The organism is Paenibacillus oceani (assembly GCF_014705615.1).
Taxonomy (GTDB): domain Bacteria; phylum Bacillota; class Bacilli; order Paenibacillales; family NBRC-103111; genus Paenibacillus_AB; species Paenibacillus_AB oceani.
The window spans coordinates 57672-115342 of record NZ_JACXJA010000010.1; the positions used below are offsets into that span (position 1 = coordinate 57672).

Sequence of the window (57671 nt, forward strand, 5' to 3'; positions counted from 1 at the left end):
TACCGCCAGAAGCCGGCCCGAAGACATTCGATACGGGTTTCAAGCAGGGGCCAACGACTATGTGACGAAGCCGGTCGATGCGCTCGAATTAAGAGCGAGAGTACAAATGTTAACGGAAGTGAAGCAGTCTATGCGCGAGCGGATTCAGATGGAGACTGCCTGGCTGCAGGCGCAAATTCAGCCCCATTTCATCTTTAATACATTAAATTCGATTTCGGCGCTCAGTTCGATCGATTTGAAACGGATGCGCGACATGCTCGAAGCATTCGGCGATGTCATCAGAAGCAAAATTAAATTCCGGGATGAGCTGGTCCCGATCGGAGAAGAACTGAACATCGTCCGCGCTTATTTGCATATTGAAAAGGAACGGTTTGACGACAGATTGCAGGTTCAATGGGAGATAGGCGAATGCGGACGGCTGATGATCCCCTTGCTTACGATCCAGCCCCTGGTAGAAAACGCAGTCAGACACGGAGTGATGAAGCGGACCCGCGGCGGAACGATTACGATCCGTCTCACCGACACCGGCACTCACGCGAAGATCGTCATCGCGGACGACGGTGTCGGGATCGAGGAGGAGATTATGCAGCGGTTATCCGGCCATCCGTCCGAGCCCGACCGGGGAATCGGCCTATCCAATACCGATCTTCGTTTAAAACGCTACTATGGCAAAGGACTTGATATCCAAAGCGCTCCGGATCGCGGGACTACCGTATCGTTCTCGATCCCGTACCCGCCGGCCGGACTCCGCAAACGGAACCGCTAGACCACGCTGCAAGGATCAGGTTGCGTGCGATCGTTGCCAGCGATTGGCGCAACCCTCAAGCTTATGCTCCTAAACTCATCATTTCTCAAGGAAAGGTGGATACCGGATGGTTGTAAAATTGGTGATCTCTTTGATCATTTTCGCCGTATTAAACGGGATATTGGTGTGGGAGCTTCTCTGGTCTGCCGAACCGATGAGCGGAAAAGTGCGGAAACGGTTTTTCGCGGCGGTCAACGCTGCTGCGCTGCTAGCTTCACTGGCCGTTTTCATTTGGTTCGAGCTGTAGGGCGACCCGGGGCTGCCTCCGGGCGCGCATCCGCCGCCAAGAGACTCCCCTGATCCGTTCGCCGCTTATTACGAGAAAGGAGCGTTCAAGAGATGGATATCCGGCAACTGCGGTATTTTATTGCGATCGTGGAGGAAGGGAGAATCTCGGCCGCCGCCGAAAAACTGCATATGTCCCAGCCGCCGTTAAGCCAGCAGTTAAAAGCGATGGAAGAAGAGCTCGGCTTGCAGCTGGTAGAGAGAAGCGGCAAAAATTTCGAAGTGACCGAAGCCGGGAAATCGTTGTATAAGTATGCGCTGCAGCTGACCCAGCTCATGGAAGAAGCGAAAACGGAAGTAAAGGAAGTGGGTAAAGGGGTAAACGGAAAGTTGAAAATCGGCATCAATACGTTTTCGGTTGCGGGGCTAGCCGGGATGCTCCACCGATTCCAGAAGCAATACCCTAAGGTCACTTATAAAATTCAGCAGAACGAATCGGCTCATCTATGCAACCTGGTCAAGGAACGGAGCATCGAGCTTGCGATCATTCGTCTGCCGCTTGAGCTGTCTCCTTTTTCCGTGCTTCATCTGTTTGCCGAGCCGTTTTACTTTATTACGTGTTCCCAATCGGCACAGTGGCCGGGTGACGAGGTGTCGCTAGCCGATCTGGGTGACGTTCCGCTGATCCTGCCGAGCACCGAAGGATTAGGCGTTTATTATTTAATCGTGGAGGCGTTCTCCCGGTTCCGTCTGAACCCGAACCTTATGGGCGAATGTTCCGATATTACGCTGCTGATGGATTTGGTTTCGTCCGGTTTTTGCTGCTCGATCGTTCCGGAGACGATGCTTGCCCGGCATCCGGGCTACCCGGTCCGCGCTCGCCGAATCTCCCCGGCTGCGGAGCTGTATTCTCCGGTCGGCGTCATCCGGCTGAAAAACCACCGTTTGTCCAAAGCCGCTCATAACTTTGTCGAGCTGTTAAAAAGCGAAACGGCTGGCCAAGCGATGGGCAAATAATCGGCTCCGCCCCGGTTGGTGCGCGGGAGGGAATGGGACCATCGGTCCAGCCCGGTCCCCCTTCGCTTAGTATGGCGAACAACTCGAACTTTCAAGTCGATTGAAAAAGACGGAAGCTGCTCTCGAATGAGAAGCTCCCGTCCTGTTTGTTGCGCCGAGGAGCTGCAGCTCTTCGTGACATCTTTTATCCGGCGTCTAACGCCCCGGAGACGACCTCTCCTCCGAACAGCACCGCTGCCCGCTTCGCTCTTCGCGCTACCGCTTCCGCGGAGCAGCTCGCCTGTACCAGCACCGCGTCGGCAGCATCGCCGATTACAGGCCACACCCGTTTGCCTTCTGCATCGAGAGGTATTATGCCTCCCGTGATAAAACCCAGCGCTTCACCGAGCGAACGCTCATCGACGAACCGGTACAGCTCGGCGAGCCGTCCCGCTTTCTCCAGACAGTCCCCGGTGCCGAACGGCGACCAATGGTCGGTAATGCTGTCGTTGCCCAGCTCAACCCGGACTCCCTTCGCTCGCATCATCGGAATCGGCATGATCAAACTGCCGATCGGCACCGTCGAGGTGACGGAAATGCCAAGGCTTGCAAAACGTTCCGCCAGCTCGGCGGCGGCTCCGGCTTCGCCCGCAAAACCGAACGCATGGCTAACCGTTACCCGGCCCTGCCAGCCGGCCTGTTCCGTCAGCTCGGCGAGCCTGTGCATCGTCCTTATTCCGGTCTCACCGCGGTCATGAATATGAATATCGACGCCCGCATCCGCCTCAACCGCGATATCCATCATCGTCTGCAGCGATTTCTCGATATTTTCGTCCACCGTTGCCGGATCGACCGCGCCGACATGAGTGGCGCCGTGCCGCATCGCCTCCCGGACGAGCTGGACCGCATCCGAGCGAAGCAGCCCGTGCTGCGGGAAGGCGACCACCTCGCTGGACAATTTGCCCGAGTACGTCTGAAGCGCGTGCATGGTCGCCTCCAGGTTGCGCAAGCCGACGACCGGGTCGACATTGCAGTGCGTCCGGACATGAGTGGAGCCATAGCCAAGCAGCAGCGCGAGCATATTCTCCGCCCGCTCCTGTGCGGTAGGCAGCAACTTCGGCAAGAGCTCCCGCTCCTCCTCGATTCTGCCGAATATCCCCGTCACCGGTTTTACCGCTTTCCACGGCCCGCTATAGTAGGTTTTGTCGATATGAATGTGCATTTCCTTGAAAGCGGGAAGCATCAAGAGCCCTCCCGCATCACGCAGCGGAAGCCCGTCGCCCGGCAGACTGTCCGCAGCCGAAGCGATGGCCGTCATCCGGCCGTTCTCGATGCGGATGCGGTATAGATCCGTTTCGGTTCCGGTAATCTCTTCCTCTTCGTAACGGTAGCCGCTTTCCAAACGAACGTTGACGAGCCAATAAGCCGAATGATTCATGCTGCACCCTCTCCAATGTTACAGATAAGATTTTTAATCATTAATCACTGCCGGGCGCTTAGCTCTCCGCCCAGCGTTATGGTTGTGACGGATTACCGTCCATTTGCCATTTGCACCTTATTCCATCAGTCCGAGTCTATCCGTATGCTACCACTAATTGTTGTATAGCGAAAATATTAAAAATATTATCTTTTTATAGGTTTTACATATGGAATCACATTTTTTGAGACAAACCTTGCGAAATGATCTCTTGATCGGTTAGAATACTGAATAAACGTTCAGTATACTTCGACGACTGTACACGGCCAGCCAGGAAAGAGGTGCGGTATGGATGAATAAAAAGAAGCTGCAAAGCGAGCAAACCAAAAAGAAAATAGCCGAGAAAGCCAGAACCTTGTTCGTGCAAAAAGGCTACAAGGCTACATCGATTGAAGATATCGTGAAAGCGACTGACTGCAGCGCAGGCAACATTTATTATCATTTCAAGAGCAAAGAAGGACTGATTTTATATCTGATCGAGGAATGGAACCGGGAATGGGAAGAAACATGGCTGGCCAAAGAACCGCTCTACCCGACTACCGCCGAGAAATTATACGGAATGGCTGAACATTTGGCGATCGACCAATTGAATCATCCGCTGACCAAAGCGGTTGACGAGTTTTTCAACAATGCCGAGAAAGCTTCGGATGTGGAAGAGCGTATTAACGCCATGGTCCAAGGTTATCTTAACTTTAATCGGCAGTTGCTCCAACGAGGAGTCGACAACGGCGAATTCCAGATCACAAATGTGGCGGCTCTCGCGATTATTTTGGACAGTTTGACGTTCGGATTAAGTCAACATTCCCGGCATATGGACCGGGATGAGGCACTGGCGGCTTACCGGCTTGCAATGGACGTGTTTTTGCACGGCGTTGCCAAGCCATCCCGCTAGTCCTTTTTTTCACCATAATCTAGAATGAATATTCAGTATGTTTGCTTTTATATCGTTTGGAGGAATTAAACATGTCTTTGCTGTTAAAAAATCGGGGGGCCGTTCTGGTCCTGATGTTGAATTTATTTCTAGTCTTTACGGGGATCGGCCTCGTCATACCGATCCTGCCTATGTTTATGGACGAGCTCGGCATAACCGGGAGCACGGTCGGCTTGCTGGTAGCGGCCTTCTCGCTAACGCAGCTTCTGTTCTCGCCTCAGGCCGGGCGGCTGGCCGATTCGTTCGGCAGAAAACGGATGATCGTCATCGGCATGTTCGTGTTCGCGGTGTCGGAAGGGCTGTTCGGAATCGCAAGCAACCCGGTGCTGCTGTTCGTCTCGCGGATGCTCGGCGGCGTCAGCGCCGCCTTGATTATGCCGGCCGTCATGGCTTACGCCGCGGACGTCACGACGAAGGAGCAGCGCGCCGCCGGGATGGGCTATATTAACGCGGCGATTACGACAGGTTTCGTTATCGGTCCGGGCATTGGCGGGTATATCGCCGAATTCGGGATTCGCACCCCCTTTTATACCGCTGCCGTGGCCGGACTGATCGCCGCCGTCATCACGCTGCTTATTTTGCCCGAGTCGCTGCCGGCCAAGGAAGGGGCTGCCGATTCGGCGTCCGCCGCGAAACAACGGAGAAGCCTTCTCTCGCAATTGCTGCACTCCTACCGCGAGCCTTACTTTTTAAGCCTGGTTATCGTCTTTGTCATGTCGTTCGGACTGGCTAACTTCGAGACGGTCTTCGGATTGTTCGTTGACCATAAGTTCGGGTTCGGCCCTAAAGATATCGCCTTTATCATCACGTTCGGCTCCATCGCCGGCGCTGTCGTTCAGGTGACCGCGTTCAGCTGGATTCTGAACCGTTTCGGAGAGAAACGCGTCATTTCGGTTTGCTTGTTTTTTGCCGGTTTGTTTATTTTGCTCACGCTGTTCGTCCATAAGTTTTGGCTCATTTTCGCCGTTACGTTTATCGTCTTCCTGGCGATCGACATCTTGCGTCCGGCCATCAGCACCCAGATGTCCATGATGGCCAAAGATCAGCAGGGCTACGTGGCCGGTCTCAACTCGGCCTTCACCAGTCTCGGCAATATCGCCGGACCGATCGTCGCCGGATTTTTGTTCGATGTGGATATCAACTATCCGTATGCGCTTGCCTGTATGGTTCTGCTGATCTGCTTCGGCATGTCGCTAAGAGCCGGCAAACGCAAGCTGCAGGACGCCCCTGCGTCTTCGTGACGAATGTAACTTGGCGGTACAACGCAAATAAAAGTCCTTGGCATCCTTTATTTCCCGCCTTTTCGATAGATCGAAGTGTATAAAGGCGGTTTAGGCCTCTTGTTTTCACCAACTGGAGGCGTCTGCACCCTTTCGGCCGATATTAGAAGCTGCAAACCGCTCTTATTGTGCCATCCAAGCGGATTTCAGCCAAAATAACGACTTCAAACGACTCTTAACCAAAAAACAACCCATACATACTTCTCTCCGCACAGGCTCAGCTTATGCGGGAGAAGCATTTTGACTTGGCAAAATGACTACGCTTCCGAGCGGAAATCCGGCGGCACATTCGTTCTCGGCGTCCAGTGGCACCCCGGCTGCTGCACGATCCGGTGCGGCAATGCGGCGACGGCGGCCGCGGACCGCGTGGTCGAGGCGTTGGTCGGCCTATGCCGAGCCGCCGTATTCACGGTGTGAATGCAGCGAGCGATACCGGCGCCCCGTCGATAAGAGGGCTGGTTATCCAGCTCCCTCATCAAACAATAAAAGTGTTTTCCCCGAGCACAGCTCCCTGGAAGGTTCCCTCTTCTCCAATGTGACGATCGGCTGGTAAACCGAGGCAGCAATCATTGACAGAAGCGTGCAGACACTTTAATATATGAATATAAAATAAATATATTCATATATTTTTAAAAGAGGTGTCATCCGCATATGCGCAAATTCACCGACAAAGAAAAAGAGCTTATCCGCGACAGGTTGGTGGAGAATGGGCGCCAGCTGTTCTCGGTGCACGGGCTTAAGAAAACGAGCGTCACGGACCTGACCAAATCCGCAGGAATCGCGCAAGGATCGTTTTATATGTTTTTTCCTTCCAAGGAGGAGCTGTATCTGGAAATTCTCCAGCTGGAGGAGCATGCCATCCGCAGCCGTCTGCTGGATTTGCTTATATCTGCAGAGAAGCTGACCCGGCCGCTGTTCAAACGGTTTTTACGGGAATCGTTCGCCGTTATGGAGACCCATCCGCTCATCCGCCAGCTTTACGACAACGACAGCATGGAGACGTTGTTCCGCGGAATACCCGAGGAGAAGCTGAAGGAGCATTTTGACAGTGACTCCCGTTTTTTCATTCCGATTTTCGAGCTGGCTCAGCAACGCGGGGTCATGATCCAGGCACATCCGGAAACGATCGTTAGTCTGCTTCGTTCGCTTGTGCTGCTCGCCCTGCAGAAACGTCATATCGGCGAGGACAAATACGAGGATACGATTGAACTGCTCATCCGTCTTGTGGCGGACGGCCTGATTGCCGAAAAGGAGGAAACCGATGATTGAGGTGCAACAGTTGCAGTTTTGGTATCCGGGAGTTAAGGAGCCTGCGCTTAAAGGGCTCGACTTCTCGATCCGCGAAGGGGAAATTTTCGGATTTCTGGGCCCGTCCGGAGCCGGCAAAAGCACGATCCAAAAAATATTGATCGGCGTCCTCAAGCCGTATGCAGGAAGCGTTCGCGTCATGGGCAAAGAGCTTAGGGAGGTCCGGAGCGATTATTATGAGAATATCGGCGTCGCCTTCGAGTTCCCCAACTTTTATGCCCGGTTTACGGCCATCGAGAATCTGAATTTATTCCGCTCGTTATATTCCGGTGAGACGGAAGATCCGAAGAACCTGCTGGCCATGCTCGGGCTGGAACCGTACGCTCATAGGAAAGTAGCCGATTATTCCAAAGGAATGAAAATGCGGCTGAACATGTGCCGGGCTCTTCTGAATAAACCGGGCCTGCTGTTTCTGGACGAACCGACATCGGGACTTGACCCGGTGAATGCCAAAAGCTTGAAGGAGCTGATCCTCCGGAAAAAACGCGAAGGCACAACGATTCTTCTGACCACCCACAACATGAGCGCCGCCGAAGAGCTGTGCGACCGCGTCGCTTTCATCGTAGACGGAGACATCCGTCTGATCGATTCCCCTCGCGAGCTGAAGGTTCGCCAAGGCCAGAAGGAAGTCCAAATCGAGTACAAGGAAGATTCGTCGCTCAAGCGAGCCTCGTTCGATCTGCGGACGATCGGCAACGATCCCGCGTTTATCCAGTTGCTCCGCAGCGGAACTATCGAAACGATGCATACCCAGGAAGCTTCCCTGGAAGATATATTTGTGAACATTACGGGGAGGTGTCTGGGATGAGGTTGGCTGCGGCGTTCCGATACGATGTTCTGCTGCAATTCCGTCACGGCTTTTATTACGCTTATTCCCTCGTCGCTGTGGCCTATATCGTCCTGATGCAGCTGCTGCCGGACAGCTACCTGGAGAAAACGAACATCCTGCTCACGTTCTCCGACCCTAGCATGCTCGGTTTTTTCTTTATCGGCGGACTCGTCCTGCTTGAGAAAGGGCAAGGCATCCACGACAGCTTATTTGTGACACCTTATACGCCGGAAGAGTATATTTGGTCCAAAACGCTATCGCTATCGGTGCTGTCTGTTGCTACCAGTTGGATCATCCACGCCTCTGCCTTCGGCTTCGGCACGAATCCCGTATGGCTGCTAATCGGCGTAGCCATGACCTCGGTGTTTTTTACGTTTATCGGTCTCGGGGTTGCGGTGCGGGTGAAGACGTTAAACGGCTTTTTCTTCCTGTCTACCTTTGCGACACTACTGTTCATGCTGCCAGTCCTGGAAACGGCCGGAATATGGAGCAGCCCGCTGCTTGCGGTATTGCCGACCTACGGATCGCTTCTGCTCATCGGCGCGCCCTTCTCCGCTCCAAGTCCGGCTCAGCTTCTGTATAGCGCGGTTTTGCTATTGGCTTGGATCGGGCTCGCTTATGGCTGGACCCGGAAGTCTGTTTACCGGTTTCTCGTTTATAAAATCGGGGAAGGAGCCGAAGGACGATGAACCGAACGTTTCATCTGATTCGCGGGGATCTGCGGCAAGTGACCCGGGACCCTATGCTCGCCTTTTATCTGCTCGCGCCGCTGCTTCTATTAGTTGTGCTCCGGTTCGGAGTCCCGGCCGGCGCTATGCTTCTGGAGGAACGGACCGGCTTCGACCTGGCCGTCCATTATGATCTGATCCTGAGTATCGCGCTATTTCTGACACCGCTCATTCTGGGGGTCATGACGGGTTTCCTGATGCTCGACGAGCGGGACGAGAAGCTGATCGACTATTATGCGGTTACGCCTTTATCGAAACGAGGATATTTACGGTATCGGCTCTTCCTGCCGGTGCTCCTGTCCGTCGTCTACAGCGTCTTCATACTCACCTGCTCCGGGTTAGTCCCGGTGCGCCTGTGGAATATGTTGATGATCCTGCCGATGGCGGCGCTCTCCGCACCGGTTATGTCTTTGTTTCTGGGCGCTTATGCATCCAACAAAGTAGAAGGCATGGCGTTGTCCAAAGGAGTCGGACTGCTTGTTTTCGGCCCTGTCATCGCTTATTTTATTCCGTTCCCGATCCAGGCACTTGGCGCCGTCTTTCCGGCCTACTGGTCGTCCAAAGCCTACTTCACCGGGTCCGCGTCCGATCTGCCCGCTGCACTGCTGCATGCGGCGACGGGCACGCTTTACCACATCCTGTTGTTCCGGATGCTGCTCATTCGTTTTATTAGAAAGACGGATTAGCGGGAAGCGGCCCGGCGGACAACGTTTTCTGCAAGCTCCTTACACGTCTCCCCGGTTTTACGCAATCGGCAATTCCGAAAGTCCCCGTTCCGGAGACCGGAAACCAGCTTGCAGACCATCGGATATTCATGACCATTTTCCGCGCAGGCCGGTATCAGTTGCTCTTTTTAGAGAGGCTCCTTAAATGAAGACGTAACTTCCGTACTATGTAGTTTGCGTCCGGCCCCACCCCTCTCAAAGTAGCTGAAGCAAATGAGCGTTGACCTTCCAATCCTACATAATAAAGTCCAGGCACGGAACTGCTTACGCCAGCTACCTGCAAGGGCCTTTCCGCGGAATCAAGCGCCCCTATCCCGCTGAAATAAGAGAGATCCGGGCGGTACCCGGTGGCATAGATAACGGAGTCTATCGGCTCCTTTGTCCCATCGCTCCAGACCACGCCATCGGCATAAAACGACGTAAACATCGGCCGTTGATCAGGCTTACCTGCTTGTATCCGCTCCCGATAGAACCCCAAATCGATCACATTGCTTGGGCTAGGGGCGCTTTTCCCTAAACGCCAAAATGGAAAAGTATCAAAGCCGATTGCTTTTATCCAAACATGCAGATCCAGGCCCAATATCCTTTGCTTCACAAACTGAACCGGCTGTAATACAGCTAGAGAGGCGTTACTTACTTCTGCCAGTTCTACGCCAATTTGAACGGCGGAATTTCCGCGTCCAACCACCAGCACCCTTTTATTTCTGAAACGATCCGGATTGCGGTACTCGGAGGAATGCATGATCGCGCCCTTAAACTCGGTTCTTCCCTGAATGACGGGGGTATACGGATTGTGAAAGGAACCCGTTGCGTTAATCATCGTTCTGGTCTGGTACATGTCCCCGGTCATTGTATGGACTGTGAACACATCACCACTTTTCTCGACGGACACCACACGTTTATTTAATCTAACTGGCAGCTGATACTTTTCCCTATAGTCCTGTAAATAACGGATAACTTCCTCTTTCCGGAGATACCGGTCGGGATCCCCCTGAATTTTCATTCCGGGTAAAGAGGAAAAGCGTGCCGGTGAAAAAAGCTTTAAACTGTCATAATATTGAGGCCACGAACCTGCCGGCTGATCGCTTGCCTCAAGAATCATGAACTTCAGACGGTTCCTGCTCAAATGAAATCCGGAAGCTAGGCCTGCCTGCCCTCCCCCGATTACGATTGTGTCCCATACCTCAGCCATTGTCATCACCCTTTAAATTATTTGCATTTTGCAACTATATACCAAAAAAGATTACCCCATAGGGGTTGTGCAGCAAAAGCCGGATTTTGCCATCGCCTCATTCAGCAGCTTGATCGAACGAAGTACAGTCTCTTTTTCAAAATCGTTCATGTGTGAGAAGATCTCGTTTAAATATGCATTCATTTGCTGGTCGATCGTCGTTGCAACGAATTTCCCCCCTACGGTCAAAGAAAGAATATATACTCTCCGATCATCCGGATCGGGAACCTTTTTCACCAAGTTCATTTTGATTAATGACTGAACTTGACGGCTAAAAGTTGTAATATCGGTACCTAATGCTTCTGCTACCTGTTGCATGGACGGCTTAAACTGATGATCAATCTCATAGATGATGTGGCTCTGGATCAAGGAAATGTCCAATCCGCCGGCTGTACAGCAGTTTTTATTTAGAAAACCAAATCGGCGGGTCATGATTTGAAACAGCTCGCGAATATTTTCCATGCTCTTTCGCCTCCTGCAATAGTTATATCGCATTTACTTGCAAATTACAACCATTAATTTTTCTATGATTTGGTCTTGTATAAAAAGAAAAAACCACTTTCTCAAACAAGTGGTTTCATTCCTGTTTATCGGTTTGGGAACAATCTCAACAGCGATTCTTTCTGTGCCGGTTTCAATTCGATCACGTTTCGTATCTCTTTTGCTTTGGCTTCAGCCTCATCGACCGTTTGGCATAACCCTAGACCAAGCAATGTTCCAGCGGCGACAGTACCGGTTCTTCCTTTTCCTCCGCCGCAATGAAAGGCTACTTTTTTATTTTGGCGGTATGCTTCTGTCACCGCTTGGATAGCTTGTCGAAATGCTTTTTCCTGGGGCTGGCTGGAACGATCCGCTAACGGGATCTGAACCCATTGCACCCGGTCACTCGGATAGGCGCTTTCAGTCGCTTCGCCTCGGAGATCAACAACAACATCAATGCCTTCGTTTTTTACCATGGATTCCACGTCTGCTGCTCCACCCATAAATATGTGATTCGGAATTAGAGCATGGTACGATTTTTCGATAATCATGGACTATACCCCTTTTTTAAAAGATTCGAACTTCACCTGAACCGGTGCTGATGGCGGAGCACAGCACAATGACAAGTCCCGGGCTTCTCCCGCCGATTCAAATTCGGAATCCTCTTTTGTGTAGAAAATCTCCCAGGCATTTCCGTCGGGATCGTACACCCAAACTTTATCCTGAACCGCATAACAGCAAGTCGTATTCATCTCGTCAATGAGCAGAAGCCCGCTTTGACGCAGCCGTTCCCCCATAGCGAGTACTTCTTCGGTGTTATTGACTTGGAAACCCAGGTGGTTCAATACACCCTTTTGTTCGAAAGGGCGGACATTTAATGAAAAATGAAGGGCCGGTTCCCCGAGCTCGAATTTAGCATAGTTATCCTTGATTTTACTTGGCTCTGCTCCAAAAAAAGCCCGATAGAAGTCAAGAGACTTCTTCAGATCGGTACAGTTCAAAGCAACATGCATCCTTTTGATCATAGGAGACGTTCACTTCCCTTCTTTTACAAATTGCTTAATCCGGTTTTGAATCGAATCCCGGACAGTCCGGAATTGTTCCATGATTTCATCCTCGGTTCCGGTTGCTTTTGCCGGGTCATCAAAACCCCAATGCCACTTAGTTACATTCTTGTTAGCGATCATGGGACAATGCTCGTCGGCATGTCCGCACAAGGTAATCACGTAATCGGCGCGATTCAACAGTTCCGGATCGATCACATCGGACGTATTCCGGCTTATATCCACGCCGGCTTCCTTCATCACCTGGACCGCACGCGGATTTAGGCCATGCGCCTCCAGCCCCGCGCTTTTCACTTCATATTTTTCGCCGCCCAACGCTTTTAAAAATCCATCCGCCATCTGGCTTCTGCACGAATTGCCAGTGCATAAAAAATAAACAAGAGGTTTCTTCTCCATCGTACATGTCTCCTTTAAATTTCCGATTTGGGTTAGACTTTTTGACTTCCTCTATGCTTGCTTCCTAATGCCCACTTCACGGCGATCATGGTAGCCATCGCAACGGCTGCTGTGATAGTCACGATGATCAGCCATGCATTAACGTTCGTGGATTGAAGCAAGTAAAGCCACGCAAAAAGACCGACGAGAGTAATAAACAAAGTGGGGACGGTTAAAAGAATGCCGATCTTGAAATACATGCCCCAACCGATCTTCACGTTTTTCGCCGCTAACACATGCAGCCAGAGCAAGGTTGCCAGAGATCCGATCGGGGTAATTTTCGGCCCCAAATCCGAACCGATCACATTGGCATAGATTAATGCCTCCCGAATCATCCCTTCGGTATGCGTGCCTTGTATGGCCAATGCGTCGATCATCACGGTCGGCATGTTATTCATAACCGAGGATAAAATCGCTGCGATAAACCCCATACCTACGGCAGCGGCGAATAGTCCTTTGTCCGCGACTGCTTGAATGACACTGCCTAATGCATCGGTAAGACCGGCATTCCGGAGCCCATACACGACGACGTACATACCGATGGAGAAGATGACGACAGCCCAAGGAGCCCCCTTGACGAGCGTCCATGTCTGAATGACAGGGCTTCTTCTCGCAGCCATAAGGAAAGCAATCGCGGCAAGCCCGGCAACGATCGACACGGGAACGGATAAAAATTCACTGCCAAAGTAGGCAGCGAGGAGAGCTGCTAATATTACCCAGGATAGCCGGAACAATCTCTTGTCCTTGATCGCTTCTTCCGGCTTTTTTAGCTCGGAGAGATCGTAGCTTTTCGCAATGCTTTTACGAAAATACAAATACAGTACCAGGAGGCTGGCCAGGATCGAGAAAAAATTCGGTACGATCATACGGCTCGCATATTCCACAAAACCGATATTGAAGTAATCGGCGGATACGATATTCACCAAATTGCTTACGACAAGCGGCAAAGAAGCGGTATCGGCAATGAAGCCGCTTGCTATAATAAACGGAAGAATCATCTTCTCCTCAAATTTAAGCGCGCGTACCATTGCAAGCACGATCGGTGTTATGATTAAGGCCGCGCCGTCGTTTGCAAACAGAGCTGCGACAGCTGATCCCAGCAACACGATAAAGACGAACATGAGCAGTCCGTTACCGCGTGCAAGCCGCGCCATATGCAGCGCTGCCCATTCGAAAAATCCGATCTCATCGAGCACCAGCGAGATTAAAATTATGGCAACAAACGCCAAAGTGGCGTTCCAAACAATGCCGGTAACGGTACCGACGTCCGCGAAGCTGACTACACCGAAAATTAATGCGAGAATGGCTCCGGCGCTAGCAGACCAGCCGATATTCAATCCTTTTGGCTGCCAAATCACAAATGTTAAGGTGAGTAAAAAAATAAGAAAAGCGATGTAAACCATAAAAGCCCTCCTGAGTTAATTGCAGCATTCATTCTCCTCGCAGATCGTCGATTGCATTTTTTCTTTTTGCGAAGGAATCCGGTTCAGAATTTCCGCGATGTAGGGCTTGTCTTGAATAGTTAAGGAGTAGTATACCCACTGCCCTCTTTTGGTCTCTTTGACGAGGCCGCCGTCTTTTAATTTGCGCATATGCTGGCTAATGTTCGGCTGACTCGTTTGTAACAGCTCGACGATCTCGCACACGCATAGTTCCTTCTCATTCAGCAGGCCGACAATCGTAAGCCTGTTCTTATCGCCCAGCAGCTTCAGTACATCGGCCATCTCTTCAATTGAAATCATGCTTGCCACTCCTTTCTAGACGACAGGGATATTCACTCGAGCCGCTTTGCTGTTCATTTTCTCACACCCCTAAATATTTGTAAATGATTATATAATTAAATGATTATTTACGAAAGTTAAGAAATTGTAATTCCCATTCGATATAAAGCTTGCTAAAAAAACGGCAAATACAAAGCATTCGAAAGAAATCGACTGCAGTACCTGTGCGGCCTACTGAAGACAACGGCGTCGGGTTGATCCGATCATGTAAATTGGAGGCAAAAAAAAGCAGAGAGCATGCTATCTCTCTGCCGTGCATCTTCTCTTCATGTGCCGCTTACCCAACTCTATACCTATTTCCGTTTCAAACTGGGAATGCCTTGCTCTAACTATCCTTCAGCAGACATCGCCATTGCTTTGGTTTCATGAACGGTGCCAAACGGATGCTCCGGCGGCGCGTAGATCACGTAAACTTTAAGGGGGGTGTTGCCTGTATTGGTTACATTGTGCCATTTCCCAGCAGGTATCATTATGGCGTAGCCGTCATAGGCCATTTCTTGAAAATCTAATTTGTCTTTCCGATCCCCCATTTGAACAAGCCCCTGACCTTCTTCAATCCGTATGAATTGGTCAGTCGTCGGATGGACCTCCAGTCCGATATCATCACCGACATGAATACTCATCAGAGTCACTTGAAGATGCTTCCCTGTCCATAAAGCGGTACGGTAAGTATGATTTTGCTTTGTTGCCTGGTCTATATTCACTACAAAAGGCTTCGGACCGTAATCTCTTAGTATTATATTTCCAGTATGATTACTGTCGTTCCTGTACCCATTGTAATAATAAGGATTATAACCCCAATAGTGGTTGCTCCAGCTGCTATGCACAGGATTATGCCCTTGATAACGACGGCAAGAATTATAGTACATGCTTATTCATTCTCCTCTTATGATTTCATTGTTTACTTTTTATCCTATGCGTTTACCTATTTATTGGACTGCAAAATTTACAATAACAGGCTATAGCCTAATAAATGATGACAGAACAAATACAAAAAATTTACTATTCATGCAGCCGAGTCGGCTTTGGTTGAAGAACCAAAATAACGGAACGCCTACCCGCTCATATTATGGATAAGTCCACCACATAGGACTAAATGGATAGAAAAAACTTCCGATAATATAACTACAGACCTATACAAACTATCTATACTTATTGATATATTTTTCCTTGTAAAGATTTGTTGAATAAAATAGAACATTGGAATAAAGGCAAACCCGCTGAAAAGCGGAGACGCAAAGCTACAGGGGCTAAAACGGACTTGCACGTCCGCGATGCCAGCCAGCTGCCCGAAACGAAGGACTGACCTCCGTCTGTTTGCTTTGTGCTGACCAGACGGGGTTTTTTTGTATTTGTTAACGGGGATAACCGTCGGATGCTGGAAGGAGGTGAAATTAACGTTGGAGTTATATCTTAAAAGGATCGCCTTCTCCGGGGCTTAAGGATCAGCTACAAACTCGAAGAGACTGGAGTTGGAAAAGAGGTTTCGAAACAGTCGGGGAAGACTTCAGATCGTGCAGATACGACTCTTTCCTTTCTCAATCTCCATCCGCATCTTATTCACAACAGGAGGTATGTAAAATGTGGACTCGTCCTCGACTACGGTCCTTGCGGCCATTTGTTTCGGTTGCGCTTAGTGCAGCTTTGATTCTTTCTACTTTGATGGGATTGTTGCTTTTTCCGGCTCCGGCTTTGGCAGCTTCGGAAACAATAGCGTTTCAGGAGGGTCTTGATGGGTATGCGGGCAATCAGAGTGCTCGTGTCCATTCTGCTTTCCCTGATAATCTTAGCGGTACAGAAAATGCAATTGCCCTCACCAAAAACGTTTCGGCCTCTCAGGCTTCTTTTGTTCAATTCAATCTTTCATCCATACCGCAACATGCAACGATTGACAGCGCGACGCTGGAATTGACCACTATTAACGGAATTTCAAATACGGGCGCAAAAGTGGCAGTCCATAGAGTCACAGCTCCTTGGGATGAAGCAACGATTACATGGAATAACTCGGTCGGCGCCGCGGTTTATGACCCGACTCCAGTCCATTTTTACCTGTCGATGCTTGAATTTTATTGTGGGAATCCCACCCTGGTGCCGATGTTTCACCCACGAATACAGCTCCATTCGGACCTTGGTTGTTGACATAAATACCGTTGAAAACAATTGAAGTAGGCATATTACTCCTCCAGTCAGATGTAATAAGCCATTTATATGCCGTATATTCAATGTCCTATTCATATATCAGTTACAAATATTCAGGCAACAGTTCATTTTTGATGGGGAACTTTCCTCGAAATTGAGATGATAAGCTGTTAATGTCTTAGGATCGAAGATACCCTCTAACTAACAAGCATAGCAAAACTACGAACTGCGTGATTGTATGTATAACTGTTTTCCATCTAACAGTTGCAGGGTAACAATCATTATGAGTCGATAATATTTCAATTTTAGACAATCTAGTAAAGGGGTTATTGCGGCCTACGAGTTCAGCGCAGTTTGCTTCGCGAATGCCGGGCATGTATCGACCTGGATATCCCGTTGGCTGCATCCATGCATTTTGGACTCTTCCTCGTTCACAACCACCTCCGAACGCAATGGAAGCTTTTAATGGACTCATAAGTGAAACTCGCCTTCTTGCGCAAACGTATTTGCGGATAATATCCGCCACCAATTCTAATGTCGATTTCTTCCGGTCCTTCGACGCTGATCGGTAGACCGGACATGCGAGTGCAGGAACGAGGGGATTTCTGGTCCCCCAACAGTCGATCGGTTCGTTTTCTAGGACCGATCGGACTACAGTGCAACAATTTTGCAAGTAGTGTTTGAAAGAAGTGTTGAGTCATCAACACAATCGCATCATTCGATCCACGCACAGACCCTCAACTGTTCTCGACGCGCTACCTAAGACGAATTCTTCGTGGCAAAAGACGTGGACTGCGTCTAAAATGTTTTAGATGTACAAGCTCCGCAATCGCCGTTTTCGCAGCCGGGTTTGGAGCCGGTCAGACCGAGTTTCTCGTGTGGATCACAGTCGAATTCGCGAGCTACTCGGCGTACCGGAGTGGGCTTGCTTCGTCATGGCCAATTCAAGGTGAGGCGTATGGGAAATGTCTCGAGACACAAACAATGCCCTTCCAACTTCCTATTGGGAAGCGAAAAGGCTAAAAAGTCTGCTTTCACGTTATCTGGAGCTCCGTTAACCTTTTGGAACCACCGTATGCGGACCCGCATGTAAGGTGGTGTGAGAAGACGGGGGTTAGTTGCCCTCTCTTACTCGATTCCTATTGAACCCTCTTCCTTCGGACCATACAGAATGGATGCCGAAGCCAAGAAAATTCGTATCAGCTGTATCCTGATTTTACAATCCCATGGAGTAAGATATTTCCCGCTTACGCCTCCGAACGGAAGTCCGGCGGCACGCGTCTCGCTTCTCCCGAAGCAATCGCCGCTTCGATCACCCCGCGCCGCACTTTCGCTACGACGTCTTCATTAAAGATGCTCGGAATAATGTACTGGGCGTGCAGCTCACTCTCCGTGACGACCGAGGCGATCGCCTGCGCCGCCGCCAGCTTCATCGGCTCGTTGATCCGTCTGGCCCGGCAATCGAGCGCCCCCCGGAACAAGCCCGGAAATACGAGCACGTTATTGATCTGGTTCGGGTAATCGCTTCGTCCCGTAGCATAAACGGCCGCGTGTGGCAGCGCCTGCTCCGGCGCGATCTCCGGCACCGGGTTGGCCATCGCGAAGACGATCGGATCGCCTGCCATCCGCTGCACATCCTCGCCGCTCAGCACACCGCCCCGCGATACGCCGATGAACACGTCGGCGCCGCCGATCAGATCGCGCAGCGAGCCGCCGGTATCCCCGACTTGCGGTTGCTCCGCGAGCCATTGCCACATCGGGTGATCGTAACTTCCCCCGCGGACGATCGCGCCCTCCTTGTCAACCGGGACAAGCCGTCTTACGCCCGCTTCCAGCAGCATCTTGCAGATGGACACTCCGGCCGCACCGATGCCGTTGACGACGACGCGGACGTCCCCGATCCGCTTGCCGGTCACCTTCAGCGCATTCAGGATGGCCGCGGTGACGACGACCGCAGTGCCGTGCTGGTCGTCGTGAAACACCGGGATGTCCAGCTCCTCGACAAGCCTTCTCTCGATCTCGAAGCAGCGCGGGGAGCTGATGTCCTCCAGATTGATGCCGCCGAATATCGGACTTACCGCTTTGATCGTCCGGATGATTTCCTCCGTATCGGTCGTGTCCAGGCAGATCGGGAACGCGTCCACTCCGGCAAACTGCTTGAACAGCATCGCCTTGCCTTCCATAACGGGAGCGGCGGCGTACGGGCCGATGTCGCCGAGACCGAGCACAGCGGTACCGTCGGTAATGACTGCGACCGTATTGCGCTTGATCGTCAGAGAGAACGCCTTGCCCGGACTCTCGTGGATGGCCGAGCACACTCTCGCGACGCCGGGCGTATAAACCCGGGACAAATCGTCCCGGTTTTTGATCGGCACGGTCGGCTGCGTCGTAATTTTGCCGCCCAGATGCATCAGAAACGTCCGGTCGGAGACGTTGATCAGCTTGACCCCTTCCAGCTCCTTCAGTGAATCGGCCAGCTGCTTGACTGACTGCTCCGCCATATCGACCGTCAAGTCCCGGATCGATACGTCCTTGCCGGAGCGGATGACGTCGATAAACGTAACGTCTCCTCCGGCGTTGCCGATCGTCGAGGCGACCTGGCCGAAATTGGCGACGCGGTGATCCAGCTCGATTCTGAAAATAATGCTCGTTGACGTTTTCACGATGCCACTCTCCCTCTTGCTCCTGATCGAATCCGACTAGTTAACTTCGATACTTCTTGACTGGACCTCCGCTTCGGTAAGCTCCAGAAACAGACGAATATCCCGCACGGACAGCCCTGCCGCTTCCCGCCAAAACTCAGGCTGGGTCAGATCGGCTCCGAGATGCTTTTCCGCCAAGTTCTCCACCGTCATCCTGCCCGTATCCCGCAGCAGCGCCGCGTACCGCTCCTCGAACGATTCCTTGTCTCGCTGCGCCTCCGCATACAGACCGGAAGCGAAAAGATACCCGAACGTATATGGGAAGTTATAAAACGGCACAGCCGTATTGTAAAAATGTCCCTTCGACGCCCAGAACCGGGGATGATAGTCCCCCAAAGCGCCGCAAAACGCCTCCTCCTGAGCCGCAATCATCAGCTCGTTTAGGCGGTCGGCCGTCAACAGCCCCGACTTTCGTTCCTCATAAAACCGCGTTTCGAACAAAAACCGCGCATGGATATCCATAAAAAACGTAACCGCCCGTCCCGCCTTCTCCTGCAGCAGCGCCAGCTTACGCTCCGGCGTGTCGGCCTCGGCCAGCGCCGAGTCGCCGACGATTAGCTCGGCCAGCGTAGAAGCGGTCTCCGCTACATTCATCGCATACTTGCGGGAAACGGGCGGCAGCTCCATCATCGCCTGCTGGTGGTAGGCATGGCCAAGCTCGTGAGCAAGCGTCGACAGACTGCCACCGCCGGAATACGTCAGAAACACCCGGCTCTGCCGGCTAAGCGGGAACGACGTGCAAAATCCGCCCGGACGCTTGCCCAGCCGATTATCCGCTTCGACCCAGCCGTCCGCGAAGGCGCGAGCGGCAAACCCGCCCAGCTTCGGCGAAAACCTCCCGAACATCGCCACGATTTTCCCGGCCGCTTCATCGTAGCCGACCGATTCGCCGCCTCCCGCCAGCGGAGCGTGCAAATCGTGCCAGGCCAGCTTCCGCACGCCGTTCAGCCGGGCAAGCCGTTCCAGATAAGCGACGAGCGTACCTTTGCATTCCAAGACGGCATCCCACATCGCCTTAAGCGTCGCTTCGCTCATCCGGTTTTGCTCCAGCGGCTCGCGCAGCGGATGGTCCCACCCCCGATGCTTGTACATCTGCCAGCGGAAGCCGGCAATCCGGTTCAAAGCGTCGGCGCAATACTGCTCCCGCTCCTCCCAGGCGCGCTCCCAACGGCGGAACAGCTCGGTCCGCTTCGCACGGTCCGGCTCCCGCAGCTTGCCCGCATACTGGCCGACCGACAGCAGCTCTTCCCGATCGCCGGACGGGTACGGAATCCGCATCTGCCTGACCGTTGTGTTGTACAGCGCTCGCCATCCGTGATAACCGTCGACCGCGAGATCGATCATCAGCGCCTCCAGCGCGGACGCCGGCTTGTCCTTTGCCTGCTTCCGGCGCTCCTGCAGATTAAAGGACGCGCCGCTCCACGGCTCGCGCGACAGCATGTCCTGGAACTTAGCTTCCGGCAGCCCTTCCAACTTGGCGTCGAACCGGTTCATAACGGTTTTATAGGCAGCCTGGATGCCGTCCATCCGGCTGCCGAGCCGAATAGCCCCGCGATCGGCCAGATTTTGGGCCGACAGGCAACTGACGAACGCCCCCGCCTGCCTGACCCGCTCCTGAAGCAGCTGCAGTTGCCCCCACCAAAACGCCAGCCTCCGCTCCTCTGGTGTATCCGGGCAGTCCAGCTCGCCCGCGAGCCCGGCCATATCCGACTCAAGCTGCCCGAGGAACGAAGCAAATTCCGGCGAATCGCTTCCTCCCGGGAAAAATACGTCCAAATCCCAAGTTTGGCGCTGCGGCTTATTCATCGTTCTTCCCTTCTTTCATAACGGAACGCCTACCCGCCGGCCGGGGCCGGAAGATAGGCGATCGAATCGGAGCTGCCTTTCCAGCGCAGCCTCCTAGTATCAGTAATCAGAATGGTCTGCCGGCTTACTTGATGTCGTAAGCGTCGATTTTCGCCATGTACACCTTATCTTTGTTCTCAGCGTAATACTTCGTATAAAATTCGTCTACCTTCGGGCCGCCCGCTTTCTCCCACATGTCTTTCGCTTCCTTGACCGCCTGCTCTACCGTGTAGCTCGGACCGCTGACGATCGCCTTCTGGAACAGATCGTCGTACTTGAAGCCGTTCGTGCTGATCAGTTGCAGATCCTTCGGAAGCGCCGGCATAAAGCCTACGTCCTTAAAGACCGGCCTGCTTTTCGACAGCCACACCTCTTTGCCTTTGGCATACAAATCGGCGAGCTCCTTCTGAACCGGATCGCTCAAATCGTAACTGCTGGACGGATCTCCGCATTTGCCGAGCAGCACCGTGTTGCCGAACAGCGTGTAATATTCGTAGTTCCAATCCAGCTCTTTTTTGTTTTTCTCCAGATCGATCGGCTCCGGGCATCCGTTCTTGCCCATCTTCCAATGCTCGCCCTCGAAGCCGTACTTCAGCGTCCGCAGCGTGCTCTCGGAGATCAGCCAGTCGATGTATTTCATAACCGCCACCGGATCTTTTGCGTTCGCGTTGACGACGCCCACCGAGCCGGCCGGCGTATCGACCTGCGGGCTGAACTGGCCGAACGGTCCCTTCGGCAGCTCCAGTACGGCTACCTCGGAGGTCGGATTGTTTTTCTTAAACGTTTGATGCAGCGCCAGATTCGACGTGATTTTGACCGAGGCGTATATGCCGAGCTTGCCGTTCACCCAGTCCTGCTGCGCCTTCGTGCCGCCTTTGTCCGTCAAATAGTCCTTGTCGGCGATGCCGGCGTCATAAATTTGCTTTTTGAACGCAAGAGCCGCCTCCGCCCTCTCGTAATCGTGGTACAGCTTGCCGTTTGCGTCAAAATGCCACGTATCGCTGCCGAAAATCGCATTGATCACTTCGTTACCGTTACCGCTCAGGTTATAGCCGAACGTATCCTTCTTACCGTTGCCGTCCGGGTCCATCTCGGCGAACGCCTTCATCACCTTGAACAGCTCGTCGGTCGTTTTCGGCATGTCCAAGTTTAGCTTTTTCAGCCAGTCCTGACGGATGACGACCGTTACGTTTTGCTGCAGGCCGGTTACGCGGCCCAGCTCGTAGATTTTGCCGTCGCTTTTGTAGCCCAGCTTTTTGAGCAGCGGGTACTGCTTCATCAGCGCCTTGTAATTCGTGCTGTGCTTCTCGATCAGATCGTCCAGCGGAATAATCTGCTTGGACGTGTACAGATCGTTGCGGTATGACGGCAAATAAGTCTGGATCAGATCGGGAGCCGTATTCGACGCAAACAGCGTATTCAGCTTCGCGGCTTCCCCGGTACGCGGCACAGGAACGAATTCGACCTCGACCGGCGCGTTTTCGTTGATCCACCGCGTCCAGCGGTTATTGACATAATCGCCTTCCCCTTGCGGCACTTGTCCCCGGTCGTATATCGTGACCGTAATTTTCGGCTTTTTCTCAGGCGCCTTCTCGCCCTCCTTGCCGGCAGCGGCTTCCTTGTCTCCCGAGCCGCCGCTCGAGCAGGCGGCCAGCAACGAGCCGGCGGCCAACGCAACGGCCAATGTAGTGACGCTTGCCTTTTTCCACGACTTCCTCTTCATTCGAATCTCTCCCCCGTCGTTATCATTCGCTTCTATTGCGATCGCTTGCCGGATTAAGGCAAACGTTGAAGCTACCCTTTGATCGAGCCGATCAGCATACCCTTGACGAAAAACTTCTGCAGAAACGGATAAACGATTACCATCGGAATGACCATTGTCATAATGCCCGCCGCGCGAATCGACTGGGGCGTTATTTTGTTGATCGAATCGTCTGCGGTGCCCATGTTCATCTGATGATTGATTTCATTCAACAGTTGCTGGCTCTGAATCATGTTCTGCACCAAAACCGACAAATTATGCTTGGCCGAATCGTTGATGTACATCAGCACGCTGAAAAACGAGTTCCAGTGTCCCACTCCGTAAAAAAGCGACAGGGCGGCCAGAACCGGCAGCGACAAGGGAAGAAAAATACGTCCCAGCAACCCCCATTCCGAGCATCCGTCGATCCGTGCGGCTTCGACCAGTTCCTCCGGAATATTCTCGAAAAACGACCGGAGAACGAGCAGATTCCACGCGCTGACGATACCCGGCAGCCAAAGCGACCAATACGAGTCGAGCAGGCCCAGCGATTTCACGAGCAGGAAGTTCGGAATTAATCCGGCGCTGAACAGCATCGTAAATACAATCGCCATACTGAAAAAGCGGCGTCCGTAAAAATATTTCCGGGACAGCGGATATCCGGCCATAACCGTAAAGATCATGTTCAGAATTGTCCCGATCACCGTAATGATGACGCTGTTGTTAAACGACCGCACGATCGGCGTTCCTTCGACCAGCAGCTTATACGACTCCAGCGTGAACTGGACCGGCCAGAACGACACCTTGCCGGACATCACCGCATCGTTATCGCTAAGCGAAACCGCAAAAATATGGACGAGCGGCAGCAGACACGACAGCGCTAGGACAGACAGGATCGTATAGGTAATGGCGTAAAACAGATGTTCCCCTCTGGTGGCTCTCACTTGTGTTCCTCCTACCAAATGCTCTCTCCGTACCGGCGCGCGATCCGGTTGGCGGTGATGACGAATATAAGGCCGATCAGCGATTCGAACAAGCCGAGCGCCGCGCCTACGCTGAACTGATTGCCGCGCAAGCCCATCTTGTAGTTCCACGTGCTGATGACCTCGGATATGCTGGATACCGCCGAATTTTGCAGCACATATACGTGGTCGAAGCCGACCTCCATCAGATTGCCCATGCTCAAAATAAACACGAGCACGATCGTGGAGCGGATGCCCGGGAGCGTAATATGCCACATCTGCCGCCACTTCGAGGCGCCGTCGATGCTGGCCGCTTCGTACAAATCGGGACTGATCGCAGACAGCGCCGCCAAATAAATGATCGCCCCCCAGCCCATCGACTTCCAGATGCCGGACCCTACGTAAATCGTAATCCAGCTCAGCTCGTTATAAAGGAACGGATAAATCGAACCGGTAAGCTTCTCCAGCAGCAGGTTGATTGTCCCAGCCTGCTGGGCGAACAGCGTAACGATAATTCCGCCGATGATCACCCAGTTCAGGAAGTGCGGCAAATAAACAAGCGTCTGCACCGTCTTTTTGAACCACGCCTTGCGCACCTCGTTAATCAGGATCGCCAGCATGATTGGAAACGGAAATCCGACGATAATATTCAGCAGGCTGAGAATCAGCGTGTTGCGGATAATCTCCAGCATCATCGGGTTGTCGAACAGCAGCTTGAAGTTATCGATGCCGATCCACGGACTGCCGAGAATGCCGTCCCGGAAGCTGTAATCCTTGAAAGCAATTACAAGTCCCAGCATGGGAGCGTACTTGAATATGGCGAAGTATAAAATGATCGGCACGAACAAAATAAGCAGCGGGATATTTTGCCGAAATCTTTTCTTTCTCTGCGACTTCAATCTCGCGCTCGCTGTCTGTTCCATTAGCCGGCCGCCCGTATGACCAGCCATTTGTTGACTCATGCAGTTCATCACCCCTCTTTCGGATCGTCGTTACGAGAACAATCCCTAATCTACCTCCTCCCCGGGCTGCGTATCAATATACACGTTTCTTCCCCATATACTTAATTCTCATCGCAGTGAAACGCCTTGGCCGGACAGCCTTTCCGCCTCTTGGCGCCGCCCCCCCGGCAACAGAAAAAAGCCGCAAAAGGCGTATCCGCTACTGCAGATACCGCACGATTCACGACTGTCATTCACAGGTATATACAACTTTCGCAGTGTATTCATTTTTCGCTTTTGCCCGGATTTTGGTGCTCGCTGCGGAATAATCCCGGCGTCATGGACGTAATTTTCTTGAACATGCGGATAAACGATAACGCATGCAAATAGCCGACCTTGACCGAGATCGTCTGAACCGGCTCGTCCGTCTCGACGAGCAGCCGCTTCGCCTCCTGCACGCGAAGCTTGACTAGAAATTCGGTGAACTTCTCGCCGAATTCCTCCTTGAAGAGACGGCTGAAATATTTCGGGCTTAGCTCGAAATGCTCGCTGATATGATCGAGCGAAAGATCCGGGTTCGCATAATTTTGCTCCAGATACAATTTGATTTCCTGAATGAGCTTATGGTTGTGCCGTTGCTGCCGCATCGCAAGGAATCGCCCGGCGGCATCCGACAATACGCCGTACAGTTCACGCTCGACGTCTTCCAGCAGCTCGAAGCGGGCGCTCCCCGCCAGCAGCTGCGGCTGGGCCGTCTCCCTCCAGACGAGCTGCACGTCCACGGGCAAATCCATCATTTCTTTCTCCAGGCAAAAATTCATGTAGTTCAGCACATGTACGATATCGTCCCGTGAGAAGCTGCCTTCGCGCAGGATGTCGAAAATCCGGCTGTACATCTCCTTCCAGGACTCCTCGTTTAACCGGAACGACTGGGCGAGCGCCCGCGCCGTCTGAAGGATCAGGTCCATTCCGTTATGCTGGGCCGGCATGCAGTCCGCCGCCGAGATGACCTTGTCGCTGCCGAGCACCGGCTTGAACTTAAGCGCCTGCATCGCTTCCTCGTAGGACAGGGACACATCCCCGATCTCCTCGACCCGGTCGCCGATGCCGAACGTAACGGTCATGCGCAGGTTCGCCTTGACCCATTCCCGTGCGCGCTCGCACAGCTCCGGCACCCGCGCCGCCTGCTCAGAAGGACCGCCCGGAAGCAGGAAAATAACGGCCAGATGGCGGTTCGACATCCACTCCGACGCGACTGCGGCCGATTCGCTCTCGGCAACCTCCTTGATGGCTGCGGACAGGCCGTACTTCAGCAGCAACTGGTCTTTGTGCGAATACATATCCGAAAACGTGGAATACCGGTCGATTTCCGCAACCGCCGTCATCAGGCTGCCGAAACCCGAGCGTAGACCGAACCGCGCCATCTCCTTGTTCCATTCGTCCAGACTGACCGGACGTTCGCCGGACAGCAGCTCTTCGAAAAAAATCTGTTTCCGGTACGCAAGATCCTCGTATTGCCTCTGCTTGAAATGGTCGGACTGCTCGATCAGATCGTCAAGGGCCGTGGAGATCCGCTTGAACTCGTCAAACCTGCCATCGCCGGGACGGGCGTCCGAAGCAAGCGCGGGAGAGGCGCTGATCCGCTCGAGGATAAGCTCGATCGGCTTGTAGTTGCGCCTGGATACGTAGAAGATCGCCGCCGCTCCGAAGAGGATGGAGCCGAAAGCGAGCCACGCCCAAACGTTGGAGACGAGCGAAGCGAAGCTGAAAAACGGGATGCTTTTATAGCCGCTGCGCAGCTCCCATCCGGTCAAATCCGATACCGCTGTGGACAGTACCGGATCGCCTTTCCCTTTCCCTTCTGCTTCCGCGTTGCCGGCAAACTGCAGCCGCTTGTCGAAAAACCGGGTCCCCTCCCGGTCGTACAGCTCCATGAAGCTTTTCCGGCCGCCTGTCATCTCATCGACTCTTTTCTGAAGGAGGGAGGCGTTGACATTAATAACGATGACGCCGGAATCGCCGCTTAATATCGGGTACCGCCGCACCAGCGATACGACCTTGACCGGTTCGGTCACGGCCGGTTCGGATAACACTTCCCGGATATTCGTCCAATTCGCCGCCGTTTTGTCGGCAAACGCTTCTTGAACGAACTCCTTTTCCGCAAATTCGTCTGCGTCGACCATCATCTTGTTCGTCAAGACGCGGCGGTCGTAGTCTCTGTACAGATATATATTGTGAATCAAATCGTTGGACAGTGTCATACCGCTGAGCAGCGAAGAAACTTTGGCGTGAACGATCGGCGAAGGGGCGGCGGTCTCGATAAAAAACTGCTGCAGATCTTCGTTGATCCGAAACTCCTTCATCACCATCTCGTGAACGGAGCGCAGCGAATAGTCGACGGATTGCAGCGCTTGCTCCGCCGCAGCCTGATTCGCTTTTACCGCCTGGCTTCTTACCTGGTCGCTGAGTACGAGAAAAAAAATAAACACCAGGACGGAGTTGATAAAAATAAAGATCGGCAAATAGGAAACGAGGAAACGATTAAACCAATGTTTCTTCATGGAGCCTCCGAGAACGTGTTATGAAAATCGGCAAGAAATCGTCCGTACACCATTATACTGCATCCCGGAGGAATCGGGCGAGCTTTATCGAAACTGCGAAGCTACGGCTCCCCCTCCTTCCCATAACGGGCGCTTCCTGCTATGATGGGAACGGCCGGAGGTTTGCACCGAGGCTTCCAGATTACGATAAAAGAGTGAGAATGATGAAAGAAACGAAGTCCATTCTGATCATCGCCCATCATCGGGCCGTACTCGTCAAGCTGGCCGAGCAGCTGCTCGAGATCGGCTTTGACGAGCTGTTTCATATCGAGACGCGCACGATCGACGAGATCGATCATGCCTGCATCAGCAGGTTTGCTCTTGTGCTTTTGACGAGCCAAACGACGTATATGAAGGTGAGGCCGTTTTTCTCGGCCAACACTTCCTACCTGATCGCGAGAAGGGTGATCAACTTCTCGAATATTCGCGAAGTGCTGAGCATACCGCCGCAGACGAGCGTATACCTCGTCAATAATACGAGAGACGCCGCCGAGGATACGATCCGCAATCTGCTCGAGATGGGCGTCTCGCTCCGGTTTATTCCGTATTATCCCGGACAAGCCGCCAGGCCGGACATCACCGTCGCAGTAACGCCAGGGGAGACCGACTACGTCCCGGATCACGTCGAGACGGTGATCGACATCGGCGACCGGCTGATCGAGCTGTCGACACTGTTCGAAATTTTTCATTTTTTCCGCATATCGCCACAATTCAAAAACGATCTTCTGTCGATGAGGTACATGCAGTCGCTCTTCCGCATGGTTCGCGAGCTAAGCGAGGAGATGATGCATTCGGAGCGGTTGCAGCGCAAGCTGGAATGGGTCGTGAACAGCATCGACGATGCGGTTGTGATCTACTCGCAGAACGAGAAGGTTCAAACGGCGAACGAGAAGGCTCGGCAGTTGCTTCACGCTCCGCTTCTCCAAACCTCTGGCGCTCCGCTCCGGGAATGGGCCGGACCCGCTTTTTACGACGCCGTCCGGCTGCTCGATTCCGGTCGCGACTTGTTCCGCGACGTCGACGGAACCGCCTATTACATTCGCAAAACATGCATGAACGTCGATGCCGATACCGCCGTCTGGCTGCTCGTATTCCGCAAGGTCGAGGACATTCGCCATATCGAGCATGAATATCGTTCGAACCTGAAGAAAAGCAGTTTTACTGCCAAATATCAGTTCGACGACATCCTGACGGAGAGCCCGTCGCTTCTCCATACGGTCCGGATCGCCCGCAAGCTGGCGTTAAGCCATTCCACCGTGCTGCTTCTGGGTGAAACCGGGACCGGCAAGGAAGTGTTCGCCCAGGCGCTGCACAACGCTTCGCCCCGCAAGCATCAGCCGTTCGTCGGAATCAACTTTGCGGCATTATCCGAAAGTCTTCTGGAGAGCGAATTGTTCGGTTACGAAAGCGGAGCATTCACGGGTGCGAAAAAAAGCGGGCATATCGGGGTATTCGAGCAGGCCCATCTGGGTACGCTGTTTCTGGACGAGATCGGCGACGCTTCACCCTCTATTCAAAACCGTCTGCTTCGCGCCCTGCAGGAACGACAGATTATGAAGGTAGGAGGAGAGCGTCTGCTGACGATCGATACGCGGGTGATTGCGGCGACGAACCAGGTGCTGGAGCAATTGATGGAGGAAGGGAAATTCCGCCGCGACCTGTACCACCGATTAAACGTGCTGCCGATCCGCCTGCCGCCGCTGCGCGAGAGGCGCGAGGACATCGTGCCTCTCGCGCAGCGATTTCTCCGTGAGTTTCAGCTCCGGCTGAACGCGCCTCCGCTGCACGTCTCCACAGCCGTCAGGCAGGCGCTGATCGACTACGACTGGCCCGGCAATATCCGCGAGCTTCGCAATGTGATCGAATATGCGGTTCATGTATGCGAAGGAACGATATATTTGGACGAGCTGCCCTTCTATTCTACCGTACATGCGGCAGCGGCCGATGACGCGGCGCTGGAGGCGGAACGCCCTGAAAGCTTGGCCCGTGATTGGGCGAGCAAAGGTTTTCTGGACGAGATGCTGCTTATCCTGGAGAGCCTCGCCGCAAGTCCGAATGGCACCGCGGGACGACCATCCCTGCTGGCTCGTCTGAGCGGACGGTTGTCGCTATCCGACCCTCAGCTCCGGTACCGGCTTAAGTTGCTGGCCGGCAGCGAGCTAATAACAAGCGGACGCGGACGCAGCGGTGCGAGGATTACGACCAAGGGTGAGCGGTTCCTCGGCTACTGCCTCTCTTCCGGACCGTCAGCGTAATCGGCGTTCGCCAGCTCATAGATCGCCCGCGCGTAGATGGCGGTCGCCTTGAACAGATCGTCCAGCTCGATATACTCATCCTTCTGGTGCGCCGTTCCTTCCTTCCCCGGAAACATCGCCCCGAACGCGACGCAGCTGCCCATCAGGCCGGCGTATGTCGCTCCTCCGATCGAGAGCAGCGTCGGCTCCTGCCCCGTCTCGCCTTCATATACCCGCTGGAGCGTCCGGATCAGCGGGTGGCTCGCCTCGATGTAATGCGGCTTCTTGCTGCCGATGCTCGTTATGCTCATGCCGGATACGGCTGCCGCCGCTTCAAGCCCTGCGATTGCTGCCGGGAAGTCGGTCGTTACCGGACAGCGGATATTGAGCGAGACGGAGCCGCCTTTGCCGTGTTCGTATCGGAGGATGCCCGCATTTACGGTAAGCGGACCGGAGATGTCGTCCTTATAGGCAATGCCCAGCTTCTCGCCGTAGCAGTCGCCGGCCAGCTTGCCGTCCAGAAACGCGATATACGCAGCCCCTGCCGCATCCAGCTCATATCCGCGCAGAAACTGCGCCATGGCGAGAGCCGCGTTAAGCCCTTTCATCGGATAAGCGCCGTGCGCCGATTTTCCGTACAGCATCAGCTCCGCGCTGCCGGAGGACTCCTCCAACATCCATTCGCATGGAAGCCCGAGAGACTCGCCGTATCGTTGAAATTCCGCGGCCAGCCGCTCCAGCAGCGGGCGGGGAGCCTTCATCCGGACAACCGCTTTGTCCGGCACCATATTCGTTCGCTCCCCCGCTTCGAACGAAGCGAGGATGCAGGTCGGAGTGGACTTCTCCTTATTCGCCGCAGTCAAGTCGAGAGTGAAGACGGGATTCAGCTGCCCCTTCTCCGCATGAATGATCGGAAATCCGGCATCGGGCGAAAACGCGGCGACCGGCATTCTCTCCTCCTCCACATATTTACGCACACATGCCATCCCGCTTTCCTCGTCCGTTCCGAAGATAAGCCGCACATTATGTTTTAGGGGCAAGCCCGATTCCTGTACGATCTTCAGCGCGTAATAAGCGGCCATCGACGGCCCTTTGTCATCGATCGCTCCCCGTGCATACAGCTTGCCGTCCACGATCGCCGGCTCGAACGGAGGATGAGTCCACTCGCCGGTGGCCGGAACGACGTCCAGATGGCACAACACCCCGATATAGTCTTCACCGCGGCTGTCCCCATACTCCGCATATCCCGCATAACCTTCCAGATTGCGCGTCCGGAAGCCGGAGCCGCCCGCTTGCTCCAGCATCCAGTCGAGAGCTTGGGCGATTCCCGCCCCCATCGGCCGGCCCGGCCCTTGAGTCGCGGGATCTTTCACGCTTGGTATGCAAAGCAGCGAACGCAAATCTGCCAACAAAGCTTCCTTTCTCTTCAACACTTCCCCGTACCAATCCATTTGTATCCCCCTGTTACTTCGGATGAATTCCGCTCCATATAAAGTATGCAATAATCATGCCAATCAAAAAATATGGACAGACGACCGGCATTACCGTTAATTGGTTATCTTTAATCATAATTTCGTATACTTCACGCCGTTATTGGACTGGCCAATTATTCGCAGATCACGTCGGGCACAGGTGCGGTATCCGGAAATAATGCTTTGCTTCCGAATCGAAACCGGCCGTTGTCTCTATCGGCTCGTTGAACTTTCCCTCTATTGGCACGGTTATTGCATTCTCATAGTTAAGGCAGCACAACATTGCCAGACGGTCCGGTCTGCGAACCTCATCCCTGCCGGAGCAATTATACCTAGAAGGAGTCAAAACCGATGAAACCGCTAATAGGCATTACATCCAACCGCACAACAGATCCAAGCCGCCAAGCGAGTCAAGGACTCGCCCTCTCCGATCAAACGATCCAGCACGTAGCGGACGACTACGTAAAAGCGATCGAGCGTGCAGGCGGCATTCCGGTTATTATCCCCGTATACGAACAGTCCGGCAACTACGCCAAACTGCTTCAATCGCTCGACGGTCTTCTGTTTACCGGAGGCTCGGATATCGATCCAAGCTATTACAATGCAAAGCGCAGCGACAAAATCGGCGCGACCGATCCCGGGCGCGACCGGCATGAGCTCGCCTTGATCGGCGAAGCGCTGCGATCGACGACGATCCCGGTTCTCGCCATATGCCGCGGCTGCCAGCTCCTGAACGTAGCCGGAGGCGGTACGCTGTATCAGGACCTTCCCTCCGAGCGGGAAGGCAGCGCGAACCACAGCTATGCCGGGTTATCCCCGAAGCATGAAGCCGTGCAGCAGGTGACGATCGAAAAGGAAACGAAGCTGTGCGCTATCGTCGGAACGGAGCGGCTGGCCGTCAACAGCTTCCATCATCAGGCGGCGAAGACGGTTGGTCCGCAGTTTTCCGTCACGGCGACCGCCGACGACGGAACGATCGAGGGAATCGAGATGAAGGGGGACCGCTTCGTCCTTGGCGTCCAGTGGCACCCCGAGCTGATGCACGATACCGATGCGGCGGCGGCCGCGCTGTTCGAGGCGTTCGTTGGCCGATCCGCCGCTTCCGTTCGAGCCGTGTGAGGGGCGGCGCCGCGCCGTTTTTGAGTTCCAGCCATCAAAACGCACGTCAAGCGGGGGAGATTTCCTCTCCCCCGCTTGCGGCACACATGGAACGTGTTTTTCGGACTGCGGCTCTTCCTAAAACTCCCTACATGATGCAACGAAATACCGCCATTTTGAAATGACGGCTTTTCGCAATGTTGAAAGGAAGGCGATACCGACTATATTCAGATGTCCTTGCTAATAGGTCTTACCGGGAATCGTTCTTGTAAATCCCTTTTTTCAGCATGTCCGTATGTTCCTCGAACTCTCGGATTATGTTCGGCAATTCCGAAAGTCCCCGATCCGGAGCATGTTTGAATTGTTCCATGAATCGGTGCGTAAGCTGGTCTAGTACGGAATGTATCAGTTGAACCACCTTCTCCCGCTCAAATTCGGGCGAGAATGCGGAATAATCGGCATCCTCCAAGAAAGTAGCGGCGTATCGTTCCTGCATGCGCCGTTGCCGTATAACGATCTCCTCACCTAGCTCTTCCGGCACTTCCCGGAACACATCGGAAACCAGCTTGTAGATCATCGGAAATTCCATGAACATTTTCACTTTCGCCTTGCTAAGGGCTAAGTAACGGGCCAATAGTTCCGGCGGCAGCTCCTTCATTTCGTTTTCCAAGTACTGGTCGAATACATCCAGAGACTGGTCCAGCACGGTGAGCATCAGTTGCTTTTTGCTTCCGAAATAATGAAAAAGGATACCTTTGGACGTATCGGCCGCTTTTACAATTCGATTGGTAGATGCATTTCGATAGCCGTGTTCGCTGAATTCAGCAAGCGCGCACTTGAGTACCAGCTGTTCTTTAGCTTCGATGATCGATCCCTCCTATATGGAGTCCGGTCATCCGTGTGCTGGCCTCCCATAATTTTCTCCAAACGGTTTCATCATAGGATTTTTTGGAGGAAGAAACAATCTTGTTTTTCTCGGTATAATAGTTGCCGGTTACTCCGACTAAAGCCGGTTCGGCGGCAAGGTAAGCATACGTTTCCGCCATCGTATCGGGCTCAATCGAAAAGCTGCGTTTCAGCCGGTAAACAGCTTGTAGCCACCCGGCCACATTCTCGGCGTGTCTTCCCTCATCAATCTTGACACTAGGCACGCGTATGCAGTTTACGGTAACGCCGGACTCCGTAAGCTTCCGGGCCAGATCGTAGGTAAACATAAGCTGCGCCAGCTTGGAATGATAGTAAGCATGAGTTGGAGAAAACTTCTTCTCTCCGTTCAGATTATCAAATTCGATTGTAAGTCCAGGGAACGTCAAAAGCCCTTTGGAAGCAATCGTAATAATCCGGCTAGGGGCGGTTCGCTCGAGCATATCGAGCAGTAAATGTGTTAGCAGAAATGGCCCCAGGTGATTGGTTGCAAAAATTGTTTCCACTCCGTCGTCCGTAATCAGGGGTTTCTTTAAGATCATATCGAAGTTGGCGGCGTTATGGATAAGAACGTCAAGTCTTCGATAATGGGTCCGGACCTCATCCGCAAGAAACCGCACGCTTCTCTGCGACGACATATCGGCTTGCAGCAGTTCTACCTTGACGTTGCCCGTGTCGCGTCTAATTTCTTCGACTGCCGCCGCTCCGCTTACGGCATTCCGGCACACGACGATGACTTCTGATCCGAGCGCAGCCAGCCGTTTGGCCGCCCGTTTCCCGATCCCCGCGTTGGCCCCGGTAATAAGCGACACTTTCCCCGTCATATCCCAGCCCGCTTTATTCATAACTTCACTCTTTCTTTGCATTTTGACCAGCTGGTCAATGTTGTTTTATTCTTATTATATCGCCATTTGACCAGGTGGTCAATAATGGGTTGCTCGGCGTGTGATTGACAGGAATATGCTTATCGGAATATCGATTTGAAGAAAAATAGAGTAAATGAGTTTTATTTGTCCAGCGGTTTGGCATGAGGAGCATAATCCGCAACAATCAGAACATCCATATGCCGTGCATGACGGAGCACCGTTTTGACGACTGAGCCATGGCGCACAAGTTTCCAAACTTTCCTTGCAGATTGCCCCAAAACCATCTGTGTTGCCATTTTCTCGTCCGATTTGCCGATCAGAACGGAAGCCACATCTCGTTCCCTATCAATAAACTGCACTTCGAATATACCTCCCAATCGCATGGACAGTTCTTTTATGCGTTCGATTCGTTTGTTCACTTCATCCGGAATTACACTTCCTCTGTGAACATAAATCACATACCACTCGGCCTTCAAACGATAGGCGATACGAAATCCCCTTCGAATCAAACGCTCCGCGTTAAGACTTGCCGTCACGCCAACACAAATCGTTTCTTTTTTTCGCCATGGACCACGAAGCGAGGCTTTGCGCTCCCAGGACTCCAATCGCTCATCTACATCATCCGCAATCTCCCGCAGTGCAAGCTCACGCAGCGCAATCAGGTTTCCTGTCTTGAAAAAAGAATTCAATGCCTGTTCTATTTTATTGGCTGCATAGATCCGTCCCTCTCTCATGCGCTGCTGCAAGGATGAAGGCGATACATCAATGAGCTGGACTTCGTCCGCCAAATGCAGGATATGGTCCGGAACGGTTTCGTGCACCCGAATACCTGTAATTTGTTCAACTGCATCATTCAAGCTTTCGAGGTGTTGCACATTCATCGTGGAAATGACGGAAATCCCGGCATCCAAAATGCTCAGCACATCTTCATAACGTTTGCGATTCTTGCTGCCGGGTACATTGGTATGGGCTAGCTCGTCAATTAATACGAGCTCCGGATTCCGCTTCAGAATCGCTTCCACGTCCATTTCCTCGAGTTCCACCCCCCGGTAGTGAGTGTTGCTTCTGGGTATCATCGGCAACGCGCCTACCTGTTCCCATGTTTCGGTGCGGCCATGTGTCTCCAGCAGGCCGATTATGACATCGATCTGTTTTTTTAACAGATCGTTCCCCTCCCGCAGCATCGTATACGTTTTCCCTACGCCGGGCGCAGAGCCGATATAGACTTTAAATTTGCCGCGTCTTATTTTTTGTATTCTTTCTTTCATCTCCTGATCCGTCAGCCGATGATAGGAGCTCGGCTCCCGCTTTTGCTGCGTTCCGGCCGGCAAGATCCGCCTGCCTTCCTGTTCCGAGCGGTCTGCAATAAACAAGAGGTCGACATTTTTAATTAGGTTCAACAGCCGGTTTGCGATCGATCCCCTCCAAAACTCTTGCCATGGACTCATCTTGGAATGCCCCATGACGATACGGGTGACATTATGACTGGCCGCAAAGTGAACCAATTTCCGAGGCAGAGCGCGCCGGGAAGCCAGCGGGATTTCTTCGAATGTCCCCTCTACTTTTTTGATCATTTGAAGAAGCGAACGTTTAAAGGTCGAAGCCTCCTTAGACAACGTTTTTTTAGGATTGATAAAGGTCACGACCAGAAGATCGCCACCAAGCCGTTTGGCAACCTGCTGACCTCTGCGAACATAGATCGAACCGTTCCAATGGTATTGCGCAGATACAAGAATACGTTCCGTTGCACCGGATGGACCAAATAACCCTGCCTCCTCCCGATGCTTTTCCAGCGATTCATTGACCCCTTCGGCTACAAGCCGCAAGGCAAGCTCTCGAAGCTTCGCCAAATTTCCCCGTTTGAACAGGGCAGGATCCGGATGCTGGAAACGGCCATCCGATAATCGCTCCAGTATCGCCTCCGGCGTTACATCAATTAGGCGTACCTCGTCCGCCCAATCCAGGGTATCGGAAGGAATGGTATGTTCTGCAGCAATGCCTGTTAACTTATAAGCGAGCTCGGTTACGCCTTCCAGTTCATAGACATTAACCGTAGCGATTACGCTGATTCCTTTATCAAGAAGGCAACGAATGTCTTCCAGTCTTGTCGGATGGAGCGCCCCTTTCCGGTTACGATGAGCCAGTCCGTCTACGAGGACAACTTCCGGATTGCGTTCATACAACCGCTCCAGATTTAAATCTTTGTGCTCGACACCATCCTTCACCCAATGGATGCTCGGAATCCGCTCCAAGTCACCGATCTGCTCCAAAGTGCCGGGACGTTGTCTGGTTGAAACGGCACAAATAACCACATCAATCCCTTGCCGCTTTAACATTTGTCCTTCCTGAAGCATGTGATACGTTTTACCTGAACCGCTGACCGCACCAATGTAAATTTTTAATCGGCCTCGGTGAAGCCTGGAAATGGAATATAAAATTTCTTCTGGCGTTTTTCGTTTGAATGGCTCCATGTTTGTCTCCTTTTTCCCTGAAGCAGCTTGCAAACGGAAATTCCCTGCCCGATAAAAGCAGGCAGGGAGATGCCTATTTCGTTTACCTTGTAAGCAAACGCTGCAGTTCGATATTGAGCTGCAATACATTTACCGCAGGTTCGCCTAAGAAACCAAACGTCCGATGGCTCGTTTGTTCTTGCACAAGTCTTTCCAAATGTTGCTGTTCAATACCGGTCAAGTGACAGATCCTTGGAATTTGTGCACGTGCCGCCTCCGGGCTGATATCGGGGTCCAAGCCGGAGGCGGAGTTGGTAATCAGATCAATCGGAAGGCCGCTGACAGGAACTTCGGGATTATTGATCTTCCATTCTTCTAAGGATTTCGTTATTCTCTCCAACAATGCAGGATGTGACGGCGCATAGTTCGGCGATCCCGATCCGTCCGCCTGATAATCGATGCTGGAGATACGGCTATGGAAAAACTCAGGTTCGGAAAACAACTGTCCAATCAGCCTCGAGCCAATAACATTTCCTTTTTCGTCTTGAATCAAGCTCCCCTCAGCTTGTTCGGGGAACACGATCTGTGCGATTCCGGTAACTGCAAGGTTATAGCCGAGTCCGCATAATAACATGAATAGCAAGCTGGTTCGTAGACTGGATGTCAATAATTTCATCTTAGGTCATTCCTTTCTTCATACCCACATATGGATAACAAGATCGATGAGTTTGATTCCAGCGAAGGGAACAAGAACACCGCCTAAGCCATAAATCAACAAATTGCGTTTTAGCAGTTGTGCCGAACTGACTGCTTTATACGCCACTCCCTTCATCGCAAGCGGAATTAATAGCGGGATAATAATCGCATTAAAGACAAGCGCAGATAAAATAGCCGACATCGGCGATCCCAACTGCATGACATTCAGAGCATTCATCTCCGGAATGGCGAGCACAAACATGGCAGGCAGGATGGCAAAGTATTTGGCAATATCATTGGCGATGCTGAACGTCGTCAGTGCGCCGCGGGTCATCAGAAGCTGCTTTCCTATCGCTACAACTTCAATAATTTTGGACGGGTCGGAGTCTAGATCCACCATATTCGCCGCTTCCTTGGCCGCTACCGTACCGCTATTCATCGCAATTCCCACATCCGCCTGCGCCAATGCAGGCGCATCGTTTGTGCCGTCACCCGTCATAGCCACCAGTTTACCTTCTGCCTGCTCTCGCCGAATCACAGCAATTTTATCTTCCGGCTTGCTCTCTGCGATAAAGTCATCAACGCCCGCCTCCCTCGCGATGGTAGCGGCAGTAAGCGGGTTATCGCCTGTACACATCACCGTTTTAATGCCCATTTGGCGCATTTGGTCAAAACGTTCACGCATCCCGGGCTTGACCGTATCTTTTAAATAGATGACGCCGTAAATGCGGTTATCGACAGCGACGGCCAGCGGCGTGCCCCCGGCAGAAGCTACTTTATCAGCTGCCACATCCAAATCGGTCGGTATGATCCCGTTCTGGGCAGCTACCCATTTTTTAATCGCGTCGACGGCCCCTTTGCGCACTTTTCGGCCATCCGACAAATCGATCCCACTCATTCGTGTTTCCGCTTTGAATTCGATGAACTCTCCACCGGCAGCTACTGATCCGTTATACCCGAGTTCCAGCTTTTTCATCAAGTCCAGCACGGAACGCCCTTCCGGCGTCTCATCCTTCATTGAACCAATCGCCGCCCACTCGCCTAGTTCAATCGGTTTGGCGCCGCCAACCGGGATAAATTCACTCGCCATCCGGTTGCCATATGTGATCGTACCCGTTTTGTCCAGAATGATTGTATTAATATCCCCCGCAGCTTCCACAGCTTTCCCCGACATGGCAATTACGTTATACCGGGTCACCCGATCCATTCCCGCTATTCCGATCGCAGACAATAACCCTCCGATTGTGGTTGGGATCAGGCAAACAAGCAGGGCAATCAGGACGGGAACATCAATTTCAATGTTGAGGTAGTCCCCGAAAAACGGCAGTGTCACCACGACAATCAGGAAAATCAGGGTCAAACTGATCAGAACCGTATTCAGGGCAATTTCATTCGGCGTTTTTTGCCGTTTAGCCCCTTCGACAAGTGAAATCATCCGATCCAGAAACGATTCTCCCGGATCGCTGGTGATCCTTACTTTGATCTGGTCGCTGATGACGTGCGTTCCGCCTGTGACAGAACTGAAATCGCCGCCAGCTTCCTTAATGACGGGCGCGGATTCTCCCGTAATCGCTGATTCGTCGACCGACGCGAGCCCTTCGACAACCTCGCCGTCCCCCGGAATCATTTCTCCTTGTGTTATGACGACAATATCTCCTTTACGAAGATCGGTTGAAGCCACCTGCTTGATCTCTCCGCCGACCAATTTGTTTGCAACAATGTCTTTTTTTGTCCGCTTTAACGAATCCGCTTGCGCCTTACCTCTTCCTTCAGCCAACGCCTCCGCAAAGTTCGCGAACAACAACGTCACCAGCAAAATGGCGGCAACCACTATATTGAACCAACCCGGTGTCGAGCCTTGGAACGCTCCGGGAAAAAAGCATAGAAATAATGTGATGCCAAATCCTATCTCCACTACAAACAGGATCGGATTACGGAACATGACTCTAGGGTCCAGCTTCATGAACGCTTCCTTGACAGCATTCCGGATAATCGACCCGCTAAGTCCGGATGTTTTAGTTTGCATCGTGAGAACCTCCATTACAATCAAACTTATGGTTTCAATGTCAACTGTTCTGCAATTGGGCCGAGTACGAGACTTGGGAAAAACGTCAACGCTCCAACGATCAGCACAGCAGCCAAAAATACAATCGCGAACAATCCCGTGTCCGTCCTAAAGGTGCCTGTCGTTTCCGGCACCGTCTTCTTGGCAGCAAGCGACCCGGCTACAGCAAGCAAAGCGACTATGGAGAAATATCTGCCTAAAAACATAACGACTCCGGTTGTCGTGTTCCAGAACAATGTATTGTCACCTAGCCCTTCGAATCCGGAACCGTTGTTCGCAGCAGACGAGGTATACTCGTACATCGCTTGCGTCAGGCCGTGAAAGCCCGGATTGGACAGCGTATCGGGATAGCTGAACAGCGCAATTGCCGTTGGAACCAGAATGAGAACAGGCGAAACCAGCATCGTGACGGCAATCAGCTTCATTTCCTTGCCTTCGATTTTTTTGCCCAAAAATTCCGGTGTACGCCCAACCATCAGACCGGAGAGAAAGACGCCGATCATCGCATACATCAGTACGTTCATAAAGCCGGCTCCTACGCCGCCAAAAGTCGTATTCAACATCATGTTGGCGATGGTGATCAACCCGGCGATTGGCGTCAGCGTATCATGCATCGCATTGACCGCCCCCGTCTCGGATGCCGTTGTTACGACTGAATACAAGGAAGATAGTGCAACTCCGAAGCGAACCTCCTTGCCCTCCATACTGCCTTGTTCATGCTGAATGCCGATTGCATTCAGAGCCGGATTGCCAGCATGTTCAGCCGTCAGCGAAACGCCCAGCAAAACGATAAAGAGCATTGCCATAGAAACAAACAGTACCCGTCCCTGCTTGGCATTCCCGACCATCTTACCGTATGCAAAAGGTAGGGATGTCGTAAGTAACATCATTAGCAGAATCTGAATCAAATTACTAATTGCATTAGGGTTTTCAAACGGGTGAGCCGAGTTGACGCCCATAAATCCCCCGCCGTTATTCCCGAGCTCCTTAATGGACACGAACGAACCCATCGGGCCTCTGGCAATGGTTTGTTCACCGCCTTGAATCGTTTGAGCGACCGCCGCCGGTTCAAGCGTTTGTGGAACGCCTAGCGCAACAAAAATAAGGGCCGTAACAAAAGCAACCGGCAACAATACCCGTGTAATAGCACGAGTCATATCGACGAAAAAATTGCCTAACGGTTTTCTTGCCAGCCCGCGCATAAAAGCGAACACCGCTGCAAGCGCGGTAGCCGGAGCCGTAAACATCATAAAGACGATCGCAATCATTTGCGACAAGTACGATAATCCGCTCTCCCCGCTGTAGTGCTGCAAATTGGTATTTGTCATAAAGCTGATTGCCGTATTAAAGGCTAGGCTCGGGTCCATATTGGCAATACCGGCCGGATTCAACGGCAAATACGCCTGTGTTCGAAACACGAGATATACGAGCAGGATCATCATGGTATTACTAACGACTAAGGTCACAGTGTATCTCTTCCACGTTTGATTTTCTTGGCGAATGCCTCCGATGGCAAAGATCATTCTCTCTAATGGACGATAGTATCGATCAAGTCCTGACGGGTTGTAATCAAATGCCTTGGCCATATATAGTCCAGTAGGCCGAGCCAACAGCAGGACCAGCAACAATGTAACGACAATGGCAATCATAACGGCCATATAACGATGCTCCTTCCTGAAAACAAGCGGATTTTAGAATTTCTCCGGCTTTACCAAAGCATATACCAGATAGACAAACAACAGGACGATGACGCCCCCCAATGCCCAGGTCATGCTTCTTCCCGCCCTTCCTCCACCACTTTACCCGACCAAGCGGCAAAGCCAATCATGGCTGCAGCCAGTACAGCCACCAAAGCTATCATTCCAATATCCAGCATCTTTGCATCTCCTTTTAGGGCTTTCCTAGTTCATACTTAACAGAAAGGACAGGTCATTTGAGCCTGCGGTTATATCCCTGTGTAAGGACATAAATCGGTTCTCCCGTCCATGAGCGGCTTATAAACCGTGTCTAGTTTTGATAAATGCTGCCTCTCTTCTGTCGCTTGCGAGGTTAGCTGTCGGATTCGGACGGTGAGAGTCGCCCTACCTGCCAACGAGTCGATCCCGGTGGCAGGATTCACCCCGCACAGAAGCTTGCTCTCACACAAACCCCCGCAAATGGTTCCCCCGTTTGCCTGCAAGGCAATTCAGCGAATAAAAGGGTGAACATTGAATTCGAATCGTATGTTACGCCGTATGCAAATAATTGTAAAGCAATGCACGGCGGGTATAGGTTTAAATTGTATTGCCTAGTCGCAACTGGATCTCGCATCGCTCAGGATCTTTAATTTCCTCCTTTTTACTCTTTTTTTCTATTGTTTTCGTGATTTTTACGGAACTTTTACCCCCGGAAACCGTTTCTTTTACGCTTTATTTACAGTACAGTTAGGGTAAACGTGAGTCATGATTGGGATTGGAGGCAACGACCATAACAACTTCCCGTTCAACATTCCTTTGGCACCCTTATGCCATCACCGCACTGCTCATTGTTGGGATGACGATCCTATTAAAACCGTTTGGGTTAGCGTTTGAAACAGCCAATATTGCGTTGATCTTCCTACTCCCCGTCCTATTAAATGCCGCAGTTTGGGGACTGCGACCGGCATTTTTTGCTGCCTTTCTTGGTGTACTGTCCTTTGACTTCTTTTTTATTCCGCCGGTACTCAGTTTCACGGTCGCGGATTTAAGGTATCTGATATCCTTCGTCGTTTATTTGGTGGTCGCGATTTTAACAGCCAGCTTGGCCGCGCGACTCAAACAACAAGTGCTTTATTCCAAGCAAAAAGAGAAGCAAACCGCCACGCTTTATGCGCTCAGTAAACAGATTAGCTCTGCCGTCGATATGCCGTCATTGCTGGACCGTTTTTCCCGACAGCTATCTGAAATCCTGAAAATGGACGTCACGATCTATCTGGCTGAAAACAACAATGAGCTTACGCTCGCCCGTCGTTCCAGCCCATTTCCCCATCATGTACAGGAACAAGCCGAGCTTGCGCTTGCTAAACGAATCTACAAAGAAGGTAAGTCATTGGAAAAAAGAATTTCACATACCGGAGGACTCATCGGGCATTTTATCCCGCTTCAGATTGAGGAACACAGGTTCGGAGTTATGGTTCTTATTTCCAGGCACGAGCGAAGCGAAACCTTACCGGAACAAGCCTTGCTATTTGAAGCGGTTGGCGGATTGGCGGCCAGTGCAGTCGCACGTGTCAAGTTCGAGGAAGAGGCAAAGCTGGCCCATCTGACCGCCGAATCCGAGCGGCTTCGCATCGCCATATTGAACTCCGTCTCGCACGAGCTTCGTACACCGCTCGCAGCCATTATCGGTTCGGCAACCGGGCTGATCGATGGCGAGAAACTGTTTACCGCCGAGGAACGAATGGAACTTCTTGTGACCATTCGCGATGGCGCGCTTCGTATGAATCGGTTGGTTTTGAATTTGCTGGGTATGGCCCGGCTCGAAGGCGGCATGCTTACCTTACGGAAAGATGAGTGCGAATTGGAGGAAATCATCGGCTCTACCTTCATGCAGTTGAAGGGCTACCAGGAGCATCGCACGATCCGCCTTGACCTGCCCGATGAAATCCCCATCTTTCTTGGCGATGAAGCTCTGCTTGAGCAAATGCTGATCAATGTGATCAGCAATGCGATCAAATATAGCCCTGATTACAGCGAGATCATCCTGTCTGTCAAAGCAGGCAGTGAATTCATCGAACTGACTGTTGCCGATGAAGGTGTCGGGCTGAAGGAAGACGAGTTGGAGCGCATTTTTGAAAAATTTTATCGTTCCGAACAAACCGGGCACCTCACGGGAACGGGCTTGGGGCTGGCCATCAGCAAAGGGATCGCCGAACTTCATGGAGCAACCCTCTCCGCCCGGCCTAACGCGCCAAAAGGAGCCATCATCACAATATCGCTTCCGCTTGTCCAAGATAACTAATAGGCTAGCGAGCACTAGGAGGACGAGACGTATGTCAAATCATGAACATCATGTTCGAGTACTTGTTGTGGAAGACGACACTCAAATACGGAAGTTGCTCAAGGTGACGCTGCAAGCCCATAAATACAACGTATACGAAGCGTCAACCGGAGAAGAGGGACTGGAGCAAGTTTCTCTCGCCGCTCCGGATCTCGTGATACTCGACTTGGGATTGCCGGATCTATCCGGCATGGATGTACTGAGGGGTATTCGGGAACGGTCCGATTTGCCAGTAATCGTCCTGACTGCCATTGACCGGGAAGCGGATAAAATCTTTGCGCTGGATAATGGGGCCGACGATTATGTGACCAAACCTTTCGGAATGGGAGAGCTAGTGGCGCGGATTCGCGTAGCGCTGCGACACTCAGCCAGGGCTCAAGAAGAGCCGGTTCTGCACCATGGGGAACTAACGATCAATATTGCGCAAAGAAGTGTGGAATTGAAGGGAGAACCGGTCAAGCTATCTCCGACGGAATTTGATTTATTGAAAATTCTGGCTATCCATGCAGGGAGAGTCATTACAAAAAGCCAATTGCTGAAGCAAGTCTGGAACGAGCACGATGATTCCAATCGGCATTATTTACGCATATACATCGGGCACTTGAGGAAGAAGCTTGAAGACAATCCCGCAGATCCCAAGTACATTGTAACAGAATCCGGCGTTGGATATCGCTTTCTCGCTGCTGAATGACCGCTCACATTCACGGATGTGAAGAAAACCGCAAGTACAATATCAAAAATGAACGTCACCGCATCAAACTAGGACCCGGATCAAAATTTCTGGGCAAAAACGGATTTCAATCCAGTCTGTTTTGGCGGTTTACTTTGCAATAGAAATAACGTAATATGTCCATCAACAACTAAATCATGTATTTCATTCGCGGAAAGTTCCCTCTTCCTTCTGGCCTTTTTTGTTTTCATTCTGGTTTTCATCATCCATTTTAAGCAACCTGAAGCGGGCTTCTGCTCGTTATTGCGAATATTTATTGACAGGGGAAACGTAAATGATCACAACATCTAACTCCAAGATAACCGAAACTGAAGAAAAAATACTCGTATGTCTGTATTACGGACCAAGCTCAGAGTTATTAATTCGCCGCGGCTGGAAGCTGGCTACCGCTTTACAAGCACCGCTTACCTTGCTTACGGTAGATCCGATTCATGATAACCGGTATAGTGAGGCGCGGGAGAAAAACATGGCTTTTTGGAGCTCCATGGCCGAAACATTACAAGCAGAACTGATTGTGGAAAAAAGTGATTCCCGAAATGTCGCAGAAGTTATTGCAGACATTGCAAACGAAAAGCGTATCACACAAATTATTATCGGGCAGTCGGCTCAAACCAAATGGGAAGAGATTACGAAAGGTTCCATTATTAATCAGCTTCTCCATTTGATCGAAGGTGTAGATATTCATATCGTATCTGTACGGCGCGAGAGGCAAAAACAAGACGAAGACTATGAAGCAGGGGTTAAAGCCTATCTTGTAAGAGACGGGAACCGCTTATTACTGCGATTGAATTCCCTTGCTCCTGACAAGATCGAAGGCGTCTTTTACCGAAGCGTTCATACAGACTTCAACACTGGCGTTTTTAAGGCAGATGATGGCGGAATGAAATATCTTATATGTGATGGTATCGCATCTACTATCGATACAAAGCCCTCACCTTAACAAGGTGAGAGCTTTTTGACCTTACCATTACGGGTTAACCTGCCTGAACGATTTATCATTCTCGCGGACTTCCGGGCCCGTTGACCCGGAGCTCCATGCTTTGGAGAGAGGCTCCCCGGATAAGGGGACCTCTCTAGCCAATAAGCACCTTCTCCTCAAGATAACGGAATTTCTCCCGACTTTGCTTTTGCGACAAAGCAAATGCCAGCGTCAATGGCCCGAGCCTGCCGATAAACATGGTCAGGATGATGATCAGCTTGCCGAGCGTGGAAAGCTCCGGTGTCAATCCCATGGATAAGCCCACTGTGCCGAAGGCCGATGTGACTTCAAACAGAACTTCCATAAAATCCTTCTGCAGACTATGTTCGGTTAACGTAAGCAGGAAGGTGGCCGCGATGACTACGCCAACTGATATCACCATGACAGCTAAGGCACGCATAATAATCGATTGCGGAATTCTTCGATGCATGATTTGAACATCCCGCTTCCCTGTCACAATGCTGATTAACGTGAGCAGCAGAACGACAAAGGTAGTTGTCTTGATCCCTCCCCCGGTTGATCCGGAGGAAGCCCCAATGAACATCAGAAAAATCATAAAAAATTGAGAAGCCGTCATCATCGATGCGATATCGATGGTGTTAAATCCTGCCGTTCTCGTCACTACTCCCTGAAAAAATCCTGCCCACATTTTTTCTGATCCTGTCAATGCACCGAACGTGTCAGGATTAAAGGATTCAATGGTTGTGATTACAAGAAAGCCTCCCGCACATAAAATTGCAGAAGTGGATAACACGATTTTGGAGTGAAGAGACAGTTTGCGCCAGCTCCTATTTTTCCAAAGATCAAGAATGACGGTAAACCCCAGGCCGCCCATGATGAATAGACACGGAATTACGATATTAATCAGCGGGTCTCCTACATATCGGCTCAAACTATCTGACCACAAACCAAATCCCGCATTATTGAAAGATGAAACGGAGTGAAAGATACCGTAATAAAGCGCGGTTATAAAGTCCATGTCGCCCATCCAGCGAATCGTTAAAATAATGGCACCGAACGCTTCAATAACAACAGCTGCCGCAAAAATACCAAGCGACAGCTTCACGACTCCCTGCGTAGACAGCGCATTTGTCGATTGCTGAATAAGCAGTCGGTCCTTCAAACCTATTTTTTTGCCCAAGACGACCGCTACCAGGACGCTATAAGTCATAAATCCGAGTCCGCCGATCTGAATCAGGCACATTATAACAATTTGTCCAAACAAAGAGTAGGCTGTCCCTGTATCTACTACAACTAATCCTGTAACGCATACAGCTGACGTCGAAGTAAAAAGCGCGTCCAACCAACCGATATTGCTGCCGGATGCAGAAGAGACGGGCAAAGCTAGCAAAATCGCCCCCAACAAGATCGGAATGGCAAAACTTAAGAGAATGACTCGTGATGAAGTGAAATGAATAAGTGGAGTCGATCTGAATGGATGTACAGCCATAACCATCATCCCCTTTCCCAAGCTCTGCTCAAATAATTGAAACCAGTTAAGCTTTATCTTCGTATTATTACCTGAAAGTACCTTTGCATTCAACCCTAAAGCCGCCTCGCATCCGAAGCACTTTCATCTCCCTAGCTGAAACAAGGTGAGGCGACGCGGAATTATAACTATGCGGGCAATCGATAATGGATAATCCGGGTCATCTGTTTACTTTCGAAATGAACTGCTTTATGATAGGGTACAACAACTTCATATTCATCGCTTAATCCTTAATGAAGGAGCGGGGGAACCAACGAAGCGTTTTTCGCTTCAGGGGTAAATTCTTTCTTTTGCAGAGAGAACGGGAACTCTCAGACCCGAATCCGACAGCTAACCTCGTAGGCGTCATGAGAGAGAACATGAATGCGTCTTTGGTTTGTCCAGCCCTCACATTCCGAAGCTTGGCAGCAGAATTTCTCTGCTCCAAGCTTTTTTGTTCTTTTCCCAGAAAAACCGTCATACGGATCAATTTCTTTAGAAGGATGTGCAGGACATGAAAAAACAGTTTATTGTGATTGGCTTGGGCCGATTTGGGTCGAGCCTGGTGCGTACTTTGGTTCAAAATGGTCACGAAGTGCTCGCCGTTGATAAAGATGAGCAACTTGTTCAGGACATATCGGGCATAGCAACCCATGCCGTTCAAGCCGATTGTACAGATGAAGGGGTGCTGAAAGAGCTTGGAGCGCGAAACTTTACTCATGCCATCGTGGCTATTGGCGATGATTTGCAAGCGAGCATTTTAACAACCTTATTGCTTAAAGAATTGAATATACCCAAAATAACAACCAAAGCCAAAAATGAAATGCATGGCCAGGTCCTATTTAAAATAGGCGCAGATCATATTGTGTATCCGGAACGAGACATGGCTGCTCGTCTTGGAAAGCAGTTAAGCTCTGATAATCTGATTGACTACATCGAGTTGTCTCCCGACCACAATTTGGTTGAACTGAAGGCCCCACCTGCGATGAACGGCAAATCTCTACAACAATTAAATATTCGGGCCAAGTACGGGTGTACGATTATGGCGATCAAGAAGGGGGTTCATATCAATATTTCTCCGAAGGCGGAAGATGAAGTGAATACAGGGGATATTCTGGTAATAATCGGAAGCAATTCAGATATTCGAGACCTGGAAGACGACTATGAACAGAAATGAACAACGTATTCATAGCCGTTCCCTATTCGCTATCCTTGTCTCTATTGTCAACCGGCTGAAGACGCGAACGAGCCCTCCCCAACTCATATTAATCGTCTTTTTTGGCTTGATCTGGTTCGGTGCTTTGCTTTTGACGCTCCCCTATTCATCCTCGTCGGGTCAATCGATCGGGCTGTTGAATGCTCTCTTTACGGCAACCTCCGCCATTTGTGTGAATGGCTTGGTTGTGGTGGATACAGGAAGTGTGTTCTCTACCTTCGGACAAGTCGTCATTATGATACTGATTCAGGTCGGCGGCCTTGGCTTTATGACCGTCGGTGTAATGGTGGCTATCATGATCGGCAAAAGAATCGGGCTTCGCCAAAGGCTGATTATTCAGCAGGCGACGCATTCGACATCCGCGCAAGGCCTGGTCAAATTGTCGATCTATATGGTGCTTATCGCATTTGCATTCGAGGCGTTGGCTACATTGGTGCTCACCTTGCGCTGGCAAGCCGATATGGGATGGGGCCAAGCTGCTTATTATGCGGTCTTTCATTCTATTTCGGCGTTTAACAATGCAGGCTTTTCTTTATGGTCCGACAGTTTATCGCCTTTTGTGGGCGACCCTGTCGTCAACATCACTGTCATCCTGCTGTTTATGATCGGGGGGCTTGGCTATATTGTCATTGTGGATGTTTTCCGCAAACGTTCATGGCGCAAGTTATCGCTGCATGCCAAAGTTGTCTTGCTCGGTTCCGGCATTTTGTTTGCCGCGGGCTTCTGCTTGATTTATTTGCTGGAAAGCTGGAACCCCGCAACCTTCGGTTCCTTGTCTGCCGGGGAGCGGATATGGGCCTCCTTGTTCCAAGGGGCTACGCCCAGAAGCTCCGGTTTTAATACCATTGACATCGGAAGCATGTTGGCCTCGTCACAATTCCTGATCATCATATTAATGTTCATTGGAGCCGCTTCAGGCGGAACCGGCGGTGGCATTAAAATCAATACGGTGTTTGTTCTTGTACTGGCAACCATTAATACGTTCCGCGGCGGCGGGCAAATTCACGCCTTCGAGCGCAAAATCGCAGGCGAGACGGTCATGCGCGCACTGGCTGTTGTTGTCAGTTCCCTTGCCGTTGTGCTTTTGGTCTCCCTACTGCTGACGATTTCGGAAGGCATGCTGGAGGACCACTTTCTGGAGGTACTCTTCGAGGCCACTTCGGCCTTTAGTACAACCGGATTATCCATGGGCCTGACAAGCGATTTGTCTCCGCTTGGTAAAATCATCGTGACCATTACCATGTATGCCGGACGACTTGGTCCCCTCACACTGGCCTTTGCCCTGGCTCAAAAAAAGCGTTCATCCAAAATTGGCTACCCCGAGGATCATATTCTGATTGGCTAAACCATAACGGGGGCGGGTTTCCGCTCCTTTTTAAATCCGCTCCTACAAGCAGTAGTCCCAGCGTTGCTGCCACCAGCCGCCAATGAATCATTAGGATAAATAAATCTAGGCAAAAGTACTTACCCTATTTCTGGATATAACCAGGGAGGCAGGGATGTTATTTGGAGACAGTAAAAGAACTTCTGCTTGTTACAGAACGAATCGCCACGATATTCCCTCTCTTGTTACTAATAGCCTTGTATATGGGGAAACGTTCCATTGGAGTGGACTTGTATCCTCATTTGCCTTGGTTTGCCCGATACAAGCAGAAGGCGCAGCTTGTTACAAGCTGCGCCTAGATTCGTTAAATTGCAAAACACCTCAGATCGGCCGATCATCCGGGCGCTCGCTCGGACACGCTCTCTTTCTGGTAATCCGCCAGCAGCTCCTGCCAACAGGCCGCCAGCTCTGTCGGGACCGGCTGGCGAACCTCGAATAGAAACGGGCCGGGGTAACCGTGCTTCGCCAAAGAGCGGAGCACTTCGTTCCAACGAATGACCCCGCGGCCCGGCATCCAGTGACGCTCGTCCACACCATCGTAATCCGACATGTGCACGGCGCCGATTCGAACGCCCAGCTTTCCGATAAACATCTCCTGAGACTCGAGCAGCATATGGTTTACATCGCAGCAGACAAGCAGCCGCGGATCGGCCGCCGCCAGCTCGCTCATCTCGCTGCTGTCGCGGCCGAGGCACGTGCGCGGCAAGTTTTCGACGGCGATCCGCACACCGAGCCGGTCCGCCTCGGCGGCAAGCGACGCCAGCGCAGCCTTGCATGCGGCCATCCGGGCCGGGCGTTCCTCATCCCGGATAGGCTCGTAGCTGGGATGCAGGATCACGATGCCGATCGCCCATTGCCGGGCGAGCCGCATGAGCCGTACATGACGCAACACGGCTGCCTCACTCTCGCCGTCTCCCGTCGCGGACACATCGAACAGCGGGCCGTAGGGCAGATGGAGCGATCTTATGGCGATGCCGTGCTCTATCGCCTGCCCGATCCAGCGGGTACATTTTGCTTCCTGCACCGGATCGAACATATCGAACGTATCGTTTCGCCATGCAAGCTCGATGCAGCGGATTCCTGCTTGCACTATTTCAGCCACATCGACGCGGCCCATATCCCAGTCGTTCAATGATAGGGACGCCCCAATCAGCCAGTCCGCCGGATGAACCACCGCTTCTCCGGACCTTCGCTCCTCCATCGTCCCCATAACCACTCTCATCCTTCCCCGGCACGGTTTACTTGCTGCTCTTACTCGTATTCCGAATTCAGTACGCGCATCTTATAGAAGCCGGCTCCGCTGCGGATTTTCACCCGGTCGGGACAATGAAATTGCGCCGTGTCCGTCGTCCATTCGTACGTCCCTCCCGGCTTCGGCACGGTCGAGACCGTCTGGCCTGAAGCCAGGTTGCCAACGCTTTTGACGTCCTCCCGGCTGATCCGCTCCCTGCCCGGGTAATCGGAATCGAAACGGTCGGCGGACTTTACGTATTGGTAGACCTGCTTCCCCGTACTGACCCACAGCCGGTCGCGGTCACCGTACATCGGCTGAAGATCGTGTCCGAAGCGGGTCGGCAGCAAGGTCCGGCGCACCGGCCGAACCGCCGGCTCGGCATCGGTCCCTTCGACCCGGAGGCCGACGAGCTCGTCGTCTCCGAGCGCCCAAAGCAGTTGAAAACCAGGGTCCCAATGAACGCCGTGTGCGCCTGCAAACGCATACTCCGCATAGTCGGCGCAGGACGGGCCTTGCGACGACGCATAGATCCGGACCCAGCCGCCGGTGCTGGCCGCCACCGCCACATTGCCGTTCGGCAGCAGCTCGGCCGAATGCGGATTGCCTCCGACATGGCAGCCCCACAGCTTGCGGTCCCCTGCGGGAAAGGGGAGCATCGCAGCCAGCCCGAGCGAGTCGGTAACGATCATGACCTGCTCCCCCAGCCTGGGGTTATTACGCACTTTGACATCCGTCGGGACTCCCCAGTAAGCTTCGAGGCCGTCGAAGCCGTTTGCCGCACACGCCGCCCAGCTCCAGCGCACCGCCTCATCCGAGCTCCAGTCGTCCGCCTCCGGATCAAGCAGCAGGATTCGGCGGGACGCTTGATCCGTCCCCGCCACTAGATTCCCAAGGTTGTCCATTTATTGATCCAGCCCCTGTTTTCGAACTTCTTCATTTACTTCTTTGATCGCCTGTGATAATCCTTTATTTTCGTAACCTTTTACGATCGCTTCCCACATCGCGAGAGGATCTTCCTTACCAAGCATAACACGGGTCAAATCTTCCGAAGGATTAATGGCGCTCAGCTTCGACTTCGCCGGCGTATACAACTGCTCGACAGCAAAGTTGGTCGGAACCGGCTTAAACGTCTTGATCCGGTGCTTGAGCATATCCCTCGACAGCTTGGACAGCTTCACGCCATATTGAATGTTGTTCACCTCGTTCTCGACGTATTCCAGCTCCTGGCCCCATGCCGCCAGACCGCCGAACAAGTTGAACGACGGGTACAAGGCGCCGATCGATTTGTACTGCCCCTTCTCGTCCTTCTCGCGGGTAATGACGAACTTGTCGCCTTCTTTTTTGTAATCTTTCCCTTCGATTCCGTACTGCTTATCGATCCGGAACGGGTCTGACAGCAAATAATCGTATATTTGCAAGATCCGGTCCATCTTCTCGTCGTCGACCTTGGAGCTGAAGTAGCTTTCCGACCAGAACGTGACGGCCGTATACCGGTATTGGTTGCCATCTGCAGCCGCCCAAGTAACGGGTATGACTTTGACGATGTCCTCGAAGGCCACATCCTTATTATATTTTTTCCATGCGGCATCCAGCTTGCCGAGCCCGTTCGGTGTCGCCTGCATGGAAATCGCGCCTACTTTGCCCTGGCCGAATTTCTCGATGCCGTCGTTCGTTTTCATAATCGCGAAGTCCGGATCGATCGCTCCTTCCTCAAACATTTGTCGCAGCTGCTTCACCGGCTCCTTCATTTTGTCGGAAGCGTAATACGGGATATATTGACCGTTCTCTTTCACCCAGGAGCCGTTCAGGATGTTCGGGAATGAACCTGCTGCAAGCGCCGACATCATAGACGACGAGCGGAACGTAACGCCAACCGTATCGTTTTTACTGTTGCCGTCCGGATCGTTTTTGGCGAACGCCTTCAGCATGCTCAAATATTCCTCGTAGGTAGCCGGGTCCTTGATTTTGAGCTTGTCCATCCAGTCTTTGCGGACGATCAGGGATTTCTCCATCGCCCAGGAATCGCTGTCGCGATACGTTTGGCGCGGGATCATATACGTTTTGCCGTCTACTTTGAGCGACTTCGTATCCGGGAGGCTCAACACTTTTTGCACGTTCGGATATTTGCTCAGGTTGTCGGGAAGTGGACGGATAATGCCTTGTTTGATCCAGGAGAAATACGTTTCCGAATTAATAATATCGTGGCTGAATACGTCCGGCAGCTCGCTTGAGGCGCTCCACAGCTGGTATTTTTCCTTGTAGTCGGAATAGCTGATCACTTTGTCGACGAAGCGGACGTTGAACTTGTCTTCCATGAACTTCAAGTATGAGTCCGCTTCACGGTTCGTAAAGGCTTGACCGATATTGAAGTACGATACAGATATGTCCAGCTTTTTACTGTTGCTCCCGGCAGCTCCGGCTTGTCCGGTTTGACCGGCCTGCGCGGATGGTTCCGGCTTTACTTCCTGCTGAGCGGTTCCGCAGCCTGCGACAACAGCGAGAGCTGCGACGGCGGCTACGGTTGCCGTGCCGATACGTTTGAATTTCATCATGGATGGTTCCTCCCTTTATGATCAGCTATATATATGTTCAAAACCGCAGAACGTATCCGCTGGTTTTAAAACCGGCCGGTTACTCCTTCACGGCGCCCAATGTAACGCCTGCCGAAAAGTACTTTTGCAAAAATGGATAGACAAGCATGATCGGTACCATCGTAACGATGACGCTGGCCATCTTCAGTCCATCCGGATACGTCTGCGTCATCTGCGACATCATCGTCGCCCCCATGTCGTCCCGGGCCATTCTCGTTACATCCGCAAGCATATTGCGCAGAAACAGCTGCATCGGATGTTTTTTCGTATCCGTCATGAACAGCATGGCGTTGTACCATTCGTTCCAGCGCGCAACCGCATAAAACAACGTGATGGCGGCCATCGTCGGCTTGGTGATCGGAATGACGATGCGAAACAGGATGTAGATGTCGTTGGCGCCGTCCATTTTGGCCGATTCTTCGAGGCTCGGCGGTATGGAGCGGAACTGGTTGATCATCACGATCAGGAAAAAGGTGCTCGCGGCGACGGGAAAAATCATCGCGCCGTAGCTGTTGATCAAATGCAAATTTTTAATCGTCAAGTAGTAAGGGATCAGCCCGCCGCTGAACAACATCGTGAACACAATACCCGCCATCATAACGGTACGGCCCGGCATACCTTTCTTCGAGAGCGCATAAGCGCCGCAAGTCGTAACCAGCATATTGACGAAAGTCCCCGCCAAAGTGACAATCAGCGAATTGGCTAACGCCCTCCCGACATAACTTCCGTCCAGCAGCGTCTTGTAAGAATCCAGCGTGAAGCTGGTCGGGATCAGGTAAAACTGCTGCTTGGCAACCTCGGCCGGATCGGCGAACGAGGTGATGAATACGTTGTAAAACGGCAGCACCGTCAAAAGAGCGAGCATCATAAGCAGGCTGTTGACGGCATAATCGGCCCAGCTGCGCCGGTGTTGTCGCATGCGATCCCCCTCCCCTGTACCTAGAATTGGCATTTCGTCTTAGTATAATCCTTCTTGTCCCATTCTCTTGGCCAACCGGTTCGCTGAGATCAGCAGGGTGAAATTAATGACCGACTTGAACAGTCCGACCGCGGTGGACGTGCCATAGCTCTCGCCGATGGAGAATGTCCGCCTGTATACGTAAGTGTCCAAAATGTCCGCCTTCTCGTAGACGGCCGGATTGTACAAGTTGAAGATTTGATCGAATCCGCCGCCGCCCGAGCTCATCGTATTGCCGATCTGCAGAATGAACAGGATCACGACCGTACTGCGCAGCGAAGGCCACGTAATGTGCAGCATCTGCTGCCACCGCCCGGCTCCGTCGATGCTTGCCGCTTCATATAAGGTCGGATTGATGCCGGCGATTGCCGCCAAGTAAATAATCGTTCCCCAGCCCATATCTTTCCATAAACTGCTTCCGTACAATAAGCCCCGGAACGTATCCGGCTGGACGAGCAAATTCGTCTTCTCCAGCCCGATCAGTTCCAGCAGCTGATTCAACACGCCGAACGATCCGAGAAAATTGACGAGAATGCCGCTGACAATAACCCAGGACAAAAAATGCGGGAACGTATATACGACCTGATAAAATTTTTTAAGCCCCGCCCTGCGCACCTCATTCAGCAGCAGCGCAACGACGATCGGCACGGGAAACTCGATCAGCAGCCTGCCCACGGCGATGATGATCGTATTGCGGAAGGCGGTCCAGAAATCATCCAGTCGGAATATTTCCCGGAAGTTGGCCAGACCGACCCATTCGCTTCCCCAGATACCCTTGGCAAAGTTAAACTCCTTAAATGCAAGCATCAGACCATAAAGCGGCATGTATTCGAAAAGCACATAAAACACAAGCAGCGGGCTGACCAGTACATATAAATATTTGTGTTCCACTACCCGTTTCCATACGCCATTATGCCTGCTCAACCGAACTCTCCCCCCATAGCACAGTGCTTGATTCCTCTACCAATCCAGTATAAGCGCCGTACATCTTGAGCCGTATGAACGATTATTAGATGCTCTATGGACATTTCGAAGATATTGAAGATATTGCAGCCGATCGTTTGACACAAATGAAAAAGCCGCCGAAACCCTGCGATCAGGTTCCGGCGGAACAGACGTGGGCCGCAGCCGGCAGTCCGGACATACGGCATACGGCGAGCATGCCCCTTAGAACCGGTTCCGGTATTCGGTGGGCGTTACTCCCGTATATTTTTTGAAGAAACGGGCGAAATAAAAATAGTCGTTGTAGCCGGACAGCTCGGCAATATCCCCGACGGATAGCGAGGTAGTCCGGAGCAGTTCACCGGCATATTCCATCCGGATATCGGCAAGGAATTTGGTGAACGACATGTTCATCTCCTTCTTGAACAGCTGGCTTACGTAGTTCGGGTGCATATAAAACCGGCCGGCTATATCCGGAAGCGAGATCGGCTCGCGAAAATGCTCCTTCACATATTGGACGATTCTGGTGAAGGTTTCCTCCCCGCGCACTTTCGCCAGATCCAAGTCCAGTGCGGCTTCCTCCGGCCGCTCCTGCTCCTGAAGATGGCTCCGGAGCTGTTTCCCCTTCTCGATGCGCACCTTCACTTCACTCAATATTCCGGCGATCTCCTCCGCTTGAAACGGCTTCAGGCAATATCCCGCAGCGCCGTACCGCAGTGCCTGCTGGGCGTATTCGAACTCCGCATAGCCGCTCGCCATGACGCATTCGACCTCGGACCCAGTATCACGCAGCATCTGGACGACTTCCAGACCGGTCATGCCGGGCATTCGAATGTCGAGAAAAGCGACGTCCGGCTTCATCTCTCCGATCAGGCGCATCGCCTCCGCGCCGTTCGAAGCAATGGCGACTATCTCAAACCCTTGCTCCTTCCAGTCGACGGATCCAATCAAGCTTTCCGCAATCCACTTCTCGTCATCAGCCAGTATGACCCGATACATGTGACAAACCTCCTCCCGGAAGCGTTAGAAACACCCGCGTACCGCTATTCGGGGCGCTCTCGATAGTGGTTATGCCATATTCGCCTCCGCAGGCGAATTTGATCCGGTTATTCACGTTCATGAGACCAATATGCCTGGAACCGGGATGTTCGGTATCGTGCAAAGGCGGCTTCCCGGCCAAGCTGCCGCGGATCCGCTCCAGCGTTTCCCCATTCATCCCCACGCCGTCATCCTCAATCCATAGCCGCATGACATTATCGGCACCGATCATGCAGCCGACTGTTAATTTGCATCGGTGCAGGGAAGGTTCGATTCCGTGAAACACTGCATTTTCGACGAGCGGCTGCAGCATCATTTTCATTACTTTGCGGCTCAGGCATTCTTCACCGATTTCAAACCGGACGTCAAACCGGTCCGAGAATCGGATTTGTTGAATGCGGATGTACGCCTCAACGATCTCCAGCTCCTCTTTTAGCATCACGGTCTCTTCCCCCTTAATGCTGTAACGGAACATGCAGGCGAGCGAATTGGTCATCTCGCGAATTTCAGGAACGCCCTTCACATAAGCAATGCCTTTGATCGTTTCCAGCGTGTTATACAAAAAGTGAGGGTTGATCTGGCTCTTCAGAAACTGCAGCTCGGCTTGCTTTCGCAGCAACTGAAGCTCAAAAATATGCGTCTTCGAAGCAATAAGCCTTCCTGACAAATCGTCGATTTCATCGAGCAGCGAATTAAATTGTTTGGCCATGACACTAATCTCCGCATACCCTTTCAACGCGACTCTCCGGTTCGGATTATCCAGCCCTTTGGCGCGCAAACCGTAGATAAAAGTCATGAAGGAGCGGAGCGGAAGTAAAATATTGCGGCTGATGGCGCTATAAAACAAATACATGATTACGCTTAGCACGCCAAATATGCCGATCAGCAGCAGTTGCACCTCCTCCAGCCCGCGAAACAGCTCCTTCACCGGAATTACGCTAACGGCCATTCCGCCGATATCGCCGATATATTCCGTATGCACGACATATTTGTCTCCGTTATGCCGGTATTCAACGGGATCCGCCTGGGCCGGGGAGATTCGCAAAGCGAGGGGCGCATTCACCTGCGCGATCGGCAACCCGATATGTGCAGCGTCGGCGGCACCCATCACGACGTTATGACGATCCAGTACGTAGAAGCTTCCCGCGATCCGATCCGACATCGTGCCCATCTGCGGAGCGATGGCCCCCGCATCCAGCACGATGACCGCATATCCGATCCGGGTGCCTGCCGGTACGAGATTTCTCTTATCGTAGACGGGAGCTCCGATGTAGACGACGCTTCTCATCGGATTGGTGAACGGATATCGGTATACGCCTGTAAAGTGAGACCCTGCGCGCTCCGGAATATCGCCAAAAGGGATATAGTTTTCACAATTGACACAGTTATAAAAGCCCCCGCCTGCCGTCGACAGCAGTACGATCCCGACGATCCCTTGCTTCATCGCCTGCAGATTGACGAGAAGCGGCTCGATTTGGCCATGAAGCTCGAACTGCTTCAGCCGGTTATCTGCCATCAAATATTGCTGAATCGTCTCATTGTACGTAATGTTGGGCATGATCCGATTGACCGAGTCGACTGTCTGGGCAATATTTTGCTTAATCGTCGATATAAGCTCGGATGTATATTCGCTGTTGCGTTCGTACGTGATATCCAATATCCGGTAATAGCTCCACAGAACTGTTCCTATCAGCAGCAGCAGGATGATGATCCCGATGAACAGCAGCTGCAGCCGGATCGAATAGTTGCGCAGCATAGCCGGCACGCTCCTCTCTTATGGGTAAGTCATTCTCGCTGATCGGACCGGAAGCGTCAGTCGTTAAAACGTCGGTTTGTAGTTATTGTAAAAGGCGAAGTGTTATTTGACCAATTAATATTATGTAAAGAGGTTGTTCAACATTTCCTAGATTCATCCAATCTTCTCGGTGCTGAAAACCGGACTTTTTGAACTCGCACTTAAAGGGGGGTGTTGCAACTGGCAGCGAAATTGTTGCAATCGGTTGGGAAATGGCAGGAATGGTCATCCTCTATAGAGAAAGCTATGGAGGCGTCCAAAATAAGGAGGAAGCTATGGGAAGAGTTGT

General features: G+C 52.1%; 50 protein-coding genes, 2 pseudogenes and 3 riboswitches (2 of these 55 cut by a window edge). Of the genes and pseudogenes, 20 read left to right on the top strand and 32 right to left on the bottom strand.

Features of this window, described 5'->3' with window-relative positions; genetic code table 11:
• From IDH45_RS09705 to IDH45_RS09715, 3 genes are all read left to right on the top strand, one after another.
• A protein-coding gene (locus tag IDH45_RS09705; protein ID WP_317891181.1) for a hybrid sensor histidine kinase/response regulator crosses the window boundary here: on the top strand, positions 1–766 show its 3' portion. Its footprint begins 2354 nt before the window's first position; only the last 766 of its 3120 coding nucleotides appear in the window; its start codon lies beyond the left edge, outside the window; the stop codon is at positions 764–766.
• Positions 767–872: 106 nt separating this feature from the next.
• On the top strand, positions 873–1052 hold the full coding sequence (locus tag IDH45_RS09710; protein ID WP_190926983.1) for a hypothetical protein: 180 nt from the start codon (positions 873–875) through the stop codon (positions 1050–1052).
• Positions 1053–1144: 92 nt separating this feature from the next.
• Entirely contained in the window at positions 1145–2047 is a 903-nt protein-coding gene (locus tag IDH45_RS09715) for a LysR family transcriptional regulator (protein ID WP_190926985.1), read from the top strand.
• 184 nt (positions 2048–2231) lie between these two features.
• Here IDH45_RS09715 and IDH45_RS09720 read toward each other — a convergent pair whose 3' ends face one another.
• The gene (locus IDH45_RS09720) at positions 2232–3464 is read right to left on the bottom strand and encodes an amidohydrolase (protein ID WP_190926986.1); all 1233 of its coding nucleotides are present in this window, start codon (positions 3462–3464) and stop codon (positions 2232–2234) included.
• A gap of 331 nt (positions 3465–3795) precedes the next feature.
• Between IDH45_RS09720 and IDH45_RS09725 the strand changes: the two genes are divergently transcribed.
• From IDH45_RS09725 to IDH45_RS09755, 7 genes are all read left to right on the top strand, one after another.
• Entirely contained in the window at positions 3796–4395 is a 600-nt protein-coding gene (locus IDH45_RS09725) for a TetR/AcrR family transcriptional regulator (protein ID WP_190926988.1), read from the top strand.
• Positions 4396–4466: 71 nt separating this feature from the next.
• Complete coding sequence (locus IDH45_RS09730) at positions 4467–5675, top strand: MFS transporter (RefSeq protein WP_190926990.1); 1209 nt, start codon at positions 4467–4469, stop codon at positions 5673–5675.
• A gap of 279 nt (positions 5676–5954) precedes the next feature.
• Entirely contained in the window at positions 5955–6131 is a 177-nt protein-coding gene (locus tag IDH45_RS09735; RefSeq protein WP_190926992.1) for a hypothetical protein, read from the top strand.
• A 234-nt stretch (positions 6132–6365) separates the two neighbouring features.
• The gene (locus IDH45_RS09740; protein WP_190926994.1) at positions 6366–6983 is read left to right on the top strand and encodes a TetR/AcrR family transcriptional regulator; all 618 of its coding nucleotides are present in this window, start codon (positions 6366–6368) and stop codon (positions 6981–6983) included.
• Positions 6976–7830: an ABC transporter ATP-binding protein gene (locus IDH45_RS09745; protein ID WP_190926995.1), complete on the top strand. Its 855-nt coding sequence runs from the start codon at positions 6976–6978 to the stop codon at positions 7828–7830. The genes IDH45_RS09740 and IDH45_RS09745 overlap by 8 nt, the downstream gene beginning before the upstream one ends.
• A complete protein-coding gene (locus IDH45_RS09750; protein WP_190926997.1) occupies positions 7827–8540 on the top strand; it encodes a fluoroquinolone export ABC transporter permease subunit in 714 nt (237 codons plus the stop codon). Before IDH45_RS09745 ends, IDH45_RS09750 begins: the two co-directional genes overlap by 4 nt.
• The gene (locus IDH45_RS09755) at positions 8537–9265 is read left to right on the top strand and encodes a hypothetical protein (protein WP_190926998.1); all 729 of its coding nucleotides are present in this window, start codon (positions 8537–8539) and stop codon (positions 9263–9265) included. Before IDH45_RS09750 ends, IDH45_RS09755 begins: the two co-directional genes overlap by 4 nt.
• 154 nt (positions 9266–9419) lie before the next feature.
• On the opposite strand, the gene IDH45_RS09760 is transcribed toward IDH45_RS09755, so the two are convergent.
• The 8 genes from IDH45_RS09760 to IDH45_RS09795 form a co-directional block, all read right to left on the bottom strand.
• Positions 9420–10496, bottom strand: coding sequence for a flavin-containing monooxygenase (locus IDH45_RS09760; protein WP_190927000.1), 1077 nt, complete (start codon positions 10494–10496; stop codon positions 9420–9422).
• A gap of 51 nt (positions 10497–10547) precedes the next feature.
• Positions 10548–10997 carry a MarR family winged helix-turn-helix transcriptional regulator gene (locus IDH45_RS09765; RefSeq protein ID WP_190927001.1) on the bottom strand — a complete coding sequence of 150 codons (450 nt, stop codon included), beginning with the start codon at positions 10995–10997 and terminating at the stop codon, positions 10548–10550.
• A gap of 125 nt (positions 10998–11122) precedes the next feature.
• Positions 11123–11566: a protein-tyrosine phosphatase family protein gene (locus IDH45_RS09770; RefSeq protein ID WP_223836515.1), complete on the bottom strand. Its 444-nt coding sequence runs from the start codon at positions 11564–11566 to the stop codon at positions 11123–11125.
• Between the two features lie 3 nt (positions 11567–11569).
• Complete coding sequence (locus IDH45_RS09775) at positions 11570–12040, bottom strand: ArsI/CadI family heavy metal resistance metalloenzyme (RefSeq protein WP_190927003.1); 471 nt, start codon at positions 12038–12040, stop codon at positions 11570–11572.
• 9 nt (positions 12041–12049) lie between these two features.
• On the bottom strand, positions 12050–12475 hold the full coding sequence (gene arsC / locus IDH45_RS09780) for an arsenate reductase (thioredoxin) (RefSeq protein WP_190927004.1): 426 nt from the start codon (positions 12473–12475) through the stop codon (positions 12050–12052).
• A gap of 32 nt (positions 12476–12507) precedes the next feature.
• Positions 12508–13917 carry an arsenic transporter gene (locus tag IDH45_RS09785; RefSeq protein WP_190927006.1) on the bottom strand — a complete coding sequence of 470 codons (1410 nt, stop codon included), beginning with the start codon at positions 13915–13917 and terminating at the stop codon, positions 12508–12510.
• Between the two features lie 15 nt (positions 13918–13932).
• The gene (locus IDH45_RS09790) at positions 13933–14256 is read right to left on the bottom strand and encodes an ArsR/SmtB family transcription factor (protein WP_190927008.1); all 324 of its coding nucleotides are present in this window, start codon (positions 14254–14256) and stop codon (positions 13933–13935) included.
• A 368-nt stretch (positions 14257–14624) separates the two neighbouring features.
• Positions 14625–15164, bottom strand: a complete 540-nt coding sequence (locus IDH45_RS09795) for a cupin domain-containing protein (protein ID WP_190927010.1) — start codon at positions 15162–15164, stop codon at positions 14625–14627.
• A gap of 331 nt (positions 15165–15495) precedes the next feature.
• Positions 15496–15588: riboswitch (cyclic di-GMP riboswitch) on the top strand.
• Positions 15589–15876: 288 nt separating this feature from the next.
• On the opposite strand from IDH45_RS09795, the gene IDH45_RS09800 reads away from it, so the two are divergent.
• Together IDH45_RS09800 and IDH45_RS34945 are read left to right on the top strand one after the other, a co-directional pair.
• Positions 15877–16434, top strand: a complete 558-nt coding sequence (locus tag IDH45_RS09800; protein WP_190927012.1) for a DNRLRE domain-containing protein — start codon at positions 15877–15879, stop codon at positions 16432–16434.
• An 887-nt stretch (positions 16435–17321) separates the two neighbouring features.
• Positions 17322–17492 (top strand): annotated as a pseudogene (locus tag IDH45_RS34945) (group II intron reverse transcriptase/maturase); the annotation flags it as partial.
• A gap of 189 nt (positions 17493–17681) precedes the next feature.
• Here IDH45_RS34945 and IDH45_RS09805 read toward each other — a convergent pair.
• The 6 genes from IDH45_RS09805 to IDH45_RS09830 form a co-directional block, all read right to left on the bottom strand.
• Positions 17682–19097: an NAD-dependent malic enzyme gene (locus IDH45_RS09805; RefSeq protein ID WP_317891182.1), complete on the bottom strand. Its 1416-nt coding sequence runs from the start codon at positions 19095–19097 to the stop codon at positions 17682–17684.
• A 36-nt stretch (positions 19098–19133) separates the two neighbouring features.
• Entirely contained in the window at positions 19134–20942 is a 1809-nt protein-coding gene (locus tag IDH45_RS09810) for a M3 family oligoendopeptidase (RefSeq protein WP_190927014.1), read from the bottom strand.
• 124 nt (positions 20943–21066) lie between these two features.
• The gene (locus IDH45_RS09815; RefSeq protein WP_190927015.1) at positions 21067–22704 is read right to left on the bottom strand and encodes an extracellular solute-binding protein; all 1638 of its coding nucleotides are present in this window, start codon (positions 22702–22704) and stop codon (positions 21067–21069) included.
• Between the two features lie 71 nt (positions 22705–22775).
• Positions 22776–23666 (bottom strand): carbohydrate ABC transporter permease, encoded by an 891-nt coding sequence (locus IDH45_RS09820; RefSeq protein ID WP_190927017.1) that lies wholly within the window; start codon positions 23664–23666, stop codon positions 22776–22778.
• 11 nt (positions 23667–23677) lie between these two features.
• Entirely contained in the window at positions 23678–24655 is a 978-nt protein-coding gene (locus tag IDH45_RS09825) for an ABC transporter permease (RefSeq protein ID WP_397327010.1), read from the bottom strand.
• 254 nt (positions 24656–24909) lie between these two features.
• The gene (locus IDH45_RS09830; protein WP_190927019.1) at positions 24910–27186 is read right to left on the bottom strand and encodes a helix-turn-helix domain-containing protein; all 2277 of its coding nucleotides are present in this window, start codon (positions 27184–27186) and stop codon (positions 24910–24912) included.
• Between the two features lie 203 nt (positions 27187–27389).
• On the opposite strand from IDH45_RS09830, the gene IDH45_RS09835 reads away from it, so the two are divergent.
• Entirely contained in the window at positions 27390–29480 is a 2091-nt protein-coding gene (locus tag IDH45_RS09835; protein WP_190927021.1) for a sigma-54 interaction domain-containing protein, read from the top strand.
• Here IDH45_RS09835 and pepV read toward each other — a convergent pair.
• A complete protein-coding gene (pepV, locus tag IDH45_RS09840) occupies positions 29450–30910 on the bottom strand; it encodes a dipeptidase PepV (RefSeq protein ID WP_190927023.1) in 1461 nt (486 codons plus the stop codon). The two genes, IDH45_RS09835 and pepV, sit on opposite strands and share 31 nt — an antisense overlap.
• Before the next feature lie 372 nt (positions 30911–31282).
• Here pepV and IDH45_RS09845 point away from each other — a divergent pair, with 372 nt between their 5' ends.
• Positions 31283–32050: a gamma-glutamyl-gamma-aminobutyrate hydrolase family protein gene (locus tag IDH45_RS09845; RefSeq protein ID WP_190927025.1), complete on the top strand. Its 768-nt coding sequence runs from the start codon at positions 31283–31285 to the stop codon at positions 32048–32050.
• Positions 32051–32279: 229 nt separating this feature from the next.
• Here the strand turns inward: IDH45_RS09845 and IDH45_RS09850 are convergent, their stop codons facing one another.
• From IDH45_RS09850 to kdpF, 8 genes and pseudogenes are all read right to left on the bottom strand, one after another.
• Positions 32280–32744 carry a hypothetical protein gene (locus IDH45_RS09850; protein ID WP_263364799.1) on the bottom strand — a complete coding sequence of 155 codons (465 nt, stop codon included), beginning with the start codon at positions 32742–32744 and terminating at the stop codon, positions 32280–32282.
• Between the two features lie 6 nt (positions 32745–32750).
• Positions 32751–32897 (bottom strand): annotated as a pseudogene (locus tag IDH45_RS35215) (TetR/AcrR family transcriptional regulator); the annotation flags it as partial.
• Positions 32884–33798, bottom strand: coding sequence for an SDR family NAD(P)-dependent oxidoreductase (locus tag IDH45_RS09855; RefSeq protein WP_190927027.1), 915 nt, complete (start codon positions 33796–33798; stop codon positions 32884–32886). The pseudogene IDH45_RS35215 and the gene IDH45_RS09855, both read right to left, overlap by 14 nt.
• A gap of 161 nt (positions 33799–33959) precedes the next feature.
• On the bottom strand, positions 33960–36290 hold the full coding sequence (locus tag IDH45_RS09860; protein ID WP_190927029.1) for a histidine kinase: 2331 nt from the start codon (positions 36288–36290) through the stop codon (positions 33960–33962).
• Positions 36291–36372: 82 nt separating this feature from the next.
• The gene (gene kdpC, locus IDH45_RS09865) at positions 36373–36945 is read right to left on the bottom strand and encodes a potassium-transporting ATPase subunit KdpC (protein ID WP_190927031.1); all 573 of its coding nucleotides are present in this window, start codon (positions 36943–36945) and stop codon (positions 36373–36375) included.
• 18 nt (positions 36946–36963) lie between these two features.
• Complete coding sequence (gene kdpB, locus IDH45_RS09870) at positions 36964–38991, bottom strand: potassium-transporting ATPase subunit KdpB (protein WP_190927033.1); 2028 nt, start codon at positions 38989–38991, stop codon at positions 36964–36966.
• Positions 38992–39017: 26 nt separating this feature from the next.
• On the bottom strand, positions 39018–40688 hold the full coding sequence (kdpA, locus tag IDH45_RS09875) for a potassium-transporting ATPase subunit KdpA (protein WP_190927035.1): 1671 nt from the start codon (positions 40686–40688) through the stop codon (positions 39018–39020).
• Between the two features lie 33 nt (positions 40689–40721).
• Entirely contained in the window at positions 40722–40802 is an 81-nt protein-coding gene (gene kdpF / locus IDH45_RS35220) for a K(+)-transporting ATPase subunit F (RefSeq protein ID WP_190927265.1), read from the bottom strand.
• A gap of 250 nt (positions 40803–41052) precedes the next feature.
• Positions 41053–41231: riboswitch (cyclic di-AMP (ydaO/yuaA leader) on the bottom strand.
• Between the two features lie 250 nt (positions 41232–41481).
• Between kdpF and IDH45_RS09890 the strand changes: the two genes are divergently transcribed.
• From IDH45_RS09890 to IDH45_RS09900, 3 genes are all read left to right on the top strand, one after another.
• Positions 41482–43008: a DUF4118 domain-containing protein gene (locus IDH45_RS09890; protein WP_223836516.1), complete on the top strand. Its 1527-nt coding sequence runs from the start codon at positions 41482–41484 to the stop codon at positions 43006–43008.
• 31 nt (positions 43009–43039) lie between these two features.
• Positions 43040–43738 (top strand): response regulator, encoded by a 699-nt coding sequence (locus IDH45_RS09895; protein WP_190927039.1) that lies wholly within the window; start codon positions 43040–43042, stop codon positions 43736–43738.
• 313 nt (positions 43739–44051) lie between these two features.
• Positions 44052–44717 carry a universal stress protein gene (locus tag IDH45_RS09900; RefSeq protein WP_190927041.1) on the top strand — a complete coding sequence of 222 codons (666 nt, stop codon included), beginning with the start codon at positions 44052–44054 and terminating at the stop codon, positions 44715–44717.
• Positions 44718–44850: 133 nt separating this feature from the next.
• On the opposite strand, the gene IDH45_RS09905 is transcribed toward IDH45_RS09900, so the two are convergent.
• Entirely contained in the window at positions 44851–46299 is a 1449-nt protein-coding gene (locus tag IDH45_RS09905) for a TrkH family potassium uptake protein (protein ID WP_223836517.1), read from the bottom strand.
• Between the two features lie 156 nt (positions 46300–46455).
• Positions 46456–46606, top strand: a riboswitch (cyclic di-AMP (ydaO/yuaA leader).
• Positions 46607–46738: 132 nt separating this feature from the next.
• Between IDH45_RS09905 and IDH45_RS09910 the strand changes: the two genes are divergently transcribed.
• Together IDH45_RS09910 and IDH45_RS09915 are read left to right on the top strand one after the other, a co-directional pair.
• On the top strand, positions 46739–47401 hold the full coding sequence (locus IDH45_RS09910; RefSeq protein ID WP_190927043.1) for a potassium channel family protein: 663 nt from the start codon (positions 46739–46741) through the stop codon (positions 47399–47401).
• Positions 47388–48785, top strand: a complete 1398-nt coding sequence (locus IDH45_RS09915) for a TrkH family potassium uptake protein (protein ID WP_190927045.1) — start codon at positions 47388–47390, stop codon at positions 48783–48785. Before IDH45_RS09910 ends, IDH45_RS09915 begins: the two co-directional genes overlap by 14 nt.
• Before the next feature lie 373 nt (positions 48786–49158).
• Here IDH45_RS09915 and IDH45_RS09920 read toward each other — a convergent pair whose 3' ends face one another.
• The 7 genes from IDH45_RS09920 to IDH45_RS09950 all read right to left on the bottom strand — a co-directional run bounded on the left by IDH45_RS09920 (position 49159) and on the right by IDH45_RS09950 (position 57343).
• A complete protein-coding gene (locus tag IDH45_RS09920; protein WP_190927047.1) occupies positions 49159–50034 on the bottom strand; it encodes a sugar phosphate isomerase/epimerase family protein in 876 nt (291 codons plus the stop codon).
• Positions 50035–50075: 41 nt separating this feature from the next.
• Positions 50076–50960: a DUF6528 family protein gene (locus IDH45_RS09925; protein WP_190927048.1), complete on the bottom strand. Its 885-nt coding sequence runs from the start codon at positions 50958–50960 to the stop codon at positions 50076–50078.
• Positions 50961–52610, bottom strand: coding sequence for a type 2 periplasmic-binding domain-containing protein (locus tag IDH45_RS09930; RefSeq protein WP_190927050.1), 1650 nt, complete (start codon positions 52608–52610; stop codon positions 50961–50963). It lies immediately after the preceding gene.
• A gap of 79 nt (positions 52611–52689) precedes the next feature.
• Complete coding sequence (locus IDH45_RS09935; protein ID WP_190927052.1) at positions 52690–53568, bottom strand: carbohydrate ABC transporter permease; 879 nt, start codon at positions 53566–53568, stop codon at positions 52690–52692.
• A 39-nt stretch (positions 53569–53607) separates the two neighbouring features.
• Positions 53608–54531 (bottom strand): ABC transporter permease, encoded by a 924-nt coding sequence (locus tag IDH45_RS09940; RefSeq protein ID WP_190927054.1) that lies wholly within the window; start codon positions 54529–54531, stop codon positions 53608–53610.
• Between the two features lie 243 nt (positions 54532–54774).
• On the bottom strand, positions 54775–55548 hold the full coding sequence (locus tag IDH45_RS09945; protein ID WP_190927056.1) for a response regulator transcription factor: 774 nt from the start codon (positions 55546–55548) through the stop codon (positions 54775–54777).
• Complete coding sequence (locus IDH45_RS09950; RefSeq protein WP_190927058.1) at positions 55526–57343, bottom strand: sensor histidine kinase; 1818 nt, start codon at positions 57341–57343, stop codon at positions 55526–55528. The genes IDH45_RS09945 and IDH45_RS09950 overlap by 23 nt, the downstream gene beginning before the upstream one ends.
• Positions 57344–57657: 314 nt before the next feature.
• Between IDH45_RS09950 and IDH45_RS09955 the strand changes: the two genes are divergently transcribed.
• Positions 57658–57671, top strand: the 5' end (the start) of a protein-coding gene (locus IDH45_RS09955; protein ID WP_190927060.1) for a VOC family protein. 382 nt of this gene lie beyond the right edge of the window; 14 of the gene's 396 nt are visible here — the first part of the coding sequence; it begins with the start codon at positions 57658–57660; its stop codon lies off the right edge, out of view.

Bases quoted from the DNA above. Each gene is read 5' to 3' on its own strand.
- IDH45_RS09785 (WP_190927006.1), bottom strand. From the start codon at position 13,917: ATGGTTTACATCGCTTTTCTTATTTTTTTACTCACCTTAACATTTGTG.
- IDH45_RS09790 (WP_190927008.1), bottom strand. From the start codon at position 14,256: ATGATTTCAATTGAAGAGATGGCCGATGTACTGAAGCTGCTGGGCGAT.
- pepV (WP_190927023.1), bottom strand. From the start codon at position 30,910: ATGGATTGGTACGGGGAAGTGTTGAAGAGAAAGGAAGCTTTGTTGGCA.
- IDH45_RS09910 (WP_190927043.1), top strand. From the start codon at position 46,739: ATGAAAAAACAGTTTATTGTGATTGGCTTGGGCCGATTTGGGTCGAGC.
- IDH45_RS09775 (WP_190927003.1), bottom strand. From the start codon at position 12,040: ATGATCAAAAGGATGCATGTTGCTTTGAACTGTACCGATCTGAAGAAG.
- IDH45_RS09920 (WP_190927047.1), bottom strand. From the start codon at position 50,034: ATGGGGACGATGGAGGAGCGAAGGTCCGGAGAAGCGGTGGTTCATCCG.
- IDH45_RS09795 (WP_190927010.1), bottom strand. From the start codon at position 15,164: ATGTACTATAATTCTTGCCGTCGTTATCAAGGGCATAATCCTGTGCAT.
- IDH45_RS09745 (WP_190926995.1), top strand. From the start codon at position 6,976: ATGATTGAGGTGCAACAGTTGCAGTTTTGGTATCCGGGAGTTAAGGAG.
- IDH45_RS09860 (WP_190927029.1), bottom strand. From the start codon at position 36,290: ATGGAGCCATTCAAACGAAAAACGCCAGAAGAAATTTTATATTCCATT.
- IDH45_RS09835 (WP_190927021.1), top strand. From the start codon at position 27,390: ATGAAAGAAACGAAGTCCATTCTGATCATCGCCCATCATCGGGCCGTA.
- IDH45_RS09845 (WP_190927025.1), top strand. From the start codon at position 31,283: ATGAAACCGCTAATAGGCATTACATCCAACCGCACAACAGATCCAAGC.
- IDH45_RS09815 (WP_190927015.1), bottom strand. From the start codon at position 22,704: ATGAAGAGGAAGTCGTGGAAAAAGGCAAGCGTCACTACATTGGCCGTT.
- IDH45_RS09755 (WP_190926998.1), top strand. From the start codon at position 8,537: ATGAACCGAACGTTTCATCTGATTCGCGGGGATCTGCGGCAAGTGACC.
- IDH45_RS09935 (WP_190927052.1), bottom strand. From the start codon at position 53,568: ATGCGACAACACCGGCGCAGCTGGGCCGATTATGCCGTCAACAGCCTG.
- IDH45_RS09930 (WP_190927050.1), bottom strand. From the start codon at position 52,610: ATGATGAAATTCAAACGTATCGGCACGGCAACCGTAGCCGCCGTCGCA.
- arsC (WP_190927004.1), bottom strand. From the start codon at position 12,475: ATGGAGAAGAAACCTCTTGTTTATTTTTTATGCACTGGCAATTCGTGC.
- kdpC (WP_190927031.1), bottom strand. From the start codon at position 36,945: ATGAAATTATTGACATCCAGTCTACGAACCAGCTTGCTATTCATGTTA.
- IDH45_RS09945 (WP_190927056.1), bottom strand. From the start codon at position 55,548: ATGTATCGGGTCATACTGGCTGATGACGAGAAGTGGATTGCGGAAAGC.
- IDH45_RS09825 (WP_397327010.1), bottom strand. From the start codon at position 24,655: ATGAACTGCATGAGTCAACAAATGGCTGGTCATACGGGCGGCCGGCTA.
- IDH45_RS09830 (WP_190927019.1), bottom strand. From the start codon at position 27,186: ATGAAGAAACATTGGTTTAATCGTTTCCTCGTTTCCTATTTGCCGATC.
- IDH45_RS09900 (WP_190927041.1), top strand. From the start codon at position 44,052: ATGATCACAACATCTAACTCCAAGATAACCGAAACTGAAGAAAAAATA.
- IDH45_RS09895 (WP_190927039.1), top strand. From the start codon at position 43,040: ATGTCAAATCATGAACATCATGTTCGAGTACTTGTTGTGGAAGACGAC.
- kdpF (WP_190927265.1), bottom strand. From the start codon at position 40,802: ATGACCTGGGCATTGGGGGGCGTCATCGTCCTGTTGTTTGTCTATCTG.
- IDH45_RS09715 (WP_190926985.1), top strand. From the start codon at position 1,145: ATGGATATCCGGCAACTGCGGTATTTTATTGCGATCGTGGAGGAAGGG.
- IDH45_RS09760 (WP_190927000.1), bottom strand. From the start codon at position 10,496: ATGGCTGAGGTATGGGACACAATCGTAATCGGGGGAGGGCAGGCAGGC.
- IDH45_RS09850 (WP_263364799.1), bottom strand. From the start codon at position 32,744: ATGCTCACCGTGCTGGACCAGTCTCTGGATGTATTCGACCAGTACTTG.
- IDH45_RS09800 (WP_190927012.1), top strand. From the start codon at position 15,877: ATGTGGACTCGTCCTCGACTACGGTCCTTGCGGCCATTTGTTTCGGTT.
- IDH45_RS09950 (WP_190927058.1), bottom strand. From the start codon at position 57,343: ATGCTGCGCAACTATTCGATCCGGCTGCAGCTGCTGTTCATCGGGATC.
- IDH45_RS09720 (WP_190926986.1), bottom strand. From the start codon at position 3,464: ATGAATCATTCGGCTTATTGGCTCGTCAACGTTCGTTTGGAAAGCGGC.
- IDH45_RS09725 (WP_190926988.1), top strand. From the start codon at position 3,796: ATGAATAAAAAGAAGCTGCAAAGCGAGCAAACCAAAAAGAAAATAGCC.
- IDH45_RS09740 (WP_190926994.1), top strand. From the start codon at position 6,366: ATGCGCAAATTCACCGACAAAGAAAAAGAGCTTATCCGCGACAGGTTG.
- kdpA (WP_190927035.1), bottom strand. From the start codon at position 40,688: ATGGCCGTTATGATTGCCATTGTCGTTACATTGTTGCTGGTCCTGCTG.
- IDH45_RS09770 (WP_223836515.1), bottom strand. From the start codon at position 11,566: ATGATTATCGAAAAATCGTACCATGCTCTAATTCCGAATCACATATTT.
- IDH45_RS09710 (WP_190926983.1), top strand. From the start codon at position 873: ATGGTTGTAAAATTGGTGATCTCTTTGATCATTTTCGCCGTATTAAAC.
- IDH45_RS09765 (WP_190927001.1), bottom strand. From the start codon at position 10,997: ATGGAAAATATTCGCGAGCTGTTTCAAATCATGACCCGCCGATTTGGT.
- IDH45_RS09730 (WP_190926990.1), top strand. From the start codon at position 4,467: ATGTCTTTGCTGTTAAAAAATCGGGGGGCCGTTCTGGTCCTGATGTTG.
- IDH45_RS09750 (WP_190926997.1), top strand. From the start codon at position 7,827: ATGAGGTTGGCTGCGGCGTTCCGATACGATGTTCTGCTGCAATTCCGT.
- kdpB (WP_190927033.1), bottom strand. From the start codon at position 38,991: ATGCAAACTAAAACATCCGGACTTAGCGGGTCGATTATCCGGAATGCT.
- IDH45_RS09925 (WP_190927048.1), bottom strand. From the start codon at position 50,960: ATGGACAACCTTGGGAATCTAGTGGCGGGGACGGATCAAGCGTCCCGC.
- IDH45_RS09810 (WP_190927014.1), bottom strand. From the start codon at position 20,942: ATGAATAAGCCGCAGCGCCAAACTTGGGATTTGGACGTATTTTTCCCG.
- IDH45_RS09915 (WP_190927045.1), top strand. From the start codon at position 47,388: ATGAACAGAAATGAACAACGTATTCATAGCCGTTCCCTATTCGCTATC.
- IDH45_RS09855 (WP_190927027.1), bottom strand. From the start codon at position 33,798: ATGAATAAAGCGGGCTGGGATATGACGGGGAAAGTGTCGCTTATTACC.